This window comes from Roseisolibacter agri (assembly GCF_030159095.1).
Taxonomy (GTDB): domain Bacteria; phylum Gemmatimonadota; class Gemmatimonadetes; order Gemmatimonadales; family Gemmatimonadaceae; genus Roseisolibacter; species Roseisolibacter agri.
Map to the genome: position 1 here is coordinate 517331 of NZ_BRXS01000003.1, position 56701 is coordinate 574031.

At 74.1% G+C, this 56701-nt stretch carries 51 protein-coding genes (1 of these 51 only partly in view); 14 read left to right on the forward strand and 37 right to left on the reverse strand.

Annotated elements, in window-relative coordinates:
* Positions 1-25 precede the first annotated feature (25 nt).
* Entirely contained in the window at positions 26-1414 is a 1389-nt protein-coding gene (locus tag rosag_RS10825) for an NTP/NDP exchange transporter (RefSeq protein WP_284350136.1), read from the reverse strand.
* Positions 1411-2595 (reverse strand): NAD-dependent epimerase/dehydratase family protein, encoded by a 1185-nt coding sequence (locus rosag_RS10830; protein ID WP_284350137.1) that lies wholly within the window; start codon positions 2593-2595, stop codon positions 1411-1413. Before rosag_RS10830 ends, rosag_RS10825 begins: the two co-directional genes overlap by 4 nt.
* A gap of 226 nt (positions 2596-2821) precedes the next feature.
* Between rosag_RS10830 and rosag_RS10835 the strand changes: the two genes are divergently transcribed.
* Positions 2822-3697 carry an aminotransferase class IV gene (locus rosag_RS10835; protein ID WP_284350138.1) on the forward strand — a complete coding sequence of 292 codons (876 nt, stop codon included), beginning with the start codon at positions 2822-2824 and terminating at the stop codon, positions 3695-3697.
* 208 nt (positions 3698-3905) lie between these two features.
* Here the strand turns inward: rosag_RS10835 and rosag_RS10840 are convergent, their stop codons facing one another.
* From rosag_RS10840 to rosag_RS10855, 4 genes are all read right to left on the reverse strand, one after another.
* Positions 3906-6590, reverse strand: a complete 2685-nt coding sequence (locus tag rosag_RS10840; protein ID WP_284350139.1) for an ABC transporter permease — start codon at positions 6588-6590, stop codon at positions 3906-3908.
* A gap of 11 nt (positions 6591-6601) precedes the next feature.
* Positions 6602-6943 carry a PadR family transcriptional regulator gene (locus tag rosag_RS10845; protein WP_284350140.1) on the reverse strand — a complete coding sequence of 114 codons (342 nt, stop codon included), beginning with the start codon at positions 6941-6943 and terminating at the stop codon, positions 6602-6604.
* A gap of 174 nt (positions 6944-7117) precedes the next feature.
* Positions 7118-7330, reverse strand: coding sequence for a hypothetical protein (locus rosag_RS10850; protein ID WP_284350141.1), 213 nt, complete (start codon positions 7328-7330; stop codon positions 7118-7120).
* Between the two features lie 177 nt (positions 7331-7507).
* Positions 7508-7927, reverse strand: coding sequence for a surface-adhesin E family protein (locus rosag_RS10855; RefSeq protein WP_284350142.1), 420 nt, complete (start codon positions 7925-7927; stop codon positions 7508-7510).
* A 125-nt stretch (positions 7928-8052) separates the two neighbouring features.
* Between rosag_RS10855 and rosag_RS10860 the strand changes: the two genes are divergently transcribed.
* Complete coding sequence (locus tag rosag_RS10860) at positions 8053-8694, forward strand: DinB family protein (RefSeq protein ID WP_284350144.1); 642 nt, start codon at positions 8053-8055, stop codon at positions 8692-8694.
* Positions 8695-8770: 76 nt separating this feature from the next.
* Entirely contained in the window at positions 8771-9505 is a 735-nt protein-coding gene (locus tag rosag_RS10865) for an Ig-like domain-containing protein (RefSeq protein ID WP_284350145.1), read from the forward strand.
* 30 nt (positions 9506-9535) lie between these two features.
* On the opposite strand, the gene rosag_RS10870 is transcribed toward rosag_RS10865, so the two are convergent.
* Positions 9536-10066 (reverse strand): hypothetical protein, encoded by a 531-nt coding sequence (locus rosag_RS10870; RefSeq protein WP_284350147.1) that lies wholly within the window; start codon positions 10064-10066, stop codon positions 9536-9538.
* A gap of 456 nt (positions 10067-10522) precedes the next feature.
* Here rosag_RS10870 and rosag_RS10875 point away from each other — a divergent pair, with 456 nt between their 5' ends.
* Positions 10523-10771, forward strand: coding sequence for a hypothetical protein (locus rosag_RS10875; protein WP_284350149.1), 249 nt, complete (start codon positions 10523-10525; stop codon positions 10769-10771).
* 71 nt (positions 10772-10842) lie between these two features.
* Here rosag_RS10875 and rosag_RS10880 read toward each other — a convergent pair whose 3' ends face one another.
* The 7 genes from rosag_RS10880 to rosag_RS10910 form a co-directional block, all read right to left on the reverse strand.
* Complete coding sequence (locus rosag_RS10880) at positions 10843-12093, reverse strand: DUF2235 domain-containing protein (protein WP_284350151.1); 1251 nt, start codon at positions 12091-12093, stop codon at positions 10843-10845.
* 278 nt (positions 12094-12371) lie between these two features.
* Complete coding sequence (locus rosag_RS10885) at positions 12372-12845, reverse strand: 3-hydroxyacyl-ACP dehydratase FabZ family protein (protein ID WP_284350152.1); 474 nt, start codon at positions 12843-12845, stop codon at positions 12372-12374.
* Positions 12842-13309, reverse strand: coding sequence for a DUF5615 family PIN-like protein (locus tag rosag_RS10890; protein ID WP_284350153.1), 468 nt, complete (start codon positions 13307-13309; stop codon positions 12842-12844). Before rosag_RS10890 ends, rosag_RS10885 begins: the two co-directional genes overlap by 4 nt.
* 5 nt (positions 13310-13314) lie before the next feature.
* Positions 13315-13821 carry a cupin domain-containing protein gene (locus rosag_RS10895; protein WP_284350154.1) on the reverse strand — a complete coding sequence of 169 codons (507 nt, stop codon included), beginning with the start codon at positions 13819-13821 and terminating at the stop codon, positions 13315-13317.
* A gap of 163 nt (positions 13822-13984) precedes the next feature.
* Complete coding sequence (locus rosag_RS10900) at positions 13985-14488, reverse strand: DinB family protein (RefSeq protein ID WP_284350155.1); 504 nt, start codon at positions 14486-14488, stop codon at positions 13985-13987.
* Between the two features lie 177 nt (positions 14489-14665).
* Complete coding sequence (locus rosag_RS10905) at positions 14666-16048, reverse strand: hypothetical protein (protein ID WP_284350156.1); 1383 nt, start codon at positions 16046-16048, stop codon at positions 14666-14668.
* Positions 16049-16161: 113 nt separating this feature from the next.
* Entirely contained in the window at positions 16162-19932 is a 3771-nt protein-coding gene (locus tag rosag_RS10910) for an outer membrane beta-barrel protein (protein WP_284350157.1), read from the reverse strand.
* 197 nt (positions 19933-20129) lie between these two features.
* On the opposite strand from rosag_RS10910, the gene rosag_RS10915 reads away from it, so the two are divergent.
* Positions 20130-21203 (forward strand): MBL fold metallo-hydrolase, encoded by a 1074-nt coding sequence (locus rosag_RS10915; protein WP_284350158.1) that lies wholly within the window; start codon positions 20130-20132, stop codon positions 21201-21203.
* Between the two features lie 210 nt (positions 21204-21413).
* Here the strand turns inward: rosag_RS10915 and rosag_RS10920 are convergent, their stop codons facing one another.
* The 12 genes from rosag_RS10920 to rosag_RS10975 all read right to left on the reverse strand — a co-directional run bounded on the left by rosag_RS10920 (position 21414) and on the right by rosag_RS10975 (position 29775).
* Positions 21414-22538, reverse strand: a complete 1125-nt coding sequence (locus rosag_RS10920) for a hypothetical protein (protein ID WP_284350159.1) — start codon at positions 22536-22538, stop codon at positions 21414-21416.
* Positions 22539-22554: 16 nt separating this feature from the next.
* Entirely contained in the window at positions 22555-22953 is a 399-nt protein-coding gene (locus tag rosag_RS10925) for a YciI family protein (protein ID WP_284350160.1), read from the reverse strand.
* Positions 22954-22979: 26 nt separating this feature from the next.
* Entirely contained in the window at positions 22980-23450 is a 471-nt protein-coding gene (locus rosag_RS10930; protein ID WP_284350161.1) for a YaiI/YqxD family protein, read from the reverse strand.
* On the reverse strand, positions 23447-24706 hold the full coding sequence (locus tag rosag_RS10935) for an RNA polymerase sigma factor (protein ID WP_284350162.1): 1260 nt from the start codon (positions 24704-24706) through the stop codon (positions 23447-23449). Before rosag_RS10935 ends, rosag_RS10930 begins: the two co-directional genes overlap by 4 nt.
* A 7-nt stretch (positions 24707-24713) precedes the next feature.
* Positions 24714-25109 carry a YciI family protein gene (locus rosag_RS10940; protein ID WP_284350163.1) on the reverse strand — a complete coding sequence of 132 codons (396 nt, stop codon included), beginning with the start codon at positions 25107-25109 and terminating at the stop codon, positions 24714-24716.
* A gap of 112 nt (positions 25110-25221) precedes the next feature.
* Positions 25222-25404, reverse strand: coding sequence for a hypothetical protein (locus rosag_RS10945; protein WP_284350164.1), 183 nt, complete (start codon positions 25402-25404; stop codon positions 25222-25224).
* Positions 25405-25670: 266 nt separating this feature from the next.
* A complete protein-coding gene (locus tag rosag_RS10950; RefSeq protein WP_284350165.1) occupies positions 25671-26063 on the reverse strand; it encodes a hypothetical protein in 393 nt (130 codons plus the stop codon).
* 105 nt (positions 26064-26168) lie between these two features.
* A complete protein-coding gene (locus rosag_RS10955; protein WP_284350166.1) occupies positions 26169-26651 on the reverse strand; it encodes a hypothetical protein in 483 nt (160 codons plus the stop codon).
* Positions 26652-26660: 9 nt separating this feature from the next.
* Complete coding sequence (locus rosag_RS10960) at positions 26661-27044, reverse strand: bleomycin resistance protein (protein WP_284350167.1); 384 nt, start codon at positions 27042-27044, stop codon at positions 26661-26663.
* Positions 27045-27253: 209 nt separating this feature from the next.
* Positions 27254-28306, reverse strand: a complete 1053-nt coding sequence (locus tag rosag_RS10965) for an NAD(P)-dependent alcohol dehydrogenase (protein WP_345784828.1) — start codon at positions 28304-28306, stop codon at positions 27254-27256.
* A gap of 145 nt (positions 28307-28451) precedes the next feature.
* Positions 28452-28790, reverse strand: coding sequence for a hypothetical protein (locus rosag_RS10970; protein ID WP_284350169.1), 339 nt, complete (start codon positions 28788-28790; stop codon positions 28452-28454).
* 64 nt (positions 28791-28854) lie between these two features.
* Positions 28855-29775, reverse strand: a complete 921-nt coding sequence (locus tag rosag_RS10975) for a M55 family metallopeptidase (RefSeq protein WP_284350170.1) — start codon at positions 29773-29775, stop codon at positions 28855-28857.
* 113 nt (positions 29776-29888) lie between these two features.
* On the opposite strand from rosag_RS10975, the gene rosag_RS10980 reads away from it, so the two are divergent.
* Both rosag_RS10980 and rosag_RS10985 read left to right on the forward strand, forming a co-directional pair.
* The gene (locus tag rosag_RS10980) at positions 29889-30722 is read left to right on the forward strand and encodes a hypothetical protein (protein ID WP_284350171.1); all 834 of its coding nucleotides are present in this window, start codon (positions 29889-29891) and stop codon (positions 30720-30722) included.
* Between the two features lie 12 nt (positions 30723-30734).
* Positions 30735-34565 carry a hypothetical protein gene (locus rosag_RS10985; RefSeq protein WP_284350172.1) on the forward strand — a complete coding sequence of 1277 codons (3831 nt, stop codon included), beginning with the start codon at positions 30735-30737 and terminating at the stop codon, positions 34563-34565.
* A gap of 10 nt (positions 34566-34575) precedes the next feature.
* Here rosag_RS10985 and rosag_RS10990 read toward each other — a convergent pair whose 3' ends face one another.
* Positions 34576-36480: an ATP-binding cassette domain-containing protein gene (locus tag rosag_RS10990; protein ID WP_284350173.1), complete on the reverse strand. Its 1905-nt coding sequence runs from the start codon at positions 36478-36480 to the stop codon at positions 34576-34578.
* A 383-nt stretch (positions 36481-36863) separates the two neighbouring features.
* Here rosag_RS10990 and rosag_RS10995 point away from each other — a divergent pair, with 383 nt between their 5' ends.
* The 3 genes from rosag_RS10995 to rosag_RS11005 all read left to right on the forward strand — a co-directional run bounded on the left by rosag_RS10995 (position 36864) and on the right by rosag_RS11005 (position 40054).
* Positions 36864-37598: a L,D-transpeptidase gene (locus rosag_RS10995; RefSeq protein WP_284350174.1), complete on the forward strand. Its 735-nt coding sequence runs from the start codon at positions 36864-36866 to the stop codon at positions 37596-37598.
* Between the two features lie 112 nt (positions 37599-37710).
* Entirely contained in the window at positions 37711-39624 is a 1914-nt protein-coding gene (locus rosag_RS11000; protein WP_284350175.1) for a multicopper oxidase domain-containing protein, read from the forward strand.
* A 202-nt stretch (positions 39625-39826) separates the two neighbouring features.
* On the forward strand, positions 39827-40054 hold the full coding sequence (locus rosag_RS11005) for a hypothetical protein (protein ID WP_284350176.1): 228 nt from the start codon (positions 39827-39829) through the stop codon (positions 40052-40054).
* Positions 40055-40060: 6 nt separating this feature from the next.
* Here rosag_RS11005 and rosag_RS11010 read toward each other — a convergent pair whose 3' ends face one another.
* The 4 genes from rosag_RS11010 to rosag_RS11025 are packed head-to-tail and all read right to left on the reverse strand — an operon-like array spanning position 40061 to position 43040.
* The gene (locus tag rosag_RS11010) at positions 40061-40762 is read right to left on the reverse strand and encodes a cupin domain-containing protein (protein WP_284350177.1); all 702 of its coding nucleotides are present in this window, start codon (positions 40760-40762) and stop codon (positions 40061-40063) included.
* The gene (locus tag rosag_RS11015; RefSeq protein WP_284350178.1) at positions 40759-42279 is read right to left on the reverse strand and encodes a pyridoxal phosphate-dependent decarboxylase family protein; all 1521 of its coding nucleotides are present in this window, start codon (positions 42277-42279) and stop codon (positions 40759-40761) included. The genes rosag_RS11010 and rosag_RS11015 overlap by 4 nt, the downstream gene beginning before the upstream one ends.
* Before the next feature lie 9 nt (positions 42280-42288).
* Complete coding sequence (locus tag rosag_RS11020) at positions 42289-42561, reverse strand: hypothetical protein (RefSeq protein ID WP_284350179.1); 273 nt, start codon at positions 42559-42561, stop codon at positions 42289-42291.
* 26 nt (positions 42562-42587) lie between these two features.
* Positions 42588-43040 (reverse strand): hypothetical protein, encoded by a 453-nt coding sequence (locus rosag_RS11025; RefSeq protein ID WP_284350180.1) that lies wholly within the window; start codon positions 43038-43040, stop codon positions 42588-42590.
* A gap of 52 nt (positions 43041-43092) precedes the next feature.
* Here rosag_RS11025 and rosag_RS11030 point away from each other — a divergent pair, with 52 nt between their 5' ends.
* On the forward strand, positions 43093-43275 hold the full coding sequence (locus tag rosag_RS11030; RefSeq protein ID WP_284350181.1) for a hypothetical protein: 183 nt from the start codon (positions 43093-43095) through the stop codon (positions 43273-43275).
* Between the two features lie 328 nt (positions 43276-43603).
* Here rosag_RS11030 and rosag_RS11035 read toward each other — a convergent pair whose 3' ends face one another.
* The 5 genes from rosag_RS11035 to rosag_RS11055 form a co-directional block, all read right to left on the reverse strand.
* Entirely contained in the window at positions 43604-45046 is a 1443-nt protein-coding gene (locus rosag_RS11035) for a RagB/SusD family nutrient uptake outer membrane protein (RefSeq protein ID WP_284350182.1), read from the reverse strand.
* A 4-nt stretch (positions 45047-45050) separates the two neighbouring features.
* Positions 45051-48041, reverse strand: a complete 2991-nt coding sequence (locus rosag_RS11040) for a SusC/RagA family TonB-linked outer membrane protein (protein WP_284350183.1) — start codon at positions 48039-48041, stop codon at positions 45051-45053.
* A 146-nt stretch (positions 48042-48187) separates the two neighbouring features.
* Positions 48188-49195, reverse strand: a complete 1008-nt coding sequence (locus tag rosag_RS11045; protein ID WP_284350184.1) for a hypothetical protein — start codon at positions 49193-49195, stop codon at positions 48188-48190.
* A 308-nt stretch (positions 49196-49503) separates the two neighbouring features.
* The gene (locus tag rosag_RS11050) at positions 49504-50133 is read right to left on the reverse strand and encodes an RNA polymerase sigma factor (RefSeq protein WP_284350185.1); all 630 of its coding nucleotides are present in this window, start codon (positions 50131-50133) and stop codon (positions 49504-49506) included.
* 77 nt (positions 50134-50210) lie between these two features.
* Positions 50211-51359, reverse strand: a complete 1149-nt coding sequence (locus rosag_RS11055; protein ID WP_284350186.1) for a HEAT repeat domain-containing protein — start codon at positions 51357-51359, stop codon at positions 50211-50213.
* Between the two features lie 164 nt (positions 51360-51523).
* On the opposite strand from rosag_RS11055, the gene rosag_RS11060 reads away from it, so the two are divergent.
* From rosag_RS11060 to rosag_RS11070, 3 genes are read left to right on the forward strand one after another with little or no spacing between them, the layout of a single operon-like run.
* Positions 51524-52228 (forward strand): response regulator, encoded by a 705-nt coding sequence (locus rosag_RS11060; protein WP_284350187.1) that lies wholly within the window; start codon positions 51524-51526, stop codon positions 52226-52228.
* Complete coding sequence (locus tag rosag_RS11065; protein ID WP_284350188.1) at positions 52225-54033, forward strand: sensor histidine kinase; 1809 nt, start codon at positions 52225-52227, stop codon at positions 54031-54033. Before rosag_RS11060 ends, rosag_RS11065 begins: the two co-directional genes overlap by 4 nt.
* A 40-nt stretch (positions 54034-54073) precedes the next feature.
* Positions 54074-55648 carry a S41 family peptidase gene (locus rosag_RS11070; protein WP_284350189.1) on the forward strand — a complete coding sequence of 525 codons (1575 nt, stop codon included), beginning with the start codon at positions 54074-54076 and terminating at the stop codon, positions 55646-55648.
* A 335-nt stretch (positions 55649-55983) separates the two neighbouring features.
* Here rosag_RS11070 and rosag_RS11075 read toward each other — a convergent pair whose 3' ends face one another.
* Positions 55984-56701: the 3' portion of a hypothetical protein gene (locus tag rosag_RS11075; protein WP_284350190.1), read on the reverse strand. The gene runs 32 nt beyond the window's last position; 718 of the gene's 750 nt are visible here — the last part of the coding sequence; the start codon falls outside the window, past its right edge; the stop codon is at positions 55984-55986.

The window sequence follows — 56701 nt, forward strand, 5'->3', positions numbered from 1 at the left end:
CCGCGCCGCCCCGTCGCGCCGCGCGCTATCCCGCGACCGGCAGCGGCGCGTCCGCGACGCCCGGATCGGTGGGCGCGTCGCGGCGCCCCTGCTCCTCGCGCGCGGCCATCACGCGATGGCGGTGTCCCAGCCAGAGCCCCAGCAGCAGGAACGCCACCGACAGCGGCACCGTCACCCACGAGATGCCGACGATCCCCAGCCCGATCGCCGCCAGCGCCGCGTAGCCCCACGCCGCCACCTGGTCCGCCGCGCGGTAGACGAAGGTCTCGATGAAGATCTTCGCCTTGTACTTGTCCTCGCGGCTGACGACGGTGAACAGCGCCTCCATCGCCGGGTTCGTGAGCGCGAAGTTCGCCGCGCGCCGCAGCACCGAGAACGCCAGCACCGCGCCCAGCGCGGGCACCAGCCCCCACGCCGTCGTCCCGATCGCCGCGAAGCCGAGGATGCTGATCGCGGGCATGATCGCGAGCGTCACCGCGAGCCCCAGCCAGCGGATGATGCGCCCCGTGAGGAACGCCTGCGTGAGCGCGGTCAGCAGCTGCACCAGGAACTCGACGCGCGCCAGCACCTCGGTGCGCGCCTCGCGCCCCGCGTACGCCGCGCCCACGACCTCCGTCTGCGCGAAGTACAGCACCGTCCCGCCGAGGTTGTACAGCAGGATGAAGCCCGCGATGCCCAGCAGGTACGGGTTGCGCGCGACGTGCGTGGCGCCGGCCCACACGCTGCCGCCGATCTCGCGGCGCGGCGCGACCGCGTCGCCGTCGGTGATCTCAGGGCGCGGCGCCGCGGCGTAGAACGCGACCGCCAGCAGCGCCGCCAGCTCCAGCAGCACCACCGACACGAGCAGCAGGTTCGTGGGGCCCACCACGCGCGTCAGCGCCGCCGTCAGCGCCGAGCCCGTGATGGAGCCGAGCGTGCCGCCGACGCCGATGAAGCCGAACAGGCGCTTCGCCTGGCCGCTGCGGAACGCGTCCGCCATCACCGACCAGAAGAGCGACGTCACGAACACCGCGTACATCGTCGTCCAGGCGAAGAAGAACCGCCCGGTCCACACCGCGAGCGCGTCCTCGCCCGGCCCGCGCCACGCGAGCCAGAACCCCACGAGGCACGCGACCAGCGCCTGGTACGTCACGACGAGGAAGCGGCGCACCGGCAGCCGCGCCACCAGCACCGAGTACAGCGCGTTGGCGACCAGCGTCACCAGCAGCGTGCCGGCGAACATCCACGGCAGGTTGCGCACGCCCGCCGCGACGGCCATCTCGTCGCGGATCGGGCGCAGCACGAACCAGCTGGAGAGCGAGCAGAAGAAGTAGGCGCAGGCGAGCAGCGTCGCGCGCACCTCGTGCGGCGCCACGTCCACCACTCGGCGCAGCGCCCCATGAATGGCGCCGCCCGCCTGCCCCCGCTCGCTCACGCCTTCTGCCGGGCGCGGAGGGCGGCCAGCACCTCCTGCTCGCGGGCCGGCGCGATGCCCGCGCGCAGCTGCGCCTTCCGCTCCTCGGTCTGCTGGTCGTAGTAGGCCAGCGTGTCGCGCACCGTGTCGGCCAGCGCGCGGAACGTCAGCCCCCTGTCCAGCGCCTTCTTGATGCTGCGCCGCGTGAAGCCGGCCGTCGCGCCGCGCGGCGGGATCCACACCGGCATGTCGCTCCAGCCGCGCACCTTCTGCTCGGTCAGGAAGTCGACGTCGCCCCACACGAACTGCGCGTCCGTGTTCGGCACCTGCGCCTTCATCGCGCCGAGCATCTCGCCCATCGTCAGCGGCGCGCGCGGGCCCGTGACGTTGTACGTGCCGACCGTGCCGTCCTCCGCGCAGCGGATGATGAACTCGGAGAGGTCGCGCGCGTCGATCACCTGCACGACGTCCAGTGGCGTACCGGGCGCGAGGATCTCGCCGCCCTTCCGCACCCGCACGGGCCAGTACGTGAAGCGGTCGGACAGGTCGCCGGGGCCGACGATGAGGCCCGGGCGGATGATCGTCGCCTTCCCCGGGAACGCCTTCTCCGCCTCCTGCTCGGAGAGCGCCTTCAGCGGCCCGTAGAGCTGCCCGCGCTTCTGCGGATCCTCGTCGTTCGGCGTGTCGGTCGTCGCGAGGGCGGCCGACTCGTCGGCCCACGGCGTGTCGTTCGCCGCGTAGACCGAGATCGTGGAGACGAAGATGAACTGCTTCGCGCGCCCCTTGAGCGCCGCGCCCGCCTCGCGCACCCAGCGCGGGTACATCGTCGGGTTGTCGATCACGACGTCCCACTCGCGCCCCGCGAGCGACTTGTAGTCGCCGGTGGCGCGGTCGCCCTGCAGCTTCTCGGTGTTCGGGAAGAGGCCGGGGTTGGTGCGCCCGCGGTTGAACAGCGTCACCGTGTGCCCGCGCTCCTGCGCGTAGCGCACCTGGTGCGGCCCGATGAAGCCCGTGCCGCCGAGGATGAGGATCCTCAGCGGCTTCGGCGCACGTGCCACGGCGCGCTCGAGCGCCACGTCGGGCGCCGCCTTCGGCTCGGCCGCGCCGAGCGCGCCGGGGAGCAGGGCGCCGCCCAGGCCGGCGCCGAGCGCGCCGCCAAGGACGGTGCCGGCCTTCAGGAAATCGCGGCGGGAACGGCTCACGCGCGGGCCTCGGGGAGGGAGGGTGACGGGATGCGGCGGGGACGCCGGGGCTACGGCGCCCGCCGCGCGCACGTTGACCGGGGGCACCCGCGGCGGCAAGGCCGCAGGTCACCGGCGGCGCGGCGTGAACGAGGCGTGAACGAACCTCCGAACGTCGCGGCGTCGCGCGACGTAACTTGGGCACGCCCCCGCTACCCACGCCTCCATTCCCCTCCGAGAATCGCCGATGCTGGTCTACCTCAACGGCGCCTTCGTCCCCAAGGCCGAGGCCCACCTCCCCGTCGACGACCGCGGCTTCCTGTTCGGCGACGGCGTCTACGAGGTCACGCGCGCGGTGGACGGCCGCCTGTTCGAGGTCGAGCGCCACCTGGAGCGCCTCCGGAACGGCGCCGCCGCGCTGGCGCTGCCGCTGACCGACGCCATGGTGGCCGAGCTGCCGGCGATCTGGGAGCGGCTGCTCGCCGCCAACGGGCTGACGGCCGGCGAGGCGATGGTCTACCTGCAGGTGACGCGCGGCGCCGCGCCGCGCACGCACCAGTTCCCGCCCGCCGGCACGCCGCCGACCGTCTTCGCCAGCGCCAGCGCGCTCCTCCCGCCCGACGCGGTGCGCGCGCGCGGCGCGGCGATCATCACCCAGCCCGACATCCGCTGGGCACGCTGCGAGATCAAGTCGGTGAACCTGCTGCCCAACGTGCTGGCCAAGCAGGCGGCGGCCGAGGCGGGCGCGTTCGAGGCGGTGTTCGTGCGCGAGGACGGCACGGTCACCGAGGGCGCGCAGACGTCCGCGTTCGCCATCATCGACGGGACGCTGCGCACGCACCCGCTGACGCCGCGCATCCTGCCGAGCGTGACGCGCGCGGTGGTGCTGGAGCTGGCGCGCGAGCTGGGGATTCCCACCAGCGAGGAGGCGTTCGACCGCGCGGCGATGCTCGCCGCCGACGAGGTCTTCGTCGCCAGCACGACGGCCGACGTCATGCCCGTCGTGCGCGTGGACGGGATGGCGATCGGCGACGGCGCGCCCGGCCCGCGCACGCGCGCGCTGGCCGACGCGATCGCCGCCCGCATCGGCCGCGCGCAGGCCCCGGCGACGGCCGGCGCCTGACGCGGCGAGCTGGCGGGTTCTGCGCGCGAGGACCCCAACTACAAGAGCAGCAAGGATAAGATCTGAGAAGGTCGGATAACGACGGATGGCTCCGTGTGGCGGCGAGGAACCTCGCCCTCCACCGGAGCCATCCGTCGTTATCCGACGTTATCCGACCTTCATCCTTGCCAATGCAGTTCGTCGTTTCGTGGCCTCACCGCTCGCCGCTCTACCTGAGCGCGCGGATCGGGTCCGTGCGCGTCGCCCGGCGCACGGGCCCGAGCAGCGCCAGCGTCGCGCACACCAGCAGCAGCGCCAGCGCGAGGCCGAGCGTGAGCGGGTCGAACGGCGCCACGCCGTAGAGCAGCCCGCGCAGCAGCCGCGTCATCGCCACCACGCCGCCGACGCCGGCCACGAGGCCCGCGGCCATCCACCGGCCGCCCTGGCGCAGCACCAGCGCCGCGATCCCGCGGCGGTCGGCGCCGAGCGCGATGCGCACGCCGAACTCGCGCTCGCGCGCGGCGGCCATCGTCGCGAACATCGCCCACACGCCCACCGACGCGAGCAGCAGCGCCAGCGCGCCGAACGCCGTCATCAGCAGCACCGGCAGCCGGCGCCCCGAGAGCCCGTCGGCGATGAACGCCGCCATCGGCGTCGCATCGTGCAGCGGCACCCGCGCATCCTGCTCCGCCAGCGCTCGGCGCACTGACCCGGCCAGCGCCGCCGGATCGCCCGCCGTGCGCAGCAGGAAGACCGGGCCGATCCACGGCGACTGGCGCATCGGGAGGTACGTCGCGGGATACGGCTGCAGCCGCGTCGGATCGCCGGCGACGTCCGCGACCACGCCCACGACCTCCGACCAGGGGTCGTTGCCGGCGAAGCGGATGCGCTTGCCCACCGCGTCGCCGCCCGGCCAGTGCTTCCGCGCGAGGCCCTCGCTCACGATCACCACCGGCGGGCCGTCCGCGCGGTCCTGCGGCCCGAACGCGCGGCCGCGGCGCAGCGCGATCCCAAGCGTGCGGAAGTAGTCGTCGGTGACCGTCTGGTAGAGCGCCGCGTTGTCCGACGGGCCCACCGTCGCCGGCGCGCCCTCGACCCCGTAGCCGTTGCGGTTCATCGTGCGCGTCGGCAGCTCGCCGGTGGTGGCGACCGCCGTCACGCCCGGCAGCGCGCGCAGCCGCGCCTCCATCTGCTCGATGAAGCGCACGCGCGCCGCGGGATCGTCGAAGCCGGCGCCCGGCGGCAGCTGCACCGACGCGGTCAGCACGCCCGACGGCGTGAAGCCGAGCGGGGACGCCGCCATCGCCCACAGGCTGCGCGCGAGCAGGCCGGCGCCCGCGAGCAGGCTGACGCAGAGCGCGATCTGGCCGGCCACGAGCATGCCGCGCATGCTGCGCGCGCGCCGCCCCTCGCTGGCGCCGCGCCCCTCCTCGCGCAGCGTGCCCTGCACGTCGCCGCGCCCCGCGGAGAGGGCCGGCATCAGCCCGAACGCGAGGCCGGTGGCGAGCGCCACGAGCCCCGTCACGGCCAGCGCGCCGCGGTCGAGCGTGAGGTCGGCGTACGGCGGCAGCGCCGGGAGCGCGAGCCCGCGCAGCGCGCGCAGCGCGACCGCCGCGAGCGCGACACCCACCGCGCCGCCCGCGACCGCGAGCAGCGTGCTCTCGGTGAGCAGCTGCCGCACGAGCCGTCCGCGCCCGGCGCCGAGGGCGGTGCGCACCGCGAACTCGCGCCGGCGCGCGATCGCGCGCGAGAGCAGCGCGCCCGCGAGGTTCGCGCAGGTGATGACGAGCACCAGCGCCGCGCTGGCCAGCAGCATCAGCAGCGGCGTGCGCGTGTCGCCCACCATCGCGTCGCGCGCGGGCATCGCGACGATGTCGAAGCGGCCGTCGCTGTCGGGGAACTCGCGCGACATCGCGGCGCCGATCGCGGCCAGGTCGCGCGCCGCGCCCTCGGGCGTCGCGTCGGGGCGCAGCCGCCCGACCAGCCCGAGGAACTGGCGGCCGCGCGCGCGCACGGGATCGCGCAGCGCGCCGCGCAGGTGCCGCGGGAAGTAGAAGTCGACCGCGCCCAGCGGCCCGACGAACTCGCGCGGCAGCACGCCGACGACGGTGCGCGCGATGTTGTTGACGCGCACCGTGCGCCCCACCGCCCGCGGGTCGCCGCCGAGGAGCTGCTGCCACGCCGCGTGCGTGAGGACGACGTTGTACGCGGTATCGGCCGCGGCGTCGTCCTCGCGCAGCGCGCGCCCCTGCGCGGCGGACACGCCGAGCGTGCGGAAGAGCTCCGGCTCGACCCACGCCACGCGCACGACGCGCGGCGCGTCCGCGGCGTCGAGCACCGCGTCGCGCGGCAGCCCCTCGAACGCGGCCAGCCGCTCGAAGGTGCGGTTCCGCTCGCGGAGGTCCTGCACCATCGCCGCACTGAGCGGCCCGCGGTCGTTCGTGCCGTCCTGCCAGCGCGAGTAGACCTGCATCACGCGGTCGGCGCGCGCGTACGGCAGCGCGTCGAGCAGCACCGACTTCACGACGCCGAACACCGCCGCATTGGCGCCGATGCCGAGGGCCAGCGTGAGGACGGCGAGCAGCGTGAAGCGCGGCGTGCGACGGAGCGCGCGCGCGCCGAAGCGCAGGTCCTGTCGAAGCGCATCGCCCCACTCCACGCGCCGCGCCCGCGCGACGCGCTCCCGATCGACCGCACCCATGGCCTCGCTCCAGCGTTGGGGATCGCCGAAGCGGCGCAGCGCCTCCGCGCGCGCGGCTTCTGGCGTGTGGCCGCGCGCCACCAGCTCGGCGGTGCGCATCTCGAGGTGGAACGCCACCTCGTCCTGCACGTCGTCGTCGATCCGCGCGCCGCGCACGGCGAGGCGGAAGACGCGCCGGATTCCGGGAGGCAGCTGTGGCCGCGGCACGGACATGCCCCGCGCGCCTACGCGGTGCGCAGCGCCGCGAACACGGCTTCGGCGTACCGCGTCCAGGTGGCCGTCTGCGCGACGAGCTGCTGCCGCCCGGCGGGATCGAGCGTGTAGTACTTGGCGCGGCGGTTGGACTCCGACACGCCCCACTCGGCCGTGACCCAGCCGCGCTGCTCCAGCCGGTGCAGCGCGTGGTAGAGCGCCCCTTCCTCGATCTGCAGGGCGCCGCCGGTGGCGTCCTCCAGCCAGCGCGCGACCGCGTAGCCGTGGCGCGGGCCCCAGGTGAGGGCCTTGAGCACGAGGACGTCGAGCGTCCCGGGGAGGAGGTTGAGCCTGTCGAGGCGGTCGTCGCTCACGCGGGCGGTTCCGGATCCTGTCGGCCAGGGACGCGGGTGGCCCGAGCGGCCTCCCCTGAATCATTCAGGGAACAGGGTACGACCGGGCCGGCGATGCGTCAACCGGCCGCGCGCTCGGCGGCGCGGCGTGAACGGAACGATGACGCCGCGTGGGCGGGCGTCAGGCCCTGCGCGCTACGCCTCGGGCGGGCGGCGCATCCCGCGCCGCAGGCGCCACAGCCCGTTGCTGACCGCCAGCCCCGCCAGCCCGAACACCGTGTAGAACGCGGCGAACGGCCAGTTCTGCATGCGCAGCGCGACGCCCGCGACCCACAGCTGGTAGAGGGCGAAGCCGCCGGTGATCAGAACCAGGACGGGGACGAGGGCGAGCAGGAGACGGACAGGCATGGGGACGGGAACGGCGGAGGACGGAACGGCGGAGAACGATACTGCGGAAGACGATGGGGCGTGAAACGGAAAGGCGGACCCTTCAGGCCTGCAGCGTCGAGCTAACGGGCCCGCTTCTTCGCTTCACGTCCTTCCGTCCTCCGCTTCACCGTTCTCCGCGCGGTTTCGTTCTCCGCTTCATCGCGCGCACAAGTGCGCGACGGCGACTCCCTGCATCGACCCCTCGAACGCCTTCGCGAACCCCGGCTGCCCGACGACCTTGTGCTCGTAGACGCGGTTCGCCTTCTCGTCGTGGTAGTACCAGTTCTCCTTCACGGCGAGCTCGCGCTTCGCGCAGTCGACCATGATGATCGTGCGGGAGCTGGTCAGCTCGCCGCGCGCCGTGCGCACGGGCTTCACGAAGGCGACGCGCAGGGTGGCGGTGATGATCCCGCCCTTCGTCGTCATCGTGCGCCGGTCGAGGTAGACCGGGTTCCCGACGACGGTCTTGCCGATCTCCAGCCAGCGCGGCTGCGCGGTGGACTTCCCCTTCGTCTGGGCGGACGCGGAAGCGCCGGCGAGCAGCGGCAGGAGCGCGAGGAGGTGGTGGGCACGCATGGGCCCGAAGGGTGTCGCCGCGCACGCGGCGGCGCAACGCGCGCTGGACGGCTCTCCCGGGGCTCCCTATCGTCGGGACCACCCTCCGGGACCACTTCCGGGACCACCTCCACCCCGCGGATCCCATGCGCTCCCTTCTCCGACCGCTCGTCGTCGGCGCCGCGCTGCTCGCCGCGCCCCTGGCCCCTCTCGCCGTGCCCCTCGCCGCCCAGGCGCCGGCCGCGAAGCCCCCGGTCGCGAAAGCGCCGGCCGCGAAGCCCGTCTCGCACGGCGGCGATCCCTCCACGGCGACCGGCCTGCGCAAGGAGCTGATCGCGCAGCTCGCCGACGCGGAGTCCAAGCTCGTGCAGCTGGCCGAGGCGATGCCGCAGGACAAGTACGCATGGCGACCGGGGCCGGGCGTGCGCTCGGTGAGCGAGGTCTTCATGCACATGGTCGGCGCGAACTACCTGATCCCGCCGTTCGCCGGCGTGCCGCGAGCGCAGGGGCTGACGCTGACGCAGGACAGCGAGCGCACGGTGACCGACAAGGCGGCGGTCGTCGACCACCTCAAGAAGTCCTTCGCGTACGCGAAGCAGGCGATGATGGACGTGCCCGACGCCGACATGGACGCCGCCGTCCAGCTGTTCGGCCAGCCCTCGACCAAGCGCGGCGTCCTGGTGCTGATGGCGACCCACGCCCACGAGCACCTGGGCCAGGCGATCGCGTATGCGCGGGCGAACGGGGTGCGGCCGCCCTGGAGCCCGGCGACTGGCGGGGATCACTGAGCGGCTGCGGGCTACGCGCTGGTACGCCCGATGCCGACTCGCAAGCACACACCCTGAACCCGCGCCCGAGGTCGACATGCGCCTGCCGCTCCATCGGCGCGCCCGCCGCTTGCTCGCGGGGGCGCTCGCCCTGACCACCGCGCTCGCCGCCTGTGACGACGAGGACGGCGGCCTCACCCTCGGCCGCGCCTTCGCCAACGAGGTCGAGGCGGTCAGCGGGTCCGGTCAGACCGTCGCCGCCGGGTCGCCGGCGGCCCAGCCGTTCGTGGTGCGCGTCCTCGACCAGGCGCGGAACCCGATGGTGGGCGCCTCCGTGACCTTCACGATCACGGCCGGCGGCGGCACCCTCAGCGCCACCCGCACCACGACCGACTCGAGCGGGCTGGCGACCGTGACCTACACGGCCGGCACCACGACCGGCCCGGCCACCATCACGGCGACCGCCGCCGACCTCAAGCCCGTCACCTTCCAGGCGACCATCACGCCCGCGGTCGCCACGCCCACGGCCATCCTCACCATCCTGGGCGGCAACAACCAGTCGGTGCGGGCCGGGGCGCGCGTGGCCGTCCCGCTCACGGTGCGGCTGGCGACGGCGACCGGCACCCCCGTGGTGGGGACCACGGTCACCTGGGTGATCACCACCGGCGGCGGCTCGGTGAGCGCGGCCACGGCCACCACCGACGCCAGCGGCAACGCCTCGACCCTCTACACGGCCGGCGCGACGGTGGGCACCGCGACGATCACGGCGCTCGCCCCGGGCGCCGCGCCGGTCGTCTTCACGGAGACCATCACGGCGGCCACCGGCGGCTGAGGGCAGCTGAGCCGCTCGTCATCGCCCGCCTCAGAACGGCAGGTCGTCGTCGTCCGGCAGCTCGGCGTCGTCGATGGGGCGCCAGGGCATCGGCGGCGGCGCGCTGGGCGCGGCGCTGGGACGCGCGGCGGGGCGCGGCGACGACGGACGCGGCGCGGGCGCACCGCCGGCCGGGGCGGCCGCCTTGCGCGGCGCCTCCCCCTCGCGTGGGGGCCAGATCACGCCCGGGCAGCCGGGGCCGCCCTGGTACTTGGGCTTGTCCCGGCACTTGAAGTCCGGCGCCCGCGGGTTGCGCTTGGACTGGCGGTCGTCCCACATGCGCCCGCCGCACACCGGGCACGCCGGGTCCCCCTCGGCCCCCGACGGGGGACGCGGGCCCGCGTCGGGTGCGCTGGGGTCGCGCGGGGGCCAGATGACGCCGCCGCACGCCGCGTCCTTGCACTTGAAGTCGGGCGCGCGCGGGTTGCGCTTGTTCTCACGGTTGTCCCACATCGCCCCCTGGCACTTGGGGCAGTTGGGGACGGCGGACGGATCGACGGCAGGCTGCTGATCGACGGGCATCGGAACGGCGGACGGGAACGACGATTGCGCGACGACCCCGCGCAGGCGGCGGAGTCGGGATCGCAGGATACACCGATGACGCCCGCCGGACCACGTCCGGACGACCCTCGTCGGTACGCGCGGGGAATGCCGTGGAGGCTGGCTCGTGCATGCTGCCCCAGCCCGCTCCCACCTGGCGACCTCGACGGGAAAAAGTGCGGCAGAGCCCGGAAAATCGGCGGACCGCACCCCTCCCGACCGGGTAGGATCAGAGGCACGCCCGCGCCCCCGCGCGGCGCGCATTCCGGGACCGACCGGCGTTCGTTTGCCGCTGTCGCTTCGGCTTATTTTCGGTATCTTGCGAGTACGCCGCCAGGGAAGGCGGCCAGCGGCGGAAGCGGAGCCTCGCGGCTCGGCGATCCGCGCTCTCGCTGTCCGTAGGACGTTTCACTCGAGGGTCTACCCGTGCTCGTGACCGTGACTCCCCGTCTCCGCCTGCACCGCGACGAGGTGCTGGCCGTCATCCTCAAGGGCAACACGGTCCTCCTGCGGTTCGTGGCGCTGAAGCCCATGCGCATCCCCGTGGACGATCTGACCGACGAGGCGCGCGAGTGGCTGCTGCCCTCACTGGCGCCCCGCGACATCCCGCAGCCCGGCGACTGCGAGTGCCACGACCAGGAGGAGGACGCCGAGCAGGAGGCCGAGCGCGACGCGGAGCGTCGCTGAGGCACCGGGAGCCGGACCGTGCGGCGCACTGCCGCACGGTCCGGCTCCCCGCCCCGCCGCCCATCAGCCGATCAGACGGTCGGCCGCGGCGGCTGCTCGGCAGGCTGGTCGGTGAGTTGGCTCGCGCCCGACGTCACGTCCCGGAGATCGGGCGCGGCGTCGGGCGCGATCACGTTCGGGATGGCCGAGTCCGTCACGTTGATCGGGAAGACGGGGATGGCGGGGCCGGGCGTCGGCGTCGCGCCCTCGGCCACGCGCTCGGCGAAGCGCGCCAGCCACGAGCGCAGGTTGTCGGGCTGGTAGGGCGGCTTGCTCACGCGGTGGCGCGCCAGCACGCTGTCGTGCACCGACTCGAAGGTGTGGATCGGCCGGCCGTCCTTCGCGCGCCGCTCCACGAACAGCTCGCGGCGGTGCTCGCCCATCGTCCGGTAGAAGCGCGACATCGAGTCGTAGAGCTGCCCGTCGTCGCGGAGCTTGAGCGCGGCGACCACCGCCGGGTCGAGCGCCAGCCCCGCCGACTGCGCGCGGTCGAGCATCCAGTGCAGCGCGTGGTCGGAGAGGCCCGAGTCCGGATAGCCGCCGCCGACGTTGGAGTGCACGCCCGCGAACCACATCTGCTCGACGCGCTGCGTGCGGTCGGGGGTGATGTCCGAGTCGGGGACCTCCCAGAGCGTGGGCGCGAACGGCTTGCGCCGCTCGTCGATGGCGAGGGCGTGGAAGGCGTGGTCGACGCGGGCGCTGAGCGTGACGTCGTGGAAGCCGTACTGCCGGCGCGTGAACCATCCCACCGGCCCGCTCGTGGGCACGCCGAGGGAGCCGACGGTGTCCCAGACGCCGATGCAGTGGATGCGCGGCGCGTGCGCGTACTTGTCGCGGAACGCGACCGCGGCGTCCGAGTTGGGGTGTGCGTCCGGCTTGCGATCGCGGTAGAGCTTGTACGCCTCCTCGACGCGGTCCTTGTGCTCGCGCTTCAGCAGGCCGCAGTTGCGGATCAGCCCCGCGAGGCTGCGCGCGGTGTAGGCGCCGCGGCTGAAGCCGAAGAGGAAGAGCTGGTCGCCCGGCTCGTAGAGCGCGACGAGCCACGAGTAGCACGCCTGGACGTTGCGCGAGAGCCCGACCCCGAACGCGCCGCCGAGGGCCTTCTCGTACCAGGGGCCGACGCCGACGCCGGCATGGTAGAAGGTGTGCTGCAGGACGCCCTGCGCATCCTGCTTGGCGACGGCCTTCTCGAACTTGGCGACGTTCGTGAGGCCGGAGCCGTCCTCCTTGGCCGCATCGCGGGAGTTCCACGTACCGTCGGTGCAGACGACGAGCCGCTTCATATGCTGCCTCCGCTGCTCTGCATGGCGTGCGGGACGGCACGACGCCGCTGCGCGCCGTGAAGAATCCGACACGCGCCCACTGTGGGACGCGACCCGCGCCACGTCAACGAGAAAGTGCGGAGGACGCTGCAGCGGAAGACGCTGAAGCGGAGAACGGAAGGGCGTGAGACAGAAAAGCGGACCATTCGGCTCGATGCTTCGAGCTCAATGGGTCCGCCGTTCCGTATCGCGCTGCTTCGTCCTCCGCTTCATCGTCCTCCGCGGTTCCGTCCTCCGCCTTATCGTGGCCGTACCACCGTCGTGAAATCCGCCCGCGCCACCACCCGCCCCTCGACCCGCGCCTCGCCGCGCAGCTTCGCGACGCCGCGCTTGAAGGCGCGCAGCGTGACCTCGAGCGCCAGCGTCTCGCCCACGCGCGCGCGGCCGCGCAGGCGCACGCGCTCGAAGCCGGCGAAGTAGCCGATCACGCCCTCGGGCGCGTCGATGACGTCCATCAGCAGCGCGGCGCTGGTCTGCGCGAGCGCCTCGACCGCGAGCAGGCCGGGAAGGCCGGGCTCCCACCCCGTGGCGCCGGCGCCCGCGGGGCCGCCCGTGGCCCACTCGCCGCCGGTGACGCGGCGGTGGCCGATCACGCGCTGCCCGCGCGCCATGACGTCGATGCGGTCGACCAGCAGCAGTGGATAGCGGTGCGCGAGCAGCCCGAGGACGGCCTGGGCGTCGAGCGTGGCGACGGGAGCGATCGACGGGATCATGGTGCGGACGATAGCGCGCGGGCGAGCGCGGCGCGCATGCGGCGCGTGTGGCTCCCCTCCCAGTACACCCGACCACACGCGGCGCACCGCCGCCGCGGCCCGCCGCACGGCCCCTCCGCGTCGAGGACGTCGAGCGGCGCGTTGCACAGCAGGCAGCGCGTGAAGGTCAGCGCGAGGTCGCGCAGCCCCAGGGCGTCGCGCGTCTCGAGCAGCTGGGCGAGCGGCGCGTCGGCGCGCAGCAGCAGCCGGCGCTCGCCGAGGGCGCGCGCCCCGTCGGCGGCCAGCGCGCGGTCGCGCGTCAGCAGCCAGCGCCCCTCGGCCTCCGCGCGTCGCACGACGGCAGCGTCGGGCTCGCCCGGCCCGGCCAGCAGGACGTCGTGGCCGAGGGCGCGCAGCCAGCGCGCGAGCCGCGCGAGCATCGCGTCGGCGAGGAAGCGCGGCGCGTCCGGCGACGCGTTCTGCACCGCGCTCAGGCCAGCGACAGCCCGTGCCGCGCGATCAGGTCGTAGAGGCTCATCATGTCGGGCTCCACGCCGTGGCGCGCACACGCGGCCAGCACGCCGTCCATGTCGGGGCCGCGCCCCGCATCGCGCGGCACGTGCGCGGCGACGTCCTCGTAGTAGCGCTCCATCCCGCCCGGCGCGACGACCGCGAGGACGCGCGCGGGCGCCGGCGCGTCGACGTCGACCCAGAAGGTGTGGCGCGCGCCCGGCGGGATCACCACGCTGCTGCCGGCCGCGAGGCGCTGCTCCGCGCCGTCCAGCCAGAGCCAGAGCGCGCCCTCCAGCACGTGCAGCACCTCGCACGCGTCGTGGCGGTGCACCGGCATCGCGACGCAGCCGGGCGCGAGCGCGTGCTCCAGCACCGACGCGGCGTTGCCGCTGGCGTCGCCGCGCACGCGCACGCGGGTGCGGAAGCGGCGGATGCTGGCGTCGGTGCCGGAATCGGGACCAGCGACGAGCGGAGTCACGAACATGGACGGAAGTTGAGAGGCGGAGGACGATACGGCGGAGAACGATAGGGCGGAGGACGGGACGGCGCGATACGGAAGGGCGAACCCTTCGCGCTCGACGCCTCGAGCCGAGAGGTCCGCCTCATCGTCTCACGCTCCATCGTTTTCCGCTCCTCCGTCCTCCGCCTCAGCGTTCTCCGCCAGACCGCGACTGCACTTCCTCCGAAGTCAGCCCGTACAACGGCGGCGTCGGCACGCCGCGCAGCGCGAGCATCAGGTACAGCTGCCCGCGGTGATGCGCCTCGTGCTCGAGCATCGCGCGCAGCCACTTGCCGACGGTGATCGGCGCGCCGGCCGGTGTCTCGCACCTCGCGGCCAGCCGCTCCGCCGACAGCCCCGCGAAGATCGCGCGCGACTCGGCGTGCAGGCGGTCGTAGTAGGCGAGCGTCGCGTCGAAGCCGTCGGCGTCGTAGCCCGCGGCGAGCGACGCGTCGTGGCCGGGATAGCGGCTGGGGCGTCCCTGCACCGTCTCGCCGTACATCCACCGCTCGATGCCGGCGAGGTGGCGCACGAGCCCGCCGAAGGTGAACCAGCCGTCCTTCGGCGCCCACTCGACGTCGTCGCGCGGGACGAGCAGCACGACGCGGCGGGTGCGGGCGTGGACGCGGTCGAGGTAGTCGATCGAGAACATGAAGTGCCTGGAACGGCGGAGGACGATACGGCGGAGGACGATGAAGCGGAGGACGATACGGCGTGAAACGATGAGGCGGACCTCTCGGCTCGACGCATCGAGCGCGAAGGGTCCGCCTCATCGTTTCACGCTCCATCGTCCTCCGCCGTTCCGTCCTCCGTCGTATCGTCCTCCGAGTTACCGGATGCGGGCCCGCTCAAGGGTCGTCGTGGCCGTCGCCCCCTGCCCTTCCCGCGCCATCAGGAAAACGGAGCCGTCCGGGCCGAAGCCCATGATCTGCCGGCCGGCGGGGACCTGCACGCGGTCCACCAGCTCGCCCTTCGCGTTCACGACGTCGTAGACCAGCGCGCCCGGCGCGGTGGCCGCCGCGGTGGTGCGGATCCAGACGTTGCCCTGCGCGTCGGCGCGGGCCGAGTTGGCGAGGAAGGGCGGGCGGTAGTCGGGGAGCTCGCTCGGGTCGACGAAGATGAGCGGCGCGGCGGCCGCGGCGGCGGCACCACCGGCCGCGGCGGACGGACCGCCGGCGCCTGGCGGGCCGCCGACGGCGACCTGCATCCCGCCCTCGACCTGCACGCGGCGCTCGCCGCCGCCACGCGGCGGCGGGCCGCCGGGGCCCTCGTTGATCTGCATCATCATGCGCGGCGCGCCGCCCATGTCCATGCCGCCCACCGCGCCCATGCGCGCGCGCTGCGCCTTCACCGAGTCCATGAAGGTCACCTTCTGCTCGTCCGTCAGGCGCTGCCAGTCGAACGGCACCTTGGCCGCGCTCCGCGTCGTGCCGTCGGGCGTCACGAGGTCGAGGTGGTAGTCGCGGCCGCGCACGATCGCGATCGTGCCGTCGCTCAGCACCGCCCAGTCGTCGGCCTGCGGCAGCGGGTTGAACACCGACGAGATCGAGCGGCGGCCCTCGCCGCTCTCGGTCACCTGCATGCGGATCTTCGGCGTCTTCACGAAGCCCACCGTGTCGACGGCGCGCGTCGCGAGGTCGACGCGCACGAGCGCCGCGGAGTCGGGCATCTCGGGCAGGGGCATCGCGCCGCTGCCGCCCGCGGCGCCCGGCGGCGGGCCGGCGAAGCGGAACTGCGGCATCGAGCGGTAGACCAGGCGGCCCTTCGCGTCGAAGCCCGGCGTGCCGAACGCCGCGCTCACGAGCGCGTTGGCGTCCTGCGCACGCGGCACCGACAGCGTGCGCCCGACCTTCCCGTTCGGGTCGATGACGAGCATCGACATGCTGGCCGCGTCGACGAAGAGCGTGGAGTCGCCGCGGAACGGGATCAGCCCGCCGATGCGGCCGCCGTACGCGTTGCCCGTGGCGGCGGTGGTGTCGGCGACGACGGTCGCGTTGGCGAGCGTCGAGTCGAGCAGCACCACGCGCCGCTGCAGCGCGTCGTTCAGCAGCACGCGGCCGCCGGGCAGCGCGCGCACCGACGTCACGAGGCCGACGGGCGCCGTGGTCTTCGCGACGACGGGGCCCAGCGGTCGGATGGGCGGGCGGGACTGAGCCTGTGCGGCCGGAACGGCCGCCACGACACCGAGCGCGAGGAGAGGGAAGCGACGCATGGAAGGAGAATGGTGGAGGACGAGTTGCTGCGATTCCGTCTATGCTACGTGCTGCGTGCTGCGTGAACGGCGTCGGGACGCTTCTCACGCAGCACGCAGCACGTAGCTGCTTTCTACTGTCGGATGATCACCCGCTCGGTCGCGACGCCGCCGCCACCGCCGCCGATCATCACCGCGCCGCCACCGCCGCCCAGACCCGGCATCATGCCGCCGCCGGTGAAGCTGGCGGTGCCGTTGCGGATGGAGGCGAGGTAGCGCGGCTCCAGGTACCCCGAGATGAACGGTGGGAGCTTGCGGTGCTGGTCGGCCGTCAGGAGGCCGCGGACGTGCGGGGCCACCTGCGCCAGCAGGTCGATCGAGGCGCGGCGCGCGCGGATCCAGCGGTCGTACGCGTCGTCGCGGTCGTAGCGGTCGGGGAGCGCGCCCAGCTCCTTCGTGACGGGCGCCCAGATCGAGTCGGTCTTGATCGTGAACCAGCGGTTGATCGTGGCGATGCTGTCGGCCTGCGGGCCGGTGAGCTTCAGCGAGTCCTGCTGGCGGAGGATCTGCGCCATCGGGTTCGGCACGCCGCCGCCCGCGTACATCGCGCGCAGGAACTGCTCGGGGACCTTCGTGCCCGGGAGGTAGCGGCCGCGGTCGAGCTGCTGCGTCAGCAGCTGCCGCTCGCGCGTCGGGCCGATGTCGAAGCGCATCAGCGCCGTCAGCGTCACCGGCGCGCGGATCGCGCTGCGCGCGGGGCTCGTCTCGCCGAAGCGCTGGTTGACCTCGTAGCGGTAGCGCTGCGTCTGCGGGTCGAAGCCGCGCACGTAGAGCAGCGACTGGTCGGGGAAGAGCTGCTGCCCCCACCCCTTCAGCGAGTTCTCGCCGTTGACGAGCATGTCCGCGGCGCCGAGCGGGTTGCTGACCTGCAGCGACACCGTCGCGCGCTGCGGCATGCGGAACTTCACCGGGTTGAACGTCAGCGACAGCACCGCCGACGACGTCCACGGCCCCTGGCAGCTGTTGCGCGACGCCAGGCTGCCGATCTGCTTGCGCAGGCACTCGCGCGCCGCCTCGGGCCCGCTCGTCAGCAGCTGCTGCATCGCGGCGCCGAGCGTGGGATCGGTGGCCTTGGCGGGATCGAAGACGAACGCGCGGTCGTTGGCGTAGCCGTCGCCGTTCACGTCGCCCGCGATGGTGGGCGTGAACGGGAGCCCCGAGCGGAACGACCCGAACCAGTTCACGCGCACCGCGTCCCAGAAGTTGTAGCCGAGCGTGTACTGCAACTGGTGGCGCGAGTCCATCGCGGAGCGCGCCCACTCGACGTCGAACGGGTTGCCGACGGTGCTCGTGAAGCCGCGCACCTGCTCGCGCACGTTGGAGTACACGTACGCCGCGTTCCAGGTGAACTTCGTGCTGAAGCGCGTGGGCGCGAGGCGCAGCTGCAGCTGGCGGCTCTCGGAGCGCAGGTCGGAGCGCAGCTCGCCGACGCGCGCGAACTGCTGCGACACGCGGGCGTCGCGCGACGCGATGGCGCCGGTCGCCGGGAAGATGCTCGACGTCTGCACGTACACCGGGCGGCCGCCCTCGTCGGCGAGCGCGAAGCGCTGCACCGGCGTGAAGTTCAGGTCGACCGAGCCGGGCTGGTTCAGGTTGAGCGAGTACGTCCCCTCGGCCGTCAGCGAGAAGCGGTTGTCGAGGAGCGGGCCGCTCCACTGCAGGTTCGACCGCACCGACCGCGGCGCCGTGTAGCCCTTCGCGAACAGCGTCACGCTCGGCGCCGTGTTGGCGAAGAGGGAGCCCGTGGTGCCGTCGGCGCAGACGGTCGGGATGTTGCTCGCGCCCGCGGCGTACGCGGCCCAGTTGGGGATCGGCGTCGCCGCGCCGACGCAGCTGATCTGCTGCACCGCGCTGGCGAGGCCGGTGTTCTCGAGCGCGCCGCTGATGGCCTGCGTGCCCGGCAGCCCCTGGAAGACGCCGACGCCGCCGCGCACCACCGCGCGCGGGCCGCGCACCGCGCCCTCGAAGGCGGAGACCTGCGGCGCCTCGCCGAGCGTGTACGAGAAGCCGACGCGCGGGCTGAGATAGAGCTTGCTGGGGACGCGGTCGTTGCGCGTGCCGAACAGCCGCTCGATGTCGGGGTTCGCGTCGGGGCTGGCGGTGAACGCGTTGCCGTCGACGCGCAGGCCGTACTGGATCTGCAGATCCGGGCTGTAGCGGAACGCGTCGCCGAGCGACACGGCGCCGACGACCTGGCTGCCGGCGCTGGCGCGCGGCGTCAGCAGGCGGCTGTACGACGCCGGCCGGCCGGCCTGCAGGTCGGCGAGCGAGTTGTACGAGAACGATCCGAGGTAGTTGGCGCGCTGGTCCTGGTCGTAGCCGTCGCGCCGCAGCTCGCTCGTGAGCTTCAGGCGGTGCTTGTTGTTCGCGCTGAACCAGGAGAGCTGGTTGAGGTAGCCGACGCTGGTGCTCGACTGCGTGGAGTTGAGCGCCTGGCTGCCGCCGAAGCCGAGCGTCTGCACGCCGGTGGTGCCGTCGTCGAACGTCGAGTTGACGCGCACGCGCCCCGACGGCAGCGCGAGGAAGGGCGACATCTCGCTGCGGTTCGCGTTCAGGCCGAGCGTCGTCTCGGTGAGCACGCCGACGCCGAAGATGGTGGCGTAGGTGCTGTGCCGCGCCTGCAGGCCGCCGTTCCAGCCGGAGCGCTCGCCGCTGTACGCGGGCACGTCCACCACGCTGCCGCCGAGCGGGCGCTGGCGGTTCCAGCTGCCGTTGAACGACAGCGTCATCGACTGGCCGCGCGTGGACGACGGCGGCGCGATGTCGATGCTCCCGAACACCGCGCCGTTGTCGCTCAGGCGATCGCTCGGCAGCCCGCCGATGCTGGTGGGGACGCTGGCCTGCCGCAGCAGCGTCGCGAGGCGCGTCGCGGAATCGGCGGCGACGCCGGCGGCCTGCAGCCCGAGCGCGCCGGTGTTGAGCAGGTTCTGGAAGTCGTTCGCGCGCCGCCCGAGCTGGTACGACAGCGAGTAGAACGCCTGGTCGGGCTTGATGGGCCCCGACACCAGGCCGCCGAGCGACACGTTGGAGTACGACTGGCCGAGGGCGCGCGCGGCGCGGTCGGTCCACTGCATCTGCGGCGCGTCGACGTTGAGGCTGACGCCGCGCGTGACGAAGTTCGAGCCGCCGCGCGTGCGGAGGCTGAACTGGCCGCCGGAGAAGCCGCCGCGCGAGACGTCGTACGGCGAGCTGGCGAGCGACGACGAGACGGCGGCGTCGCGCGGCAGGTTGCTGCCGCCGAAGTTCATGCCGTTGAGCGTCGTCTGGTTCTGGTCCGCGCCGAGGCCGAGCACCGAGAAGCCGTTGGCGCCGCCGTCCTGGCCGGGGACGAGCTGCACGCCCGGGAGCGACGCGGCCATCGCCGCGAGGTCGCCCAGCTGGTCGGCGGGGACGGTGGCGGAGGCGTTGGCGATCGCGCGCTCGGAGCCGCCGATGTCGGGCTGGAGCTGGTCGTTGCGCGAGACGCGGTCGCGCGGCGCGGTGACGCGCATGGCGTCGAGCACCGTGCTGACGCGGGCGAGGCGCGCGTCGGCGAGGAGGATCTCCTGGTCGACGGTGCGCTTGACCTCGAAGCGGCGCTGCGCGAAGCCCACGGCCGCCACGCTGACCATGTAGTCGCCGTCGCCGCCGGGGAAGGTGATCGTGAAGCGCCCCTGGCGGTCGGTGCGCGCCGTGCGCGTGACGTTGCCGCTGATGGACGTCGCGGAGACGACGGCGTTCTGGATGGTCTCGCCGTCGGGGCCCGTGATCTGGCCGCGGATGACGTCCACCTGCTGCGCGCGGACGGCGGACGGCGCGACGGCCAGGGCGACCGCGACGATGGGGAGGAGAGGGCGGGGGCTCACGACGGTTCGGCGCGGGAGGGATGGGCGACCGGCACGACGACGGCACGACGACGCCGCCTCGCCGGTGGGGCCGGCGGGCGCTCGGGGTTTGACCCATGGCGGCCGGGAAGGGTTGTCGCCTCCCCGGGCCGGGTCCGACCGGGCCGCGGAGCCCTACGGATTGGACGCGCCCCGCGCTGCGCCGTACTCTAGCGCGCATGCCGCTCTCCGACTGGACCCGCGCGCTGGGGGCCGCGCCCACGGGCGAGCGGCTGGCCCGCATCCAGGCCTCGCCGCACTGGCGCGACGGCGTCTTCCAGAACCCGATCCCCACCCGGAAGACGCTCCCCGGCACGATGGGCCAGACGCTCCGGCGCCAGCTCGGCGGGCCGGAGCAGCGGGTGCCGCCGGGTCCCCTGCCGGTCGTCGACCGGGTGAAGGAGACGCTCGCCGTGCTGCCGCGCTCGGGGCTGCGGGCGACCTGGCTGGGCCACTCGACGATGGTGCTGGAGATGGACGGGCACCGGCTGCTGGTCGATCCGGTGTGGGCGGAGCGCGTGTCGCCGTGGCAGCGCGTGGGGCCGAAGCGCTTCCACCGGCCACCGGTGTCGATCGGCGGGCTGCCGCCGATGGACGTGGTGCTGATCACGCACGACCACTACGACCACCTGGACATGGGGGCGGTGCAGGCGCTGGCCGCCAACCGTGCGCAGGCGAAGGCGCGCTTCGTGGTGCCGCTGGGCGTGGGCGCGCACCTCGAGCGGTGGGGCGTGTCGCCCAAGCGGATCACGGAGCTGGACTGGCACGAGAGCGCGGACGTCGGCGCGCTGACGCTGACGGCGACGCCGGCGCGGCACTTCTCGGGACGCGGGCTGCGCGACGGCGACCGGACGCTGTGGGCGTCGTTCGTGATCGACGGGCCGTCGCACCGCGTCTTCCACAGCGGCGACTCGGGGCCGTGGGACGGCTTCTCGGAGGTCGGCGCGACGCACGGCCCGTTCGACCTGACGATGGTGAAGATCGGCGCCTACGGGCCGACGTGGCCGGACATCCACCTCGATCCGGAGCAGGCGGTGGCGACGCACGTCGCGCTGCGTGGGAAGCTGCTGCTGCCGATCCACTGGGGGACGTTCAACCTCGCGTTCCACGCGTGGGACGAGCCCGCGGAGCGCGTGGTGGCCGCGGCGCGCGCGGCGGAGGTGGCGCTGGTGATGCCGCGCCCGGGCGAGTCGATCGAGCCGTGCGAGCCGCCGCCGGTGAGCGAGTGGTGGCGGGCGGTGCGGGCGCGATGAGCTGACGGCTGCGTGCTGCGTGGCGTGCGCCGTCGCGCCGGACCCGGACTGCTTTAGACAGGATTACAACGGATTAGACGGACAAGATCGGATTTCTCTCCATGTGGCGGTGAGGCGCCGTGCGCCGCCAGGAGCGTACATCCGATCTTGTCCGTTCAATCCGTCCAATCCTGTCAGAGCCGTTCGTAGTTCACGCAGCACGCAGCTCCACTACGACTGCTGTGCGTCGCGCGCCTCCTGCGCCGCGCGCAAGCGATCGCGCACCGCGTCCGGCACGAGCAGGTCGTCCGCGATCGCGCCCACCTCCTCCTCGTCGCGCCAGCGCTCGGTCAGCGCGTCCGCGTGCGCCTCGAGCGCGATCTGCTCCAGCTCCTCGGTCACCGCCATCTCGAGCGCGAGACGGCGCTCCGGCGTCTCGGCGAGGAGGCGGCGCATGTGGCCGTCGACGACGACGTGCTCCCACGGCCGCAGCGGCGTGCGCTGCCGCGCGACGCGCGCGCTCGCCTTGCGCTGCCGCCGCGTGCCGCGTGCGACGGGCGGCTCCGGGTTGCCAGCCCTGCGCGCCGCGGCCTCCAGATCGCGGACCGCCGCGTCCTCGGCGTACCCCACGCGGGCCAGCGCGTCCGTCAGCGACGCGCTCGCGCAGTCCGCGCCGTTGATGCGCGGCAGCAGCCGGACCAGCAGCCCCGCCGCGTCGCGTCCGCGCAGCCGCAGCTCGCCGCCGACCATGCGCGGCACCACGAGCGTCGGCTGCCCGGTCGCGTCGTCGACCGCGAAGTGGATCTCGGCGAGCTGGTAGCCCCACAGCAGGTGCCGGCCGCCCGCGTGCGGGATCGTCGCCCACAGCCGCGGCGGGCGCGCCCAGAACCACGCGAACGCGAAGCCGACGAGGAGCGTGACGTACACGCCCACCTGCGGCGCATGCGTGTCCATCGCCGCGCGCACGCCGAGCAGCAGCGCGAGCACCGCGAGCGCGAGCGCGGTCCACCGGAGGAGCCACTGGCGCGCCTGCAGCCGCCGGCCGTAGCGCCAGTTGGCGATGTCCGCGTCCGGCATCCCGCCGACGCGCAGCAGCTCCAGCCCCGAGCGCGTGCGCGCCAGCGCGAGCGTCGCGCCGCCGCCGCGCGTCTCCGCCGCCAGCGCGAGCGCCTCGCACTCGGCCAGCGCCTCCCAGCGCGACTCGATGGGCGTGAGGTTCCACTGCGCGCAGCGCCGGCACACGACCCACAGGCGCCCCGCGACGGTGTCGAACGCGAGGCGCCGGCCCACGCGCAGGTGGGGCACCTCGTCGTTCGTGCCGAGCGCGCGCTCGCAGCGCAGGCAGGTGGCGTACACGCGCGTCGGGCGCGTGCTACGGCGCCGCCGGCGCCGCCGGCGCGCCCACGCGCTCGCGCACCGCGCCGACGTCCGCCACCGCGCGCACCTCGACGCAGCCGGTGCGCGCCCACGGGAACTCGGCCGCGATGCGCAGCGCCTCCTCCATGTCGGCGGCCTCGATCAGGTTGAAGCCGCCGAGGACCTCCTTCGTCTCGGCGTACGGGCCGTCGAGCGCGGTGAGGCGGCCGTTGCGGATGCGCACCGCCTTCGCGGTCGTCGGGTCGGCGAGCATCTGCGTGTCGAGCAGCCGGCCGTCGCGCCGCATGTCGTCGGCGTGCGCGAGGCAGTCGCGCATCATCGCGTCGGCCTCGCCGTCGGGGAGCGCGTCCAGGAGCGCGCGGTCGGTGTAGATCAGGAGCACGAACTGCGGCATGTCGGGGCCTCGTCGGATCGGGTCTGTCAGGGAGCGGGGCGCTGGCGGCGCAGCGCGCGGGTGAGCGCGCGGTCGAGCGCGTTCGAGAACGCCTGCTTCTCGCGTGGACCATACGCCGCATGGCCGCCGGTCTCCACCCCCGCCCCGCGCAGCCCGTCCATGAAGTTGCGCACCGACAGCCGCTCGCCGATGCTCTCGGCCGTGTACTCCTCGCCGCGCGGGTCGATCACGACGACGCCGTTGGGCACGAGCAGCGCCGCGAGCGGGATGTCGGCCGTCACCGCGACGTCGCCCGCGACCGCGTGCTCCACGATGTAGCGGTCGGCGACGTCGGGCCCGCCGTCCACGCGCACCGCCGTCACGTGCGCGTAGCCGAGTGGGAGCAGGATGCGCTGGTTGGCGACGAGGACGGTGTCGAGCTTCAGCCGCTCGGCCGCCCGCAGGCAGACGTCCTTCACGTCGCGCGGCGCCGCGTCGGCGTCGATCCAGAGCTTCATCGGGAATTCAGCGAGGGAGTCAGGCGCGCCGCACGCGCCAGCAGGTAGTCGCGCTCGGGCGCGCTCGCGGTGCGCGAGGCGGCGGCGCGGTAGTGCGCGACGGCGCGCGCGGGATCGCCCGCACGCTCGTGCAGGTGCGCGCGCACCGCGTCCAGCCGGTAGTGGCCGGCCAGCCGTGCGTCCGCGTCGAGCGCGCGGAGCTGCTCCAATCCGACCTCAGGGCCGTGCACCATCGCGGCGGCGATCGCGCGGCTCAGCGCGACCATCGGGTTGTCGGACAGCCGCTCCAGCAGCTGGTAGAGCGCGAGGATCTGGGGCCAGTCGGTGTCCTCCGCGCGCGGCGCCTCGTCGTGCACCGCCGCGATGGCCGCCTGCAGCCCGTAGGGGCCGACGGGCCCGCGTGCCATCACGCCCTCCACCAGCGCCACGCCCTCGTCGATCAGCGCGCGGCTCCACAGCGCGCGATCCTGCTCGTCGAGCGGGATCAGCTCTCCGTGCGGGCCCGTGCGCGCGGCGCGGCGCGCGTCCGTGAGCAGCATCAGCGCGAGCAGCCCCGCGACCTCGCCATCATCGGGCAACAGCGCATGCAGCGCGCGCGTCAGCCGGATCGCCTCGTCGGAGAGGTCGGTGCGGTGGAGGCCCGGCCCGCTCGTGCTGGCGTAGCCCTCGTTGAAGATCAGATACAGCACGTGCAGCACCGCGCCCAATCGCGCGGCGCGCTCGACGTCCGTCGGCAGCGTGAACGGCACGCCCGACGCGCGGATGCTCGCCTTCGCGCGGCTGATGCGCTGCGCCATCGTCGCCTCGGGGACGAGGAACGCGCTCGCGATCTCCGCGGTCGTGAGGCCGCCCACCGCGCGCAGCGTGAGCGCGATCGCCGACGGCGGCGTGAGCGCCGGATGGCAGCACATGAAGAGCAGCACCAGCGTGTCGTCCTGCTCGACGCCGAGGTCCGCGTCGCGCGGCGGGACGAAGGGCTCGGTGGCCGCACGCTCGGCGGCGACGGCGTCCTCGCGGCGGCGGCGCGCGACCTCGGCGCGCACGTGGTCGGCGAGGCGCCGCATGGCGACCTGGTACAGCCAGCCGCGCGGGTTGGTGGGGACGCCCGCGACGGGCCACTGCTGCGCCGCGGCGATGAGCGCCTCCTGCACCGCGTCCTCGGCGTCGGCGAAGTCGCCGTGGCGCCGCGCCACCACGCCCAGCACCTGCGGCGCGAGCTCGCGCAGCAGGCGGTGGGTGGCATCGGGTGCGGTCACGCGGTGCTCACGCGTCCGGGAGCGGGCCGCTCATGACCTGGCGCACCTCGATCGGCATGTTGAGCGGCACGCCGCCGGGGCCGGGCGCGGCGGAGGCCTGCGCGGCCAGCGCGTACGCGCGCTCCGGGCTGTCGACGTCCACGATCCACCAGCCGGCGAGGAACTCCTTGGTCTCGGGGAACGGCCCGTCGGTGACGGGCGCGCCGTCCTTCCCCGCGCGCACCAGCTTCGCCGCGCCCGGCGGCGCGAGCCCCTCGGCGCCCACGAACTCGCCCGCCTCGGTGAGCTGCCTGTTGAAGCGGTGCATGAAGGCGATGTGCGCCTGGAAGTCCTCGGGCGACCAGTCGTTGATCCGGTAGCCGCCGTCGCCGCGCGGGGCGTGCATCATCATGATGAAGCGCATGGGACAGTCTCCGCTGAAGGGGGATGCGGCGCCGATCATGTGCGACGACGCCTGCATGGAGTAGTCGGAGCCGGCCGCGCGCGCTCGACATCGGGGCGCGCGGCGGGTGGACTCACTCGTCGCCCGCGGCGGGCATGCCGCCGAAGTTCGGGTTCTTGCGGCTCCCCTTCTTCGGCGGCGCGTCGGCCGGGCGCTTGGGCGCGGCGCCCTTCTTCGGCTTCCCGCGCGGATGCGCGTCGCGCGCCGCCGGCCCGCTCGTGTCCCTGCGCTTGCGCCCGCCCTTGCCTCCCTTCATCGCGCTCCTCGCCGTCCGAGTTCGTGACGCGTGCTCGCTTCGAGCGCGAAAGGTCGCGCGGCGCGAGGGAGAACGCCACGGCACGAACTGCCGGCCCTTTGGGGGATACGGATGCTCCGGATGGGAACGGATCGTTCCGATCACTCCTCACGGGCGCGCGGAGCTCCACCGCCGCGAGGAACGATCCGGCGTATCCGCATCATCCGGAGCATCCGCGTCCTCCCCAATCGGCACACGGGTCCGGCGCGACGCCGGCTCGCGGCGGCTCAGCGATCCGTCGGGAAGAGCGCGGGCTCGCCCAGATCGCCGTTGCGACCGGCGGGATAGAGCGTGAAGGACACCACCGCCCGCTCGCCCGCCGAGACGGCGACGTCCTGCGTCAGCGTCCCCTCGCGGCCCACGTAGCCGTCGCGCGGGATCAGGCGCACGCGGTGCACGCCCGCCGCGTCGACCGCGATCTCGACGTGTCCGTCGCGGCCCGACCGCGTCACGATCTGCGCGCCCGACGCCTGCGTGATGATGACCTGCGACGGCCCGGCCGGCACGCCGCCTTCCTGCTGCACGCGGACCAGGATGATGGGTGCGTCGGGCGCGGTGCCACGGCCGCCGTCACAGGCGGCGACACCGACGAGCAGCGCGAGGGCGAGGACGGGACGCATGCGGATGCTCCGGGTGGTCGGGTCTCCTCCGGCGCGGCCGCGATCGGGACGCGCGCCCGGAAAGATCGGCGCGGCACCGCGATCGGCAAGCGGGTCGCTCGGGGATCAGCGCCGGTCGTACACCACGACCGTGGTCAGCGCGGCGCGCGACACCGGATCCACCGTCACGACGACGAGCGTGCGGCCATCGGCCGGTCGGTACGCGCGATACCCGAACACCGGGCGCCCCGCGAGCAGGAAGGTCGCGTCGACGATCGACGGGCCGGCCGCGCGCAGGCGCACCGCGTCGATGCCGGGAACGCCGGTCGCGGACGACGGCACGTCGTCCGCGGCCGCCGTGAAGCGACCGGTGACGCGCCGACCGTCCGCGCGCTCGCCCGTGATGGTGCACGCCACGCGCGGCCCATCGGCCGTGCAGGTGAAGCGCTCGCGCCGGCGGCGGTCCACGCCAGGGCCGTAGTGCGTGCGGGCGAGGCTCAGCTCCCAGTCGCCCGCCAGCGTCGCCGCGGCCGGCGACGGGACCTGCGAGACATCCGACCGCGCGAGGAGCGCGACGGCGAGCAGCGCACGCGTGGCGATCGCGGGCATCGCGCGCGGTCAGTCGTCCTGCACGACCACCGGCTCGCCGAAGCGCAGGCGGTGCCCGTCCGGCGTGCGGATGCCGAACTCGCGCAGTCCCCACGGCTCGCTCACGGGCGCCGCCGCCGGCTCCGGGAGGCGCTCCGACAGCTCGGCGTGCAGCGCGTCCACGTCGTCGACGACCAGATACGCGACGTACGAGTGGTCGCCGATGTCGGACGCCGGCGGCGCGTCCGGGCACTCGCCCAGCATGACCCGGAAGTTGTCGCGCGACAGGAAGCTCCAGCCGTCGGTGCCGTCGCCGAAGTCGCGCCGGAAGCCGAGGACGTCGATCCAGAAGCGCGTGGAGGCCGCGAGGTCGCGGACGGCGAGGACGCAGCGCGATTCGAGGAGCTGGGCCATGGGAGCCTCCGGGTCATCCACCGTCGCTGCAGGATCGAACGACGAACTGCATTTGCAAGATAAGATCTGACGAGATCTGATAACGACGGATGGCGGCGGTGAAGCGCGAAACCCCTCGCCGCCATGCGGAGCCATCCGTCGTTATCAGACTTTATCCGATCTTCATCCTTGCAATGCCGTTCCGGGTCAGGCGCCGCGAGCCCGCACCGTCAGCCCGCGAGCGTCGACATGTCGAGCACGAAGCGGTACTTCACGTCGCTCCGCAGCATGCGCTCGTACGCCTCGTCGATGCGCTGCACCGGGATCAGCTCGATGTCCGAGCCGATGCCGTGCTGCGCGCAGAAGTCGAGCATCTCCTGCGTCTCCGGCAGCCCGCCGATGAGCGAGCCCGCCATCCGCTTGCGCCCCATGATGAACGAGAACGCGCTCGGCGACGAGTGCGGCGTCGGCGCGCCGCCGAGCAGGACGAGCGTGCCGTCGCGCTTGAGCGTGGCGAGGAGCGGCTCCAGGTCGTGCGGCGCCGAGACCGTGTCGAGGATGACGTCGAGCGAGTTGCGCGCCGCCTTCATGGCCGCCGCGTCCTTCGACACGACCACCTGGCTCGCGCCCAGGCGCGTCGCGTCCTCGGCCTTGTTGGGCGAGGTGGTGAACAGCGTCACGTGCGCGCCCATCGCGCGCGCGAGCTTGACCGCCATGTGCCCCAGGCCGCCGAGGCCCACGACGCCGACGCGGCTGCCGGGGCCGACCTTCCACTGGCGCAGCGGCGAGTACGTGGTGATGCCCGCGCACAGCAGCGGCGCGGCGGACGCGAGGTCCATCCCGTCGGGCACGCGGAGCACGAAGCGCTCGTCCACGACGATCTCGCTGGAGTAGCCGCCCTGGGTGGGGCGGCCGGTCTCCTTCTCGATGCCGCCGTACGTCTGCGTGTGGCCGTTCTCGCAGTACTGCTCCAGCCCCTCGCCGCACGACGCGCAGGTGCGGCAGCTGTCGACGAGGCAGCCGACGCCGACGGTGTCGCCCTGCCGGAACTTCGTCACCGCGTCGCCGACCGCGACCACGCGGCCGATGATCTCGTGCCCCGGGATCTGCGGATACTTGATGGGGCCCCACTCGCCGCGCACGAAGTGGAGGTCGGAGTGGCACACGCCGCAGAACTCGACCCGGATGCGGACGTCGGTCGGCCCCGGATCGCGGCGCTCGAAGCGCCAGGGGGCCATGGGCGAGGACGGATCGTGGGCGGCGTAGCCGAGAGCTGGAATCATGACGGGCGACCGGAGCAGCGGGAAGCGAGTGCGTTTGCGGACGCGCAGCCTAGCGCATCCGGGCCGCGCGCTCAACGCACATCGCGGCCCATCGGCTCCCGTCGGCGCCGGTGGTCGTGCCGGCAGCGTGGTGTCGCTCGCCGGTTCACGCTCGCGCTCGGTAGTGCAGCCAGAAGGTGTAGAGGGTGACGGTCATCAGCGCGATCCACACGCCACGCAGCACGAGGCGCGAGGCGCGCCGCTCCTTCGGCACGCGCATCATCAGCAGCGGGATCGGCAGGAGCAGCGCGACCGACAGGCCGCTGACGGCGCTGAGCACCTGCCGGAGATGCTCGTTCGTGTAGGCGTCGGGCACGCCGGCCCGCCACTCGCGCCACGCGGGGACCAGCAGTCCCAGCTGGACCGTGGCCAGCAGCAGCGAGACGACGAGGAACACGCGCACGCGTGCGTCGACGATGGGGGCGGACGGCGACGACGGCTCCATGCGGACCTTCCGGCTCGAGATGGCACTCCCGGGACGGGCGCCGTCGTCGGCGCCACCACCGCGATCAGACGACGACGAACTTGTACATCAGCCGGATCATCCGATAGGCGTCCGCCATCGTCGGCGCGGTGAACGCGACCGTGTAGCCGTCGACGCGCTTCACGCCGGGAATCGCCTCGAGGATCTGCGGCGTCGTGACGTCGGCCAGGCGGAGCCGCACGCGCACGGGTGCCTGACTCGCGCCGGCCGCGCCGCCGAACGCGAACGGCCGCGCCGGTGCCGCGAGCGCGCGCGCCACCGCGGCCGTCAGGCTGTCGCGCACCGCGGCCGGATGCGTCAGCCGCGCCGACTGCGGCGTCACCGCGACCTTCGTGGCGACCGTCGCCGGCGCCGTGGCGCGCAGCGCGCCCGCGCTGGCCGTGAACTGCGCGACGAACGCCGAGTCGCCGCTCGCCAGCACCACCGGCACGCCGAGCGAGCCCGCGTAGAGCGCGTTCAGCTCTCCCTCGCCGACCTCCACGTCGTTGAGCCAGAGCCCCTTCACGCTGCCGGTGCCGGTGTGCGCGAGAAAGCCGTTCGCGGTGCCGGCGCGCGCGTGGTAGCCCACGAAGATCGCGGCGTCGTAGCCCGCCTCCAGCCCCTCGACCATGCCGAGCGGCTTCACGGACCCCTGCACGTACTGCACGCGCGGGTCGAGCTCCGCGTGCAGGAGGTTCTGCATGTCGCCGTGCGAGTCGTTGACGAGCACCTGCGCGGGCCCGGCGCGCAGCACCGCGGCGACGACGGCGTTCACCTCGTCGGTCATGAGGCGCCGGCCGGTCGCGTAGTCCTTGCCGGCGGCGGAGGTCATCGCCGACGTGCCGATGCCGCCGATCCCCTCCATGTCGACGGAGACGAAGACGCGGCGCGGGCGCGACGTCGCGGGCTGCTGCGCGGCGGCGGGCAGCGCGAGGGAGGCGAGCAGGAGGAGGGCGAGTGGGCGCATGCGCGAACAGACAGCGTCGCGCGTCGGCGCGCAATGCCTCCCGGCGCTTGCCGATTCTGGCCGGCGACACGACAGTAGCGTGTCCATGCGCGTTTCCCGCTTCGGCTCCCGCGATGCTCGCTCCTTCGCTCCCGCCCTGGTGGTGCCTTGGTCACGCCGCGCCGCGCGGCGTCGTCCTCACCGCGCTGCTGCTCGCGGCGCTCGCGTGGCCGCCGCTCGCGGTCCATGCGCAGGGCCAGCCTCCCGGCGATACTGCGAGCGTGGCCGCGCGTGACTCTGCTCGGCGGGCGGCGGCGCGAGACTCGGCCCGCGCGATCGTGGTGCGCGACTCGGCAGCCCGCGCGGCCGCGGTGCGCGATTCCGTGCGCGCGGACTCGACGCGCCGGCTGATGCTCGATCGGATGCGGGCGCGCCCGGTGCCGCTCTGGATCTATCTGGTGATGGGCGGCGGCCTGCTCCTCGGCCTCGCCATCCCGATCGCCGCGGCACAGGGCGTCCGGATCGCCTGGGTCGACATCATCGTCGGCCCCGCATCCGTGGTCGGGAGCATCGCGTTGCTGGGCTTGATCTTCCTCGGCGGCGTCGAGGTAGGCGCCCGGCGTGCGCTCGCGGCCGCGCTCGCGGCAGGGCGCATCGTGCCGCCGGCGGAGCTACCCGCCACCTGGCCGGCGAGCGTGCTCGCCCTGCTCTTCGGCGTGCTCGCGGTGTTCGCGACCGTCTGCTTCTTCGCGCACGCGAGTCGGAGCTCGTGGATCGTCGAGAGCCACTGGGGTGGCTTCGGAAGCGGCGGCGGCGGCACGCGCGTCTCGGCCACCCTCCTCTACTTCGTCAGCGCGCTCGTGTTCGCGGGGCTCGCCCTCGTCATCAGCCTCCGCTCGCCGCCGACCGCCGCGGTCACCGCGCCGGCGGGGGCTTCGCCGACGACGAGCCCGTCCCCGAAGACCTGACGCCGGGGATCGATGCCCATCACCCTCGTACGGTTCCCCGAGCCGCTCAGCGATGCGGCGCTGCATGGCGCCGAGCCGCTCGTCATCGAGTCCGCCGCACGACAGCTCCTCGTCGACGAGCTGCGTCGCTACTGCGCCGGCGAGGTCGCGGGACGCTCGTTCCTGATCGCCGGCCACCGCGGCATCGGCAAGACGACGCTCGTGCGGAGCGCCGTCGACATGCTCCTGCGCGAGTGCTCGCGCGAGGAGGCGAGTGCTCCGCTCGGGCGCACACCGGGCGCGTACGCACCGCTGTCGCTGCTGCGCCCCCTGTTCATCCCGCTGCATGGCCCGACGGTCTTGGGGGAGTACGACGACTTCCCCGACGCCGACGGGTCGCCGCCGGCGGACGGCGCGACGACACAGCCGGTCGCCGGCGCCCGACTGCTCACGCGCCCGCGCGAGCGCATCCTCGTGCAGATCACGCTCGGCCTGCACCGCGCGCTCGCGACCGAGCTGACACGCGCGTACCGCAACGCGGTGCGGTGGTCCATCGATCGCCAGCGCCTCGCACAGCGAGACCGTCGGCCGTGGCAGGGCGATCCGGACGCGCGCGACCGCTTCGAGATCGCCGCGCAACTCGAGATCGAGCTCGCCGAGTGTCCCCCGCCGTCGCGACTTCGCGAGCTGTGGCTGCGCGGCGGGTTCCTCGACAGTGGGGTCCTCTACCCGCAGCGCTACGCGCTGCTGCGGGGCGCCGCGGGCCGACACTGGCCGATGGATCGGCCGCCGGCCATGGACCAGGGGCTGCGCGAGCTGGTCGCGCTCAGCACCGCGACGGCGATGTACCAGCGCCTCGCGGGCAAGCTGGTCGCGACGCAGGCGAGCGAGGACAGGCAATCGATCGAGAACGAGCGCACCGTCACGCTGTCGGCGCCGGTCCGCGAGCTGCTCTCGGCCACGCTGGCCCTGGTCACCGGCGGCACCGCCGCGGTGCTGGCGGCGAAGGATGACGCGACTCCCGGCGGCACCGTCGGCGCCGCGGTCGTCGGCCTCGTCGCAGCGCTCGGCGCCGCGGCCGTGCTGCGCATCTCGTCCACCCGCAAGCGGACGCGGTCGATCTCGCGCCGCTACGACTTCGAGCCCGACCTGAAGGTCGCGACGCTCGACCGTCAGCTCCCGGCCCTCATCGAGCGCGTACGCGCCGCCGGTCTCGCGCCGGTGTTCGTGGTGGACGAGCTGGACAAGGTCGACGGCATCGAGACGCGCTTCCCGGACCTCGCCGGCTCGCTCAAGCAGCTGCTCACGGAGAACGCGTTCTTCTGCTGCCTCACGGACCGGAGCTACTTCGAGTTCCTGCAGCGGCAGATCGCGGCGGGCGGCTTCCAGAAGGCGCACACGGCCTTCTCGCATCGCGTGCTCGTGACGCCCACGCCGCCCGACTTTCATCGGTTCCTCGGCCGAGTGTTGCGCGTGCCCGCCGATGGCGAGGAGCCCGGCACGCGCACCATGCCTGCCGCCGAGCCGGAGAAGACGGAAGCCGCGAACGCACGCGCGGATGCCACGGTCCTGCCGTATGTGCTGCTGCACCGCTCGCGCATGCACACGTACGACCTCGACCGGCGCCTCGCATCGCTCTGCGACGCGGGGTCGGTGCTCCGGTTGGTGCCGCCTGAGGTGCGGGGGCCGACCTACGGCACCGATGTCGTGCTCCAGGTCGCGGTGGAATGCTGGCTCGAGCATCGCGCGCTCGTGACACGGCTCGCCCGCACGCCGGAGCTGCGGCAGACGGCGCAGGACGCGCTGTACTATCCATCGGGCTGCTGGCGCGCCGGGCGTCCCGCCGACCTCAGTGCCGGTGACGGCGCTGACGCGTTCCGCGCCTACCTCGAGCAGCAGGCGCTCAGTGCGACGCCTGCCAGGCGCCTGACGGCCGAACCGAGCGAGGGCGGGAGCGGCGCGCCGGGCGCTTCGGACGCCGCGCCCGGCGCGGTCGCCGGCAACGGCCAGCCCGCGCTTGCCGACGCGGCACGGCACGAGGTGCTCGACCGTGCCGCGTGCGAGGAGCTGCTGCAGCTGGTGCGCTCCATGGCGCACGCGCTGACGAAGGACCTCGAGGGCTTCGAGCGGGAGGTCGCGCGCTGGACGCGTCGCTCCTTCGACACGCTGCATCCGAACGTCCGGGACGCGCTCGCGGCCAATCTGCCCGTTCTCGTTGCGGACCCGCACCGGGAGCACGCCTTCACATGGCGCGTCGCCACCGACCCATCGGACCGCGGTGACGACGCTGCCGCCGTGGGTGGCGCGCCGCCCGCACCAGGAGTGCCTCCGGAGCCCGTCCTGACAGTCCCCGCGGCACCGGTCATGGTCACGGGCGCAGCCAGACCGGCGCCGGAGTCCCTCGCGCCAACGCCAGCCACGCCAGCACTCGACCCCGAGCCATGGGAGGCCGACCGACAGTTCGTCGACGGGTTCATCCTCGCGCTGTCGCAGATCACCTGGCACTCGCGGGTCGATCTCGAGACGCTCGCGACCAGCTACGGCATCGTCGGATCGTCGCCCTCGCTCGCGGCGTACCGGAGCGCCCGCGACCGGCTACAGGAGCCCACCGCCGAGCCCTGGAGCCCCTCGCGAGCATCCGACATGGAGTGCGTGGAGCAGTTCGCGGCGCTGGTGCGTCGCTCGGCGGTGGCCATCGTCGATGCGCTCGTGATCGCCTCGTTCATCGGGAAGGTCATCAGCCGCGTCAACCAGCCCATTCAACAGCAGAAGCAGTTTCAGTGGGTCATCGCCGGACTCGACGCGCTCACGCAGGCGTTCCAGTTTCTCGACAACGACACGCGCTGGGTCGCGGCGCGCCTGCAGAGTCTGCGCGGGGAGCTCGCCGGACGCCCGGGCGTCGGGTGGCTGTCGCTCAATGGCTGGATCGAGCCACCGATGACGGTGGCCGGCGTCCGCACGTGGGCGGCCTTCACGACGGCCCGCATCGAGGAGGCGGAGAAGGCCGCGGCGGCCTTCCGCGGGATCCCGCTCGATGCGCTGTGGGAGCGCTGGCGCCAGCGCTTCACGGACGTCTTCCGGGACGGGTTGTCGCAGGCAGAGCCCCTGGTGCTCGACGACGTGCTGAGCATCGCCCTCGAGATGCGGCACACGCGCGTGCTGCATCAGGACGTCTTCCGAATGAGCCTCGGGCAGTGGGGGCGCTTGCTGAGCGACGTCTTGCGGCAGCCGCGCACGTACCCGGCGTGGCTCGCTCCAGTGGCGCTGTATGCCCTCGGCTTCAGCGATGTGCAGCGGACGCTGCTGCTGGAGCGACTGCGCGTGGCAGTGAAACAGGTCGCGCCAAGCGCAGCGTCGGGAAGCGCCACCCTCGGGGCGGAGCCCGCGGCGCAGGCGTCTGCCCAGGCTGCGATGATCGATCCGACCCTGTCGACCGATCCGACCGCCGGTTGGCCGCCGCGTCCCGACGGGCAGGGGTTCGTCGTGCTCGTCCGCACGTCGGATGACTCGATCGCCGAGCGCTGGCCGGCACACGGCGGACTCCATTCCCTGCTCCCCCTCGACATCGACATCGCCGGCGCGCTCCTGGGACAGGAGCTGCCGGCGCCTCGCCCGCCGGCGCCGCCTACCACGTTCCTCGTCGTCCCGCGCGCCGTCGTGTTCGAGCTGCCAGCGTCCGCGCGGGACATGGAGCGGGTCGTGGAGCGAGCCAGGCGCGCGATCAGTCGTGCCGTCGTCCCCTTCGATGTCCGCTTCGTGGCGCTCCACGTCGGCGTTCCGACGCCGGCAGCGGAGGTCCCCAGCGCACTCGACCCGCTGTTCATCTCGCCGGACGATGGCCCAGGAGTCCTGGACCGACTCTGACCGCGACTCGTCAGGCCTGCGCCGCGATCGTCTCCAGCTCCTCCCAGCGCGCCGTCAGCGCCTCGACCTCCGCGTCGAGCGCCGCCAGCCGCGCCTTGGCGTCGGCCACCGCCGCGCCGTCGCGCAGCAGCGCCGGATCCGCGAGCGTCGCGTACAGCGCCTCGCGCTCGCGCTCGCAGGTGTCGATGCGGTCGGGGAGCGCCGCCAGCTCGTGCGTCTCCTTGAAGGAGAGCTTCCGCTTCCTCTCCTGCTTCGCCGCGGGCGCCGGCGCCGCGGCGGCGACGGGCTTCCGCGCGGCCGGCGCCGGCGTCTCGTCGGGCGCGGGGCGCTGGCGCAGCCAGTCCGTGTAGCCGCCCGCGTACTCGCCGATGCGGCCGTCCCCCTCCAGCACCAGCGTGCTGGTGACGACGTGGTCGAGGAACTCGCGGTCGTGGCTCACCAGCAAGAGCGTCCCCTCGAAGTCCAGCAGCAGCTGCTCCAGCAGGTCGAGCGTCTCGATGTCGAGATCGTTCGTCGGCTCGTCGAGCACCAGCACGTTGAACGCGCGCGTGAACAGGCGCGCCAGCAGCAGCCGGTTGCGCTCCCCGCCGCTCAGCGCGCGCACCGGCGTGCGGGCGCGCTCGGGCGGGAAGAGGAAGTCCTGCAGGTAGCCGTGCACGTGCCGCTGCTCGCCGCCGACCTTCACCCACTCCGCGCCGTCGGCGATGGAGTCGAACACGCTGCGGTCGGGATCGAGCTGGTCGCGCAGCTGGTCGAAGTACGCGATCTCCAGCCCGGTGCCGTGGCGGATGGTGCCCGCGTCCGGCGCGAGCTCGCCGAGCAGGAGGCGGATGAGCGTCGTCTTGCCGGAGCCGTTGGGGCCGATGAGCCCCACGCGGTCGCCGCGCATGATGGTCGTCGTGAGGTCGCGCACGATGGGGCGCGCGCCGTGCGCGAAGCCGACGTGCCGCGCCTCGACCACCATGCGCCCCGAGCGCTCGGCCTCCACGGCCTGGAGCTTCACCGTGCCGGCGCGCTCGCGCCACGCCGCGCGCTCGCGCCGCATCGCGTCCAGCGCCCGCGCGCGCCCCTCGTTCAGCGTGCGGCGCGCGGTGATGGACGAGCGCAGGCGCACGGTCTCGCGCGCGATCCGCTTGTCGAACTCCTCGCGCTCCCTCGCCTCGGCCGCCAGCGCGGCGTCCTTGCGCTCCAGGTACGCGTCGTAGTCGGCGCCCCAGTCCGCGAGCTGGCCGCGGTCCAGCTCCACGATGCGCGTCGCGACACGCCGCAGGAACGCGCGGTCGTGCGTCACGAACAGCAGCGTGACGCTGCGCGAGATCAGGAACTCCTCCATCCACTCGATCGCGTCGACGTCGAGGTGGTTGGTGGGCTCGTCGAGCAGCAGCACGTCGGGATCGCGCACGAGCGCGCGCGCGAGCATCGCCTGGCGCTTGCGGCCGCCCGACAGCGACGCGAACGCCGCGTCGGGATCGAGGCCGAGGTGCAGCAGCACGGTGTCGACGCGGCTCTGGATCTCCCACGCGCCCGCGGTGTCGAGCGCGTGGTGGAGACGCTCCATCTCCTTCAGCGCGCGCTCGCTGCCCTCGTGCGCGACGCGCACCGTCGCGTCGTGGTAGCGCGCGAGCAGCCGCCCCGCCTCGCCCAGCCCCGCGGCGACGACGTCGAACGTCGAGCCGGCGATGGCGTCGGGCACCTCCTGCTCCAGCCGCGCGACGGTGGCCCCGGTCTGCCGCACGACCTCGCCCGCGTCGGGCGCGAGCGAGCCGTCGAGCAGCTGCATGAGCGTGCTCTTCCCCGCGCCGTTGCGGCCGAGGAGGCACACGCGCTCGCCGCGCTCGATCCACAGGTCGGCGTGGTCGAGCACGGGGGGACCGCCGAAGGCGATGCTGACGTCCTGGAGGCCGAGGAGGGCCATGCGTGCGTGGGTACGGGGAAGCCTGCAACCTAAAACCCGAGGCTGCGTGCTGCGTGCTCCGTGCTGCGTGGCTGGCATCCTGGCGCCGGCCCTTCTTCCTTTGGTGAGGATACGGATGCTTCGGATGGAGCGGATCATTCGGATCGCTCCTCGGAGGGCGCGGAGCGTCGCCGCCACGGGAAGCGATCCGAAGCATCCGTTCGGATCCGGAGCATCCGCGTCCTCTCCAGGAGCACCACCGCCGCGGCGCGCCGAGGCGTCCCGAGGTCGTTCACGCAGCACGCCGCACGCCGCACGCCGCACGCAGCACGCAGCACGCAGCTGCCCTTTCGCACGCCTCTTGCCCCTCCCGTCCGCCACCCTTCACCAGACAGGACGGTGTGATGCGCACGACGTTCCCTGATTCCTGGCGCCGGCTGCTGGCCGCGGGCGCGCTCCTGCTCGCGGCGTGCACGGTGAGCGACCGCAGCGACACGGCCGACTCGGCGGCGCTGGCCGCGAAGGCCGCCGTCGCGCCGGCGCCCGACACGACGGCGGCGAACGCGGCGGCCACGCCCCCTGCCCCGACCGCGGCGCCCACCACCGCGGCCGAGTCGGCGGCGATGGCGCTGACCGCGGGCGCCGCGACGGCGGTGGCGCTCTCCGACATGCGCCTCGAGGTGGATCTCGCGGCGCGCAAGCTGTACGTCATCAAGGGCGACCGCCGCCTCGCGACGCATCCCGTGTCGGTCGGCTCGCCCGAGTGGCCCACGAAGACCGGCGAGTGGAACGTCACGCAGGTCGTCTTCAACCCCGAGTGGATCCCGCCCGACGAGTCGTGGGCCGAGCAGCGCGAGCGCCGCGCGCCGGGCGATCCGAAGAACCCGCTCGGCGCCGCGCAGCTCGTGTACGATCCGCCGCGCAGCATCCACGGCACCAACGAGCCCGCGTCCATCGGCAAGGCCGTGTCGCACGGCTCCATCCGCCTGAGCAACGCGGTCATCCTGCAGCTCGCGCGGCAGGCGCTCGAGGAGGGCGGCGTGCCGAAGGACGACGCGTGGTTCCAGCGCGTGCAGGCGAACCGCACGCAGAAGGAGGTCGTGGATCTCGCGCGGCAGATCCCGATCCGCGTGTACTGACGCACGCCTCGACGCGTGCACCGACGCGTGCACCGACGCGTGAACTGACGGGGCTTCTTGACAGGGCCGGCGGCGGGGGCAACGTGGACGCACCCTCGCCGCCGGAGTGCCCATGCGCGCCACGCTCGTCGCCGGACTCGCCCTGCTCGCCGTGGCCGCTCCGCTGCCTCCTCCGGCCGCGCCGGCGCGCGCCCGCCCGAACGACAACCGCGCGCCCTCGGGCGCCCTGCGCCGCGACACGCTGACGCTGCGCCTCGAGGCGCGGCTCGCGACCTGGCATCCCGACGGCGACGGCGCGCCTGGCGCGGTGGTCGCCGCGTTCGCCGAGGTGGGGCGCGACGCGTCGATCCCGGGGCCGCTGGTGCGCGTGCGCGCCGGCACCACCGTCTCGGTCGTGCTGCGCAACGCGCTCGCCGACACGCTGCGCGTGCACGGGCTGCACGACCGCGCCGCGACGCCGGGCGCCGCGACGCCCGACGACGCGCCCACGCCGCTGGTGCTGGCGCCCGGCGCGTCGCGCGCGGTGGCGTTCCGGCTGGAGGCGCCGGGCACCTACTACTACTGGGGCACCTCCACCGGGCGACCGCTGGAGCTCCGCACGCGCGAGGACGCGCAGCTCACGGGCGCGATCGTCGTGGACCCGCCGGGCGGCTCGCCGCCCGACCGTGTGTTCGTGCTCGGCATGTGGGCCGACACGGTCGGCCGCGCGGCGGTGCGACGCCACCGCGTGCTGGCGGTGGTGAACGGGCGCGCCTGGCCCAACACGGAGCGCCTGGCGTATGCGGTGGGCGACTCGGTGCGCTGGCGCGTGATCAACGCGACCGCCGACCTGCACCCGATGCACCTGCACGGCTTCTACTTCCACGTCGAGAGCCGCGGCGACGGCACGGCCGACACGGTGTACCGCGACGGCGTGCCGCGCCTGGCCGTGACGGAGGCGATGTCGATTGGCCACGTGATCGCGCTGCGCTGGGTGCCCGAGCGGCCGGGGAACTGGCTCTTCCACTGCCACATCCCCGAGCACTTCGCGCCGCGCGCCGCGCTCGGCCTCCCGCTGGCCACGGGCGCGTCGTCCTCGCACGCCGCGCACACGGAGCGCCCCGAGCACGCGATGGGCGGCCTGGTGCTCGGCATCGCGGTGCGCGACACCACGACCGGGCGCGCGGTCGCGGTCGCGCGCGCCGCCGCGCCCACGCGCGAGCTGCGGCTGCTGGTTCGCGAGAACGTCGGCAGCACGCGCGACGTGCCGCTGTACGGCTTCGCCGCGCACGCGCGCGGCAGCGCCGAGCCGCCGCCCGACAGCGGACGGCGCGTCGGGGCGCCGCTCGAGCTGACGCGCGGGGAGCCGGTGCGCATCACGATCGTCAACCGGCTCGCGGAGCCGACGGCGGTGCACTGGCACGGCATCGAGCTGGAGAGCTGGTACGACGGCGTGCCGGGCGTCAGCGGCGCGGGGCGCCGCATCGCGCCGATGATCGCACCGCGCGACTCGTTCGAGGTGCGCTTCACGCCACCGCGCGCGGGGACGTTCATCTACCACACGCACGTCGACGAGGAGCGGCAGCAGGACGCGGGGCTCGCGGGCCCGCTGCTGGTGCTGGAGCCGGGAGAGCGGCGCGACCCCGCGGTCGACCTCCCGGTGCTCGTGTCGTCGCCCGGCGGCTTCGACGCCGAGGTGCACCAGCTGCTGCTGAACGGGATGACGGCGCCGCCGCCGCTGACGCTGCGCGCGGGCCAGCGCTACCGGCTGCGCTTCATCAACATGAGCGTGCGGCGCTCGGGCGTGATCCTGATGGTGACGCGGGCCGGCGCGCCGGCGACGTGGCGGCCGCTGGCGAAGGACGGCGCGGACCTTCCGCCCGCGCTGCGCGCGCCGGAGCCGTCGCGGCGCGTGGTGAGCATCGGCGAGACGCTCGACGTCGAGATCGTCCCGGAAGCACCGGGCGACTCACTGGCGATCGAGGTGCGGGCGCCGCCGCGCGCCGGCGGGCGACGCTTCGCGCGCTGGCCGATCATCGTCCGGTGAGCGCCACGCAGTGAGCGTCGCGCAGTGAGCGTCGTGCAGTGAGCGCCGCGCAGTGAGCGCGTCGCGCGCACGCGATGGTGCGTGCGCGACGTCACACTTCCGCGAGACGCAGCACCGCGCGCGTGCATCGTCCAGCTTGACATGGCCGCGCGGCGAGGAGAGATAGCGACGTCCGCTCCGTCTCTCCCTGTCCGCAGCACCGGTGCGCGCCGTCGTCCCGCTTCTCACCCTGCTCGCCATCGTCGGCGTCGCGCTCATCGCGACGTCGCCCCAGTCGGGCCCGCAGACGTCGCGCGGGCCGGTGCGCATCCGCGCGACGAGCGCGGGCGCCGTCACCGCCGACGACAGCGAACCGCGCGACACGCTGGACATGCGCGCGGACAGCGCGGTCCGACGGCGCCGCGGTCCCACCACGCGACACCAGCGCTGAGCGACGTCAGCCCGGCGGCGGCGCGTCGCAGGCGCCCTTCGGCTTCCAGCGCGACGGCGTGGCGCGCGGCCGGGCGTCGTCGCGGATCAGCACCGACAGCGCGCGCAGCGTGCCCGTGCCGCTGTTGACGACCTGCATCGGCACGCCGGCGGGCGGCGACACCACGCCCTCGCCCGCCGCGCCGCGCACGACGCCCTTCGACGTCTCGACGCACTGCTCCCCTTCGAGCAGGTACCACGCTTCGGGGCCCGGATGCGCGTGCACGGCCGTCCGCGCGCCCGCGGGCATCACGACGTGGAAGACGTCGATGCGGAACTGCGAGCCGCGCGGTAGCGGCAGCGGCCCCACGAGCGTCGTCTGCGCGCCGCCGCGCGGCACGTCGCTCTCCGCGCCGAAGCGGTGCAGCCACGTCTCCGCGCCGTCGTCGGTCGTGATCTCGGTGAGGATGTCGGTGAAGCGCCCCGCCGCCTGCGCCGCCTCGCGCGACGGGTAGCGCGCGAGGTGCCAGAACACGGCGCCCGCGGGCAGGCGCATGCCGCTGGGCCGCGCGAGCAGCTGACAGCCGAACGGCGCGCCGTCGCGCAGCCCCTGCTCCTCGCACGCGAACGGCACGTGTGCGGTGTCGGCGGCCGCGCGCGCGCCGTCCTGCGCGGGCAGCGCGGCGGGCAGCAGCGACAGCGTCAGTGGCAGGACGAGGAGCGTCTTCACGGGATCGCCTCCACCGCCGACGGCCGCGCCAGCTCGGCGCCGATCAGGAGCACCGCGTCCACCAGCGCGTCCAGGTCCGCGCGGCGCGTGCGGTGGTTCACGTTGGCCACGCGCAGCGCGAAGCGGCCGTGCAGCACGGTGCTCGACGGCACCGCGATGCCGCGCTCCTGCAGCCGCAGCAGCAGCTCCTCGTTCAGCGCGTCGCGCTCGGGCTCGGACATGCCGTCGGGCACGTAGCGGAAGCAGGCGATGTTGAGCGGCGCCGGCGCCAGCAGCTCCAGCTCCGGATGTGCCGCGATGCGCGCCACCAGGTGCCGCGTCTGCGCGACGTTCTGCTCGATCAGGCGCGCGAGCTTGTCCACGCCGTCGGCGCGCAGCGACATCCACGCCTTCAGCGCCTTGAAGCCGCGCGTCAGGTCGAGGCCGCGGTCCGCGAACGGGAGCCCGCCGACCGCGAGGCCGCGCGTCATGCTCGCGAGGTAGCTCGCCGGCGCCGCGAACGCCGCGTGGTGCAGCGCCGGATCGCGCACCAGCACGCACGCGCACTCGATGGGGAGCGATCCCCACTTGTGCAGGTCGAAGCCGAGCGAGTCCGCGCGCTCCATCCCCGCGACGATCGGCCGCAGCGTCTCGGAGAGGTGGACGAGCGCGCCGAACGCGCCGTCGACGTGGAACCAGAGCCCCTCGTCGCGGCAGACGTCGGCCACCGCGGTGAGATCGTCGGTGGCGCCGGTGTTCACCGTGCCCGCGGTGCCGACGACGCAGAAGGGCGCGAGCCCCGCGGCGCGATCCTCCGCGATCATCGCGCGCAGCGCCCGCACGTCGATGCGGTACTCGGCGTCCACGGGCACGCGGCGGAACGCGCGGTCGCCGAGCCCCATGAGCTCCGCCGCCTTGCGCGCCCAGCCGTGCGTCTCGCTGGAGCCGTAGAAGACCATCGGCGCCGGCGCGGCGGCGTCGGGCCACGCCTGCATGCCGAGCGCGCGCGTGTCGCGTCCCAGCTCGCGCGCCTTCGCGTGGCGCGCCACCGCGAGGCCGATCGTGCTCGCCATCGTGCCGCCGGGGAGCAGCACGCCGCTCGCGCCGGGCATCCCCAGCAGCTCGCCCATCCAGGCGACCACCTGGTGCTCCACCAGCGCGGGCGCGTGGTCGAAGCCCGCGAGGTGCGGGTTGAGCCCCGCGGCCAGCATGTCCGCCATCATGCCGAGCGGCGTGCCGGTGCCCTCGACCCAGCCCCAGAAGCGCGGATGGAGGTTGCCGTTGGGGTACGGCATCACCTGCGCGACGAAGTCCGCGTACGCCGCCTCCGCGCCGATGCCGGCGCGCGGCACCGGCTGGCCGGCGAGCGCGGCGCGCACGGCGTCGGGCATCGGCCGCCAGGTCGGCTGCGCGGGCAGGTCGGCGAGGTGCGTGAGCATGTCGTCCACCATCCGCACGGCGAGCGTGCGGAACGCCGCCCACTCCTCGGGCGTGCGCGGGTCGAACGTCTCCTCGTGCGGGGCGCGGGGCGTGGTCACCCCGGGATGCTAACGCTCCTGGCGCGCCGCGGCGATGGCGGCCAGCAGCCGCTCGTCGGGGAGCGAGGCCCAGTCGGGCGGGAGCTCGACGCGCACGGACTGCGCGCCGCCGCGCGGCGTGCACACGACGGCGAGCTTCCCGTCCCCCTCCGCGGCCCGCTCGGCCGCCTCGCGCGCGGCGTCGTCGTCACTGAGCCCGGCGAACGCCTGCACGCAGCTCCAGGTCGTGCCCTCGTCGTCGGTCACCTCGCGCGGCGTGGACGTGCTCTCGGGCGTCGTCATCTCGGTCGGATCGGATGGGGATGGGCTCAGCGCGCGGGCCGCCGGATCACGAGGCTCAGGTTGAGCAGCCGGTCCCACAGCGCGCGCTCGATGGGGTCGTCGCTCCTTCGCACCTCCCGTTCCTTCGTGCGCACGATGCCGCCGAGCTGCACGCGCCGGTACGTGCCGGTGAGCACGACCCGCGACGCGCGGGCGGAGCCGGTGATGGTCGCGCGGAAGACGGCCTCGGCGCCCTCGTGCTCGAACGGCTCGGTCTCGGGCGTGGTGCCGGAGGTCAGCGTCTCGCGCACGCGGTAGCCCTGGATGCGGAAGGTCGCGAGCGTGCGCCGCACGGCCTCGTCGCGGGAGATGGGGAGGTCGATGGCGATCTCGCGCTCCTCGCGCGCGCGGCCGGTGAGCCCCGCGCAGCCGCCCACCGCGAGCACGCCGAGGACGAGCAGGAGCCAGCGCCACGTGCGGCCGTGCTTGCCTCGCCCCATCGCGGGGCCAAGTGTAGGGACAACCTCGGGGACAACCTCACGGAGGATCGCCATGTTCTCACGCCACAGCTTCGGCATCCCCGGTGCGCTGGGGGTGCTGGTCCTGGCCTTCTGGCTCTTCGGGTGGGCGGTGATGGGGTGGCACGCCGGGCTCTACCACGTGCTCGTGCCGGTGGGCATCGCGCTGCTCGCCATGCAGTACGTGCGCCGGCTGAACATGGAGCCCGAGGACTGACGGGCGCCCGCGCGCCGGACCCGAAAGGGCGAACTGCATTTGACGGGATGACAGGATGACCAGGAGGCTCCGCTCGGCGCGACGTTCCATGCGCTCTGTGGAGCCTCCTGGTCATCCTGTCATCCTGTCTCCTGCCGTTCAGGGACACGCGCACCGGACCCGAACGGCGAACTGCATCAGACAGGATTGGACGGATTCGACGGACAACAGCCGGATTACGCTCCGCGTGGCGCATGGGACGTCGTCGCCACATGGGAAGTAATCCGGCCCTTGTCCGTTCAATCCGTCGGAATCCTGTCTACTGCCGTTCGGGTCCGGCGCGAGAGAGCTACTGACAGCTCACCGCCCCGCCCCGCGCGTCGCGCTCCTGCTGCGGGATCGGCAGCGCGGCCTGGAACGCGTCCGCCGTCCCGCGCTGGCTCGGGCCCAGGTAGGTCGGGTTGAGCAGGTTGTACGCGCGCAGGTCGACCAGCCGCTGCGCGCCCTCCAGCAGCAGCGAGAACCGCTTCTCGTAGAGCACCGCCTGCACGCCCTCGGCGCGGCTCGTGAAGGTCGGCAGCGCGGCCAGCCCGCCCTCGCGCGTGCGCACCGCGTTCACGTCCGCCGTCGCCTCCGCCAGCTGCCCGAGCTCCAGCCGCGCCTGGGCGCGCAACAGCAGCAGCTCGGCGTTGCGCAGGATCGCCAGCGGCCGCGTCTGCGTCGTCGCGCTCGCGGACGCGAGCGTCGTCCCGAACGTCGTGCTGACGCCGTTGCGCGCCACCGGTTCCGTGCGGAAGATCACCTTCGCCTGCCGCTGGTCGCCCGCCTGCAGCCCCTGCCGGTTGGTGAACAGCCCCGAGCCCGGCGCCGGCGCGGCGATCGTCGGGTTGAGGAACACCGTGCCGACCGCCAGCGGGTTGGTGAGGTCCGGCGCCGCACCGAACGCGTGGTACACGCCCGCGGTCGTCGCCGCGCTCGCGTCCACGAACGACGCGTCGAGCGCCGTGAGCGCGTCGCGGAACGACTGCTGGCGCGCGCCGATCAGCCCGCGGTACACCTCCGCGCGCGCCTTGAGGCCGCGGTTGAAGCGCGCGAAGCCCGCCGGCGTGTCGAACGCGCCGTTGCTCGCGAAGCCCGCCGGCAGCCGCACGCCGAACGTGGCGCCCGCGGCCTGCAGCTCCGCGTAGCCGCTGTCGAGCACCGCGCCGATGGACGCCAGCGCGCTCGCCTCGCACGAGATGGGGCGCAGCGCGCTCCCCGACGCCTCGATCGGCGAGACGTCGGTCGGGATGCCGTTCGGGCCGCGCAGCTCCCACGTGCGGTAGAGCAGCAGCGCCTTGAACGTGTGCGCGATGCCGCGCACGCCCTGCCGCTGCGCCTCCGTGAGGTCCGCCGCGCTGCCGATCCCCTCGAGGATCGTGTTCGCGGTGCGCACGCCGTTGTACGCGTCGTTCCACGTCAGCCCGCCGCCACCGATGAAGCCCGCGGCGTCGATCGCGTTGCCCATCAGCTCCTGCTGGAAGCGCGGCTCCGACGGATCGATGTTGTAGACGTCGCGCGCCAGCGTGCCCGCGAAGATCAGGTGGCGGAAGCCGCCGACGCCGCGGTCGCGATTGATCAGCCCCGTCGTCAGCAGCTGCGCGGTGTTGGCATTGAGCCCGTCGGCGATCACCGCGTCGGGCAGGTTGTTGAGGTCCGGGACCGTCGTCGGGTCGCTGCAGGCCTGCGCCAGGAGCAGCGCGCCGAGCGTGGCCGACGCGAGCGGGCGCGTCGTGCGGTGGTTGCGCATCATGGGATCAGAAGTTCGCGGTGACCGCGAGGAAGAAGCTGCGGCTCGGCGGATACGGCGTGACGTCCTGGAAGCGGCCGAGGTTCTGGTTGCCGAAGTTCGAGACCTCGGGGTCGTAGCCGGTGTAGGGCGCCCACGTGTACAGGTTGCGCCCCGACAGCTCCAGGCGGACGTCGCGCGTCTGGCTGCCGAACGCGCTGCGCACGAAGCGGTCGGGGAGCTGGTACGACAGGTTCAGCTCGCGCAGCTTCAGGAACGTCGCCTTCTCGAAGTAGACCGGCCGGCCGGCGACGTAGTCGCGCAGCCGCTGCTGCGACGCGGCCGTGTCGGCGAACAGGTTCGTGCTGTCGAAGTAGTTGTTCGTCAGGTTCGCGACGCCGCCCCCCTTGCGCCAATCGAGCAGCCCGGCGAGCCGCACGCGCCCGAACGTCAGGTCGTTCGAGAAGCCCATCTGGAAGTCCGGCGCGCTCTCGCGGAAACCGTAGACCGTGCCGGCCGACGTGCCGCGGCTGGTGACGACGCGCGCCGTCGTGATCGAGCGGCCCTGCTCCACCCACGCCTCGCCGTAGCGCGGCGAGAACGACGACGACGCCGAGAACGGCGGCACGTCGAGGCGCGTGATGCGGCTGTTGAAGTTCGAGAACGTCGTCCGCGACGTCCACGTCACGTCGCGCGTCTGCACGGGCGTCGCGCTCAGCTCCAGCTCCGTGCCGGTCTTGTACATCGCGCCGCCGTTGATGATGCGGATGGCGTAGCCGCTCGACGTCGCGGGCGCGGAGAGCAGGATCAGGTCGTCCACGTCCGTGCGGAACACCGTCCCCGAGAGGGCGAGGCGGCCCTTGAGCATCGTCAGGTCGACGCCGCCCTCCAGCTCCGTGGACGTCTCCGGGCGGATGGCGCGGCTGCCGGCGGTGGCCGACGGGCGCGCGCCGAGCGTGCCGCCGTAGACGCCGGTGATGAGCGCGGTGTACGCGTAGCCGAACGGCACCTGGTTGCCCGCGCGGCCGTACGCGGCGCGCAGCTTCAGCTCCTCGGTGGCCGGCGGCAGGAAGGGGAGCCGGTACGACGCCGACGCCTTCGGGAAGGTGTAGTACTTGCCCGCGTCGCCGTTGGTCGACGACCGCTCGGCGTTCAGCGCGCCCGTGATCGCGAGCCGCTCGTCGAGCGCCAGCAGCTCCTCCTGCACGTACCACCCGAAGTCGTGGACCCGGAAGCGGTCCTCGTTCGACAGCTGGTCGGCGGCCAGCGTGATGCTCTGCGCGCCCAGCGGGACGTTGCGCCCGCGGTTGAACACGACGTCGCTGTTCCGGTACTCGCGCCGCACGCCGAACGACGTCGTCGCCGACAGCGGCGCGAGCGTCAGCCGGTGCACGCCCGACGCGTTCAGGTTGGCGTACTGGCTGGTGACGTCCGTGTTGACGATCGTGCCGGGAAAGCCGTCGGCCGGCTCGAAGTAGACGGTCGGCGGCGAGTACACCTTGTTGTTCTGCGAGAACGCGTCGACGCCGCCGAGCACGGTGAAGTCGAGCGACTGCCGCGTGGACGCGAAGGCGTTGTAGGTCGCGTTGACGCTCCCCACGTAGCGGAAGACGTCCTGCGGCAGCTTGGTCAGCTCCGCGGTCTGGAACGGGTTCGTGCCGCCGAAGCCGCCCGGCAGGTACGGGTTGCGCGGGTACTGGCCGGTGGCGCTGTCGCGCGCCATCGCGTTGAAGTACTGCGGGGTGCCGGAGAAGACGCTGATCGGCGACACCACGGGCGCGTTGTCGTTGCCCGAGATCCCGCGGTCGGTGAGCGTGTGCATGAAGGCGTTGTTGGACTGCAGCGTGAGCCGCGAGCCCACCGCCTGCCCGACGTTCGCCGACAGCGACTGCTTCCCGTAGTACGTGCCCTTCTGGATCGCGTTGTCGCGCTGCAGCAGCCCGCTCACGTGGTACGTGGTCCCGCCGGCCGTGCCGCCGCGCAGCGCGAGCGACGTCTGGTACGACGGGCCGTCGGCCTTGTAGAAGGCGTCCTGAAAGTCGTGGCACTGGCCCGTGAACGGCGCCGCCAGCTCGGCCGCGGTCTCCACGCCCTCCCACGCCATCGCCTCCTCCACGGAGCCGAAGCAGCGGAGGTCGAGCTTGCGCTCCTGCTGCAGCTGGTACGTGCCCACGCGCTGCGCGAGGCTGAACGCGGGCCGGCCGGCGCTCCCGCGCTTGGTGCGGATCACGACGACGCCGTTGGCGGCCTTGGAGCCGTAGATCGCGCCGGCCGACGGGCCCTTGAGGATCTCGACGCTCTCGATGTCCTCGGGATTGAGGTCGGCGATGCGGTTGGCCGTCTGGTCCTGGCTCGTCGAGATCGTCGCGGGGCCCTGGCCGGTGCCCGCCGTCGTCAGCGAGTTGAGGCCGTTGCCGAACGCCTGGTTGCTCACCAGCACGCCGTCGACGACGTAGAGCGGCGTCGAGGCGGCGTTGATGGACGACACGCCGCGCAGCTGCACCTGCGAGCCGCCGCCGGGCGCGCCGGAGTTGGTCGAGATGATGGCGCCGGCGACCTTGCCCTGCAGCGCGTTGTCCACCGACTGCGCCGGCGCGCGCCCCACCAGCTGCTCGGCGCTGACGGTGGCGACGGCGTTGGCGGCGTTGAGGCGCGAGACGCTGGTCGCCGTGCCGGTGACGACGGCGGTCTCGAGCTGCAGCACGTCGCGCTCGAGCGCGACGCTGATCTCCGACTGGCCGGGCGCGAGCACCACGGTGCGCGCCTGGTAGCCGATGCGCCGCACGCGCAGCGTGCTCGTGCCGTTCGGCGCCTGCAGCGCGAAGCGGCCGTCGTCGCCGGTGAGCGTGCCGGTGGTGGTGCCGACGACCTGCACGGTGACGGCGCCGAGCGGCTCGCCGCTGCCGGCGACGGTGACGACGCCCGTCACGCGGCGCTGCGCGGCCTGCTGCGCGCCCAGCTGCGGCGCCACGGCCGCGACGGCGACGGCGGCGAGCAGCGCATGTTGCGTTCGGATCACGGGTCCTCCAGAGGGGTGCGAAAACGCGGGAGTGCGTACGGCGGGCGCGCATCGTACGCGGCACCCGCCGTGCGGCACATGGGACAGCTGCACCATCACGCGACGCGTCGGCGTCAACGCGTGGTCAACGCGTGGTCAACGCGTGCTCAGCGCGCGTCGGCGCGCGCGCCCGTCTCGCAGTCGAGGAAGCGGAGCAGCGTCGCCTCGCTCACCGCGTGGTCGGTGAGCCAGTCGGCGCCGACGCCGCGCAGCGCGGGCGGGCGGCGGAAGCGCACCCAGTCGACGTGGGCGCCCAGGTCCGGCGCGCCGAGGCGCGCGCGCGTGGCCGGGTCGGCGATGTTGTGCGCGAGCGGATCGCGGTACTCCGGCGGCGCGCTGGTGCCGTCGCTGTACGCGACGAGGCCGACCTGCATGGTGAACGGCAGGTCGCGGCGCAGCACGCGCTCGCGCACGCGCCACCCCTCGCCCTCGGCCCGCGACAGCAGGAGGAACGTCTCGCGCACCCGCACGATCCGCAGCTCGTGCCAGCCGGCGCGCGCGGGGCGCAGCTTCAGGTTCGAGCCGCTGTTCACCGTGCTCTTGGTCTCGATCACGGGCACGCCCGGCGCCTCACCCGTGCCGGTGGTGACGAACAGCCAGTTCTCGCCGCGCGGCGTCCACGCGTCGGGGATCACGGCGCGCGGCGCGCGCGCCATCACGCCCACCAGCGACCAGAGCGCGCGCGGCACCGAGTCCGCGCTCCCCGCCGACGCCGCGCGCACGCGCGCCGTGACGTCGAAGTCGCCGGTGACGGTCTGGTACAGCAGCGGCGCGTGGTAGTCCGCGAACCAGCCGCTGAGCGCGGGCTCGAGGTACAGGTGCCCGTCCGCCGCCGCGCCGCCCGCCATGCGGCGCAGCATCGACGGCCAGCCGTTCTGCGCGTGGAACCAGCGCCACCGCGCCTGCGGTCCGGCGAACGTGGTCGAGTCGGTGAACTCGTCGCTCAGCGCGTCGAGGTCGCGCGCGGTGCTCGGCGTGCACGCGAGCGTCTCGCCCGGCGGCGTGGGCGTGTAGAGCGAGGCGCGCACGACGGTCTGCGCGGCGGCGACGTGCGGGAGCGCGAGCAGCGCGAGGAGCGCCAGCGTCGCGCGGACAGAAGTGGTGGGATGAGTCATGCGACGACCGTACGACCGCCGCGCGTGGCGGGCATCGTCCACGTGACCCATGCCTGCGAATGCGGTAGCGCGCGCCGGACCTGTGTGGCCTTTGGGGAGGATACGGATGCTTCGGATGCAGCGGATGCTTTTCGGATCGCTCCGTGTGGCGGCGACGCGCCGTGCGCCGTGAGGAGGGATCCGAATGATCCGGCGCATCCGAAGCATCCGTATCCTCCCCAATAGCCAAGGGCCCCAGCGCGATGACGGATGCCGATGGCACCGCCCCGCATGGCAATGTCATCGTGGCGTTCGCCGGCCGCGCTCGATCACGCCGCGTCGTGGCGCAGGTGCGGGAGCGCGCGCCGCAGCCGGGCGCAGCCGCGCTGCACGCGCATCTTCATCGCCGAGTGGCCGAGGCCCGTGGCGGCGGTCATCTCGTGGTAGTCGAGACCCGCGAGCAGGCGCATCACCACCGCGTCGCGGTAGGCCGGCGGCAGCGTCGCCATCGCGCGCACGACGTCCAGCCGCAGCTCCACCCGGTGCGCCTCGCGGTCCGCGCCGACCTCGTGGTCGTCCGGCTCCATCCGCCGCACCCAGCGCTCGCGCCGCGTGCGGCGCTCGTGCACGGAGTAGCAGCGCCGCAGCAGGATGCGCCGCAGCCATGGGGCGAACTGCTCGCGGTGGACGCACTGGTGCAGCGCGCGGTGCGCGCGCGTGAGGCTCACCTGCACCACGTCCTCGGCCTCGTCGCGGCACTCCAGCAGGCGCGTCGCGATGCGCACGCACCACGGGCGGTGGCGGGCCACCAGCGCCTCGAACGCCGCCGCGTCGCCGTCCACCGCCCGCGTCACGAGCTCCGCGTCGCGCCGTCGCTCCTCGGCCTCGCGCAGCGCGCGCAGCGACGCGCCGTCGGTGATGGGGAGCGGGGCGGCGGGCGTCGGGTGCGTCGGGGACATCGCGCGCGTGACGAGGGTGGGACGTGTGCCGGGGACGGAGCGCGCACGCTACGCGCACGCCGCGCGGCACGCGTGGGTCAGCTGTCCCACCGTCGCGCGTCCGACGCGCGCGCCTCGATGCGCCGCGCCGCGCGCCGCGCCTCCTCCGCGAGCGTCCAGCCCTGCTCCGTGCGATCGACGTCGTGCGCCGCGACCCAGTGCACGAACGCGAGATCCGCGGCGTCCCCCTCGTGGCCGAGCGCCTGCAGCAGCAGCCGTCGTCCACCCGGGTCGCGCGCGAGGCCGCGCGGCCGCGCGTTCGGGTCCGCGCGGTAGCACGCGCGCATCGCCGCCACGCCGTCCGCGTGGCCCAGCTGCGCCAGCCGGCGTGCGGCCTCCCACACGTAGAGGTGCGCGTGCAGCCTGCGCGCGCCGTCCGGGTCGTCGAGCCGCGTCAGCGCGTCCGCGGCGGCGAGCGCGACGTCCACGTACGGATCGTCCAGCAGCGCGCGCAGCGACGCCGACGCGCCCGCGTCGCCGATGCGACCGAGCGCGCGCGCGGTGGCGGCCAGCAGCTCGGCGTCGCGCTCCGTGCGGCGGGACGGGCGCGCGAGACGCGCGGCGTCGAGCAGCGCGTGCAGCACCGGCGCTGCCTCGCGCACGCCCAGCAGTCCGAGCGCCGTCACGACCTCGGGATCGCGGCGCCGCCCGAGCAACCCGAGCAGCGGCGCCGCGGCCTCGCGCGCGCGCAGCCGGCCGAGCACGAGCGCCGCGGAGGTGGCCACGCGATGGCGCGGCTGCGACACGACGTCGAGCAGCGGGTCGACGACGGCGCGGTCGCCGATGACCGCGAGCGCGCGCACCGCGGGCTCCGGCGCGAGCGTGCCGGCACCCTGCGCCGCGTCGAGGAGCAGCGGCACCGCCCACGCGTCGCCGGGCATGAGGTGCTCGTGCAGCGCGGCCGACACCAGCCACGCGAGGTGCGGGAAGGGCGCCATCAGCCGCACGAGCCGCCCGACGTCGGCGGCGAAGCGGCCCGCCTCGGGCAGCGCCACGACGCCCTGGTAGACGAGCAGCAGCGCGTGGTCCGGCCAGCCGGGGCGCGGCGCGCCGCGCTCCTCCAGCTCGTCGGCCGCCCAGCCGTACATGGTGTGCGGCGCGGGTCCGAAGGTGTCGTCGGCGGCGCGGAGCGCGTGCACCAGCGGCGCGACGTCGGTGGCGAGGGTCAGGAACGAGGTGTCCGGCATGGCCGCACGGTCGGCCGCGGCCGCGGCGCGGACCATGGGTCAGCTGTCCCCGGGGCCTCGCGTGGGGATGGGTCAGGGATGGGTCACCTGCACTAGGCCCGGCCCGCCGTTATCCTGTAGCATCCGGGGACCGCTCCTCCCCTCCCGCTGGACCCGCCGCGCCCGTGACCGCTCCCGCCCCTGCGCGCGCCCGCATCCTCGTCGTCGAGGACCACGACGACCTGGCCGAGGCGCTGGACATCAACCTCACGCACGCGGGCCACGACGTGGAGCGCGTGCGCGACGGACGCGAGGCGCTGCTCGCCGTGCGCGCGCGCACGCCCGACCTGATCCTGCTCGACCTGAACCTCCCGCGCATGGACGGGTTCAGCGTGCTCGATCGGCTGCGCAACGAGGGGATGTGGATGCCCGTGCTGATCCTCAGCGCGCGCGGCGCCTCCGCCGACAAGGTCGAGGGCTTCCGCCTGGGCGCCGACGACTACGTGACGAAGCCGTTCTCGGTGGGCGAGCTGCTGGGGCGCGTGTGCGCGCTGCTGCGGCGCGCCGCCGCCACGCGCGCCGCGGAGGCCGCGCTGGCGCAGACGCCCCCCGAGGGCACGCCCGTCGCGGCCGCGCCGGCGGACGTCATCGGCTACAGCGACGAGGAGCTGGTCGCCCGCTTCGGGCTGACGCTGCGGCAGGCGGCGGTGGCGCGGCTGCTGGCGCGCGGCCTCACGAACCCCGAGATCGCGAGCGCGCTGTCGATCAGCCGTTTCACCGCGCGCAACCACGCGGAGCAGGTGCTGGCGAAGATCGGCGTCGTGAGCCGCGGGCGCGTGGCGGCGGCGCTGCGCGCCGCGTACGACGCCGACCAGCACTCGGCGGCGTGAGCCCGCCGGCCCGCCGCGGTCCGCTGGCCCGCGCGCGGCGGCGCGTGGCGGCGGTGCTCGCGTCGCGGCGGCGCGACCTGCTGTTCGTCGCGGCGATCGCTACCACCGTGCTGCTGGTGGGCGTGGCGATGCTCTCCATCCGCAACCGCTGGCAGGACGAGCGGGCGGCGATGCAGCGCGCGCTCGTCGAGGAGATGAGCGACGTCGGCGGGATGATGATGGAGGGCTTCCACGCGCAGCGGCAGGCGATGGAGCTGACGCTGATGGCGCCCGTCCACGGCCTGGTGAGCGCGCCCGGCGACCCGCCCTTCGGCCTCGACCGGTTCGCGCGCTACACGGCGGAGCATCTCGCGGGCATGGAGATGCAGGGCGACCCGCGGCACGGCGTCTTCCGCATCGCGCTGGACGAGCCCTGGCCGACCGCGGCGTCGCTGCAGGCCACGGGCGCGCTGCGCGACCCGGCGCTGGCGTCGGCGATCCTCGCGCACCTGGCGGCGCGGCGCGACAGCCTGCGCGCGCCGCTCGCGATGATCTCGCACAAGCGGCTCACCTTCCGCGGCGAGCCCGTGGGCCTGCTGTTCGCGCGCGAGCGCACGACCGACGGCCGGGTGCGCGCGGTGCTCGGCGTCACCTACTCGCCGGCCCACTGGTACGCGCACATCGGCCGGTCGCTGTACGAGAAGACGGCGCTGCTGCCGCCGTCGTTCTACGGCGTGGACTGGACGTCGGTGCAGTGGGCGACGCGCGACCGCGAGGGGCGGCCGCGGCGCGACACGTTCGGGCGGACCGACAAGCGCCACAACCGGATCCTCAACATCCGCGTCACGCAGCGCAACGGCAACGTCGTGTTCCGCACGCCGGGCGCGACGGGCGACCCGACGCACGAGCGCTACCACTCGTTCGCGATCCCGTACGACGGCCCGCGGGTCGACGTCTGGATGTCGCGCGCGCACGGCGACCGGCTGGTCACCGCCGCGGTGCCGATCGGCGCCGAGCAGTGGCTGATCGCGGGCATCGCGGTGCTGGGGGCGATGTTCGTCGCCGCGACGATCCTCGAGCTGCGGCGGCAGCACGCGCTGGCGGAGGAGCGCCGCAACTTCGTCGCCGCCGTCTCGCACGAGCTGCGCACGCCGCTGGCGCACATGGTCCTGCTGAGCGAGACGATGCTCGGCCCCGCGGCGCAGACGTCGGAGCAGCGGCGCCGCTGGCTGCACGTGATCCACCGCGAGAGCATGCGGCTGGCGCGCCTGGTGGACAACGTGCTGCTGCACGCGCGCGGCGAGCACCACGAGCTGCCGCTGGAGCGCCGGTGGGTGGACGCGTGCGACGTGGTGGACGAGGTGGTGGGCCACATGGGCGCGGCGGCCGCGGCGCGCGGCGCGCAGCTGTGCGGCGTGACGCCCGCGCGCTGCTCGGTCTACGTGGACCCGGACGCGCTGCGGCAGATCCTCCTCAACCTGCTGGACAACGCGATCAAGTACGGGCCGGACGGCCAGACGGTGACCGTGACGCTGAACGCGCCGACCGTCGCCGACCCGGTGCTGCGGCTGACCGTGGACGACCAGGGGCGCGGCGTGCCGGCGCGCGACCGGCGGCGGGTCTGGTCGCCGTTCGTGCGGCTGGAGGACCGGGCCGGCTCCACCGGCGGGAGCGGGCTGGGACTGAGCGTGGTGCGCGACCTGGCACGGCGGCACGGCGGGCGGGTAGAGATCCTCGACGCGCCCGGCGGCGGCGCACGGCTGCTCCTGACCCTTCCGCAGGACGACGTCGCCGACGATGCTCCGTTACGGCTCGCCTCCGGCTGATCACCGGCTGATCATCGGCTGACCCTCCGCGCCCCCGCCCGTGTCCGCACCCATCTCGTCCTCGCCCTCGCCGCGCCCGACGCGGCGTCCTCGCGCCGCCGTCGTCGCGGGCGCCGTCGGCCTCGCGGGCGCCGCGCTGGCCGCCACCGCCTGGCGCGCGCCCGCGCCCGAGGGCGCGATGCTCGAGCAGGTGATGCAGCTGGTCGCCGACCGCCACCTGCAGGAGGGCGCGCCGATCGACGTCTACGAGACGACGGCGCGCGGGCTGGTGAAGGAGCTGCGCGATCCGTACAGCGTGCTGCTCGCGCCCAAGGACCTCGAGTCGTTCAACCGCACGACCCTCGGCCAGTACGCGGGGATCGGCGTCGAGGTGAGCACCGTGGGCGACGCGACGCTGGTGGGCGAGGTCTACCCGAACGGGCCGAGCGCGGCGGCGGGGCTGCGCCGCGGCGACCGGCTGGTGGCGGTGGAGGGCCGGCCGATGCGCGGGCTGTCGCTCGACAGCGTGGTCGCGCAGATCCGCGGCACGCCCGGCTCGCCCGTGCGCGTGACGATCGCGCGCGGCGCGGGCGAGCCCACGGACGTGACGCTGACGCGCGCGGTGGTGCACGTGCCCGCGGTGCCGTACGCGTTCGTGGACCGCGGCGTGGGCTACCTGCCGCTGCCGTCGGTGTCGGGGACGGCGGGACAGGACGTCGCCGACGCGATCGTGCGGCTGCGGAGAGCGGGCGCGCGCAAGCTGGTGCTGGACGTGCGCGGGAACCCCGGCGGCGCGGTGCCCGAGGCGGTGCGCGTGGCGGGCGAGTTCCTGCCGCAGGGGAGCGAGGCGCTGGATGTGCGCGAGCGCGGGCGCACGATGACGCTGCGCACGCCGCTGCCGGGCGCGCACCACGACCTACCGGTGGTCGTGCTGCAGGACGGGCGCAGCGCGAGCGCGGCGGAGATCATCACGGGCGCGCTGCAGGACCACGACCGCGCGCTCGTCGTCGGCACGCGCTCGTACGGCAAGGGGCTCGCGCAGGCGGTCTACCCCGTGGAGGGCGGCTACGCGCTCAAGCTCACGACCGCGCGCTGGTACACGCCGAGCGGCCGCACCATCCACCGCGACCGCACGGCGGCGGACTCGCTGCGGCACGGCGACGAGGACCACGTCGCGCGCGACTCGGTGCACCGGAGCCTGGGCGGCCGCACGCTGATCGGCGGCGGCGGCATCGTGCCCGACGTGGTGGTGGACTACGACACGCTGACGACGGTCGAGCAGAAGGTCGCGGGCCGCCTGGCGCGCGGCGCCCGCTCGGCGCAGGTGCTGGCGAACGTGACGCACGCGCTGTCGGTGGGCGTGGACAGCGCGTTCCGCGTGACGCCGGAGTGGCGCGAGCGGCTGCGCCGCGAGCTGGCCACCGCCGGCGTGCCGATCGACTCGACCGACTGGGCGGGCGCGGCGCCGTACGTGACGCGGCTGATCGAGGGGCGCGTGGCGGAGTTCGCGTTCGGCCGCGCGGAGTCGCGGCGCCGCGCGCTGGCGTCGGACCGGCAGTACGTGGTGGCGGACTCGCTGCTGCGCGCGGCGCGCACGCCGGCGGAGCTGATCGCGGGGGTGCGTACGCCGCGCTGAGCGACGACAGCAGACAGGATGACAGGATGACCAGGAGGCTCCGCGTGGCGCGAAGTTCCAAGCGCCATGCGGAGCCTCCTGGTCATCCTGTCCAGTGCCGTTCCGATCACTGCGCGCTGGTCCCTTTGCCTTTGGAGAGGATACGGATTCGTCGGATGTAGCGGATGCTCCGGATCGCTCCACGTGGCGGCGACGCTCGTTGCACTACACGGAGCGATCCGAATGATCCGTTCCGATCCGGAGCATCCGTATCCCCTCCAACAGGCAGAAGGATCCGCCGCACCGACGCGTCCCGAGCGGCCGGACACGCAGCACGCAGCACGCTGCACGCAGCGTCAGGATCCGCAGCCCTGCGCATCCGCCGCCACATTCGCCTCGTGCGCCGCACGCTGCAGCAGCCGCGCCGTCTCCGCGGGGACGCTCAGCCGCTGCCCCGCCACCGCGACCACCGCGGGCAGCGCGCGCGCATCCCGGCCGGTGATCCGCTCGTACATCACGAGCGCCGCCAGCCACGTGCCCAGCGGGCCCGGATGGAAGTCGTCGGGGCCGTACAGCGCGAGCGACGCGTCGGCGCGCCACGCCGCGCGCCACGCCTCGCCCGCCGGGAGAAAGGCGCCGTCCACCGCGCACGCGGCCGCGCGGTACGCGTCGCGCACGCCGTCGAAGTCCGCGAGGTTCGCGCGCGCCGGCCACACCATGTAGAGCGCCGGACGCGCGCCCGCGGCGCGGATGGAGCGCGCGAGCGCCTGCGCGCCGATCACCAGCGTGTCGCGGTTCACGCCGCGCGACGAGGGGCCCTGCTGCATCACGACCCACTCCCACGTCCCGCGCCCGATCGTCGCCACCGCGTCGCTCTGGCCCGCCGCGTGGTCCACCAGCGCGAGGTTCGGCAGCGCCACCGCGGCCGTGCGGATCGTGTCGCCGCCAGCCGTCGCGAGGTCGCGCAACGTGCGCGGCAGGTCGTTCGTGTACGTGAGGCTGTTGCCGACGAACAGCACGTGGTGCCCGCCGGCCGGCAGCGGCCGCACCGGATCGCCGGCGCCGAGGCAGGCG

Excerpts from the sequence above, each read along its gene's own strand:
- rosag_RS10975 (WP_284350170.1), bottom strand. The coding sequence starts at position 29,775 with ATGCGCCCACTCGCCCTCCTCCTGCTCGCCTCCCTCGCGCTGCCCGCC.
- rosag_RS11025 (WP_284350180.1), bottom strand. The coding sequence starts at position 43,040 with ATGGGGCGAGGCAAGCACGGCCGCACGTGGCGCTGGCTCCTGCTCGTC.
- rosag_RS10980 (WP_284350171.1), top strand. The coding sequence starts at position 29,889 with ATGCTCGCTCCTTCGCTCCCGCCCTGGTGGTGCCTTGGTCACGCCGCG.
- rosag_RS10865 (WP_284350145.1), top strand. The coding sequence starts at position 8,771 with ATGCGCCTGCCGCTCCATCGGCGCGCCCGCCGCTTGCTCGCGGGGGCG.
- rosag_RS11050 (WP_284350185.1), bottom strand. The coding sequence starts at position 50,133 with ATGTCCCCGACGCACCCGACGCCCGCCGCCCCGCTCCCCATCACCGAC.
- rosag_RS10985 (WP_284350172.1), top strand. The coding sequence starts at position 30,735 with ATGCCCATCACCCTCGTACGGTTCCCCGAGCCGCTCAGCGATGCGGCG.
- rosag_RS11035 (WP_284350182.1), bottom strand. The coding sequence starts at position 45,046 with ATGATGCGCAACCACCGCACGACGCGCCCGCTCGCGTCGGCCACGCTC.
- rosag_RS10930 (WP_284350161.1), bottom strand. The coding sequence starts at position 23,450 with ATGAAGCTCTGGATCGACGCCGACGCGGCGCCGCGCGACGTGAAGGAC.
- rosag_RS10835 (WP_284350138.1), top strand. The coding sequence starts at position 2,822 with ATGCTGGTCTACCTCAACGGCGCCTTCGTCCCCAAGGCCGAGGCCCAC.
- rosag_RS10945 (WP_284350164.1), bottom strand. The coding sequence starts at position 25,404 with ATGAAGGGAGGCAAGGGCGGGCGCAAGCGCAGGGACACGAGCGGGCCG.
- rosag_RS10860 (WP_284350144.1), top strand. The coding sequence starts at position 8,053 with ATGCGCTCCCTTCTCCGACCGCTCGTCGTCGGCGCCGCGCTGCTCGCC.
- rosag_RS11020 (WP_284350179.1), bottom strand. The coding sequence starts at position 42,561 with ATGACGACGCCCGAGAGCACGTCCACGCCGCGCGAGGTGACCGACGAC.
- rosag_RS11055 (WP_284350186.1), bottom strand. The coding sequence starts at position 51,359 with ATGCCGGACACCTCGTTCCTGACCCTCGCCACCGACGTCGCGCCGCTG.
- rosag_RS11030 (WP_284350181.1), top strand. The coding sequence starts at position 43,093 with ATGTTCTCACGCCACAGCTTCGGCATCCCCGGTGCGCTGGGGGTGCTG.
- rosag_RS10850 (WP_284350141.1), bottom strand. The coding sequence starts at position 7,330 with ATGCCTGTCCGTCTCCTGCTCGCCCTCGTCCCCGTCCTGGTTCTGATC.
- rosag_RS10895 (WP_284350154.1), bottom strand. The coding sequence starts at position 13,821 with ATGTTCGTGACTCCGCTCGTCGCTGGTCCCGATTCCGGCACCGACGCC.
- rosag_RS10995 (WP_284350174.1), top strand. The coding sequence starts at position 36,864 with ATGCGCACGACGTTCCCTGATTCCTGGCGCCGGCTGCTGGCCGCGGGC.
- rosag_RS11000 (WP_284350175.1), top strand. The coding sequence starts at position 37,711 with ATGCGCGCCACGCTCGTCGCCGGACTCGCCCTGCTCGCCGTGGCCGCT.
- rosag_RS10990 (WP_284350173.1), bottom strand. The coding sequence starts at position 36,480 with ATGGCCCTCCTCGGCCTCCAGGACGTCAGCATCGCCTTCGGCGGTCCC.
- rosag_RS10950 (WP_284350165.1), bottom strand. The coding sequence starts at position 26,063 with ATGCGTCCCGTCCTCGCCCTCGCGCTGCTCGTCGGTGTCGCCGCCTGT.
- rosag_RS10880 (WP_284350151.1), bottom strand. The coding sequence starts at position 12,093 with ATGAAGCGGCTCGTCGTCTGCACCGACGGTACGTGGAACTCCCGCGAT.
- rosag_RS10905 (WP_284350156.1), bottom strand. The coding sequence starts at position 16,048 with ATGCGTCGCTTCCCTCTCCTCGCGCTCGGTGTCGTGGCGGCCGTTCCG.
- rosag_RS10840 (WP_284350139.1), bottom strand. The coding sequence starts at position 6,590 with ATGTCCGTGCCGCGGCCACAGCTGCCTCCCGGAATCCGGCGCGTCTTC.
- rosag_RS10970 (WP_284350169.1), bottom strand. The coding sequence starts at position 28,790 with ATGGAGCCGTCGTCGCCGTCCGCCCCCATCGTCGACGCACGCGTGCGC.
- rosag_RS10940 (WP_284350163.1), bottom strand. The coding sequence starts at position 25,109 with ATGCGCTTCATCATGATGATGCACGCCCCGCGCGGCGACGGCGGCTAC.
- rosag_RS10915 (WP_284350158.1), top strand. The coding sequence starts at position 20,130 with ATGCCGCTCTCCGACTGGACCCGCGCGCTGGGGGCCGCGCCCACGGGC.
- rosag_RS11045 (WP_284350184.1), bottom strand. The coding sequence starts at position 49,195 with ATGACTCATCCCACCACTTCTGTCCGCGCGACGCTGGCGCTCCTCGCG.
- rosag_RS10855 (WP_284350142.1), bottom strand. The coding sequence starts at position 7,927 with ATGCGTGCCCACCACCTCCTCGCGCTCCTGCCGCTGCTCGCCGGCGCT.
- rosag_RS10955 (WP_284350166.1), bottom strand. The coding sequence starts at position 26,651 with ATGCCCGCGATCGCCACGCGTGCGCTGCTCGCCGTCGCGCTCCTCGCG.
- rosag_RS10965 (WP_345784828.1), bottom strand. The coding sequence starts at position 28,306 with ATGATTCCAGCTCTCGGCTACGCCGCCCACGATCCGTCCTCGCCCATG.
- rosag_RS10925 (WP_284350160.1), bottom strand. The coding sequence starts at position 22,953 with ATGCCGCAGTTCGTGCTCCTGATCTACACCGACCGCGCGCTCCTGGAC.
- rosag_RS10960 (WP_284350167.1), bottom strand. The coding sequence starts at position 27,044 with ATGGCCCAGCTCCTCGAATCGCGCTGCGTCCTCGCCGTCCGCGACCTC.
- rosag_RS10870 (WP_284350147.1), bottom strand. The coding sequence starts at position 10,066 with ATGCCCGTCGATCAGCAGCCTGCCGTCGATCCGTCCGCCGTCCCCAAC.
- rosag_RS10900 (WP_284350155.1), bottom strand. The coding sequence starts at position 14,488 with ATGTTCTCGATCGACTACCTCGACCGCGTCCACGCCCGCACCCGCCGC.
- rosag_RS10885 (WP_284350152.1), bottom strand. The coding sequence starts at position 12,845 with ATGATCCCGTCGATCGCTCCCGTCGCCACGCTCGACGCCCAGGCCGTC.